Annotated in this window: 33 protein-coding genes and 1 pseudogene; 12 read left to right on the top strand and 22 right to left on the bottom strand. The window is 65.2% G+C overall.

The window, feature by feature from the left end; genetic code table 11:
• The 3 genes from H6A21_RS06960 to H6A21_RS06950 form a co-directional block, all read right to left on the bottom strand.
• The coding region (locus tag H6A21_RS06960) for an HAD-IC family P-type ATPase (protein ID WP_204561819.1) at window positions 1-577 on the bottom strand (577 nt) is incomplete at its 3' end.
• 535 nt (window positions 578-1,112) lie between these two features.
• The gene (locus H6A21_RS06955) at window positions 1,113-2,423 is read right to left on the bottom strand and encodes an Nramp family divalent metal transporter (protein WP_204561816.1); all 1,311 of its coding nucleotides are present in this window, start codon (window positions 2,421-2,423) and stop codon (window positions 1,113-1,115) included.
• Between the two features lie 111 nt (window positions 2,424-2,534).
• A complete protein-coding gene (locus H6A21_RS06950) occupies window positions 2,535-3,506 on the bottom strand; it encodes a dihydrodipicolinate synthase family protein (protein ID WP_204561813.1) in 972 nt (323 codons plus the stop codon).
• A 420-nt stretch (window positions 3,507-3,926) separates the two neighbouring features.
• Between H6A21_RS06950 and H6A21_RS06945 the strand changes: the two genes are divergently transcribed.
• Window positions 3,927-4,928 (top strand): LacI family DNA-binding transcriptional regulator, encoded by a 1,002-nt coding sequence (locus H6A21_RS06945; protein WP_204561810.1) that lies wholly within the window; start codon window positions 3,927-3,929, stop codon window positions 4,926-4,928.
• 41 nt (window positions 4,929-4,969) lie between these two features.
• On the opposite strand, the gene H6A21_RS06940 is transcribed toward H6A21_RS06945, so the two are convergent.
• Window positions 4,970-6,154 (bottom strand): MFS transporter, encoded by a 1,185-nt coding sequence (locus H6A21_RS06940; RefSeq protein WP_204561807.1) that lies wholly within the window; start codon window positions 6,152-6,154, stop codon window positions 4,970-4,972.
• A gap of 509 nt (window positions 6,155-6,663) precedes the next feature.
• Here H6A21_RS06940 and pyk point away from each other — a divergent pair.
• Complete coding sequence (pyk, locus tag H6A21_RS06935; protein ID WP_204561804.1) at window positions 6,664-8,124, top strand: pyruvate kinase; 1,461 nt, start codon at window positions 6,664-6,666, stop codon at window positions 8,122-8,124.
• A gap of 171 nt (window positions 8,125-8,295) precedes the next feature.
• Window positions 8,296-9,279 carry a hypothetical protein gene (locus H6A21_RS06930; protein WP_204561801.1) on the top strand — a complete coding sequence of 328 codons (984 nt, stop codon included), beginning with the start codon at window positions 8,296-8,298 and terminating at the stop codon, window positions 9,277-9,279.
• A 374-nt stretch (window positions 9,280-9,653) separates the two neighbouring features.
• Here the strand turns inward: H6A21_RS06930 and H6A21_RS06925 are convergent, their stop codons facing one another.
• From H6A21_RS06925 to pheS, 3 genes are all read right to left on the bottom strand, one after another.
• Entirely contained in the window at window positions 9,654-10,466 is an 813-nt protein-coding gene (locus H6A21_RS06925) for a hypothetical protein (RefSeq protein WP_204561798.1), read from the bottom strand.
• A gap of 133 nt (window positions 10,467-10,599) precedes the next feature.
• Entirely contained in the window at window positions 10,600-13,065 is a 2,466-nt protein-coding gene (pheT, locus tag H6A21_RS06920; RefSeq protein ID WP_204561796.1) for a phenylalanine--tRNA ligase subunit beta, read from the bottom strand.
• Window positions 13,066-13,236: 171 nt separating this feature from the next.
• Window positions 13,237-14,313, bottom strand: coding sequence for a phenylalanine--tRNA ligase subunit alpha (gene pheS, locus H6A21_RS06915; RefSeq protein WP_275052480.1), 1,077 nt, complete (start codon window positions 14,311-14,313; stop codon window positions 13,237-13,239).
• 780 nt (window positions 14,314-15,093) lie between these two features.
• Here pheS and H6A21_RS06910 point away from each other — a divergent pair.
• Together H6A21_RS06910 and H6A21_RS06905 are read left to right on the top strand one after the other, a co-directional pair.
• On the top strand, window positions 15,094-16,626 hold the full coding sequence (locus H6A21_RS06910) for a carboxypeptidase M32 (RefSeq protein ID WP_204561794.1): 1,533 nt from the start codon (window positions 15,094-15,096) through the stop codon (window positions 16,624-16,626).
• A gap of 200 nt (window positions 16,627-16,826) precedes the next feature.
• A complete protein-coding gene (locus H6A21_RS06905) occupies window positions 16,827-17,774 on the top strand; it encodes an SPFH domain-containing protein (protein ID WP_204561792.1) in 948 nt (315 codons plus the stop codon).
• 123 nt (window positions 17,775-17,897) lie between these two features.
• Here the strand turns inward: H6A21_RS06905 and glmM are convergent, their stop codons facing one another.
• Window positions 17,898-19,238 carry a phosphoglucosamine mutase gene (glmM, locus tag H6A21_RS06900; RefSeq protein ID WP_204561789.1) on the bottom strand — a complete coding sequence of 447 codons (1,341 nt, stop codon included), beginning with the start codon at window positions 19,236-19,238 and terminating at the stop codon, window positions 17,898-17,900.
• 310 nt (window positions 19,239-19,548) lie between these two features.
• Between glmM and H6A21_RS06895 the strand changes: the two are divergent.
• Window positions 19,549-19,767 (top strand): annotated as a pseudogene (locus H6A21_RS06895) (amino acid ABC transporter ATP-binding protein); the annotation flags it as partial.
• Window positions 19,768-19,970: 203 nt separating this feature from the next.
• On the opposite strand, the gene H6A21_RS06890 reads toward H6A21_RS06895, so the two are convergent.
• Both H6A21_RS06890 and H6A21_RS06885 read right to left on the bottom strand, forming a co-directional pair.
• Window positions 19,971-21,707: an acetolactate synthase large subunit gene (locus tag H6A21_RS06890; RefSeq protein ID WP_204561773.1), complete on the bottom strand. Its 1,737-nt coding sequence runs from the start codon at window positions 21,705-21,707 to the stop codon at window positions 19,971-19,973.
• Between the two features lie 158 nt (window positions 21,708-21,865).
• Window positions 21,866-22,849 carry a DMT family transporter gene (locus tag H6A21_RS06885; protein WP_204561770.1) on the bottom strand — a complete coding sequence of 328 codons (984 nt, stop codon included), beginning with the start codon at window positions 22,847-22,849 and terminating at the stop codon, window positions 21,866-21,868.
• Window positions 22,850-23,156: 307 nt separating this feature from the next.
• Between H6A21_RS06885 and H6A21_RS06880 the strand changes: the two genes are divergently transcribed.
• The gene (locus H6A21_RS06880) at window positions 23,157-26,168 is read left to right on the top strand and encodes an insulinase family protein (RefSeq protein WP_204561768.1); all 3,012 of its coding nucleotides are present in this window, start codon (window positions 23,157-23,159) and stop codon (window positions 26,166-26,168) included.
• Between the two features lie 107 nt (window positions 26,169-26,275).
• Here the strand turns inward: H6A21_RS06880 and H6A21_RS06875 are convergent, their stop codons facing one another.
• Window positions 26,276-27,412, bottom strand: coding sequence for a 5-methyltetrahydropteroyltriglutamate--homocysteine S-methyltransferase (locus tag H6A21_RS06875; RefSeq protein WP_204561765.1), 1,137 nt, complete (start codon window positions 27,410-27,412; stop codon window positions 26,276-26,278).
• An 850-nt stretch (window positions 27,413-28,262) separates the two neighbouring features.
• Here H6A21_RS06875 and H6A21_RS06870 point away from each other — a divergent pair.
• Window positions 28,263-28,790 carry a DNA-deoxyinosine glycosylase gene (locus tag H6A21_RS06870; RefSeq protein WP_204561762.1) on the top strand — a complete coding sequence of 176 codons (528 nt, stop codon included), beginning with the start codon at window positions 28,263-28,265 and terminating at the stop codon, window positions 28,788-28,790.
• Window positions 28,787-29,389 (top strand): 5-formyltetrahydrofolate cyclo-ligase, encoded by a 603-nt coding sequence (locus H6A21_RS06865; RefSeq protein WP_204561759.1) that lies wholly within the window; start codon window positions 28,787-28,789, stop codon window positions 29,387-29,389. The genes H6A21_RS06870 and H6A21_RS06865 overlap by 4 nt, the downstream gene beginning before the upstream one ends.
• Window positions 29,390-29,422: 33 nt before the next feature.
• Here H6A21_RS06865 and metA read toward each other — a convergent pair whose 3' ends face one another.
• The gene (gene metA, locus H6A21_RS06860; RefSeq protein ID WP_204561756.1) at window positions 29,423-30,349 is read right to left on the bottom strand and encodes a homoserine O-acetyltransferase MetA; all 927 of its coding nucleotides are present in this window, start codon (window positions 30,347-30,349) and stop codon (window positions 29,423-29,425) included.
• Between the two features lie 80 nt (window positions 30,350-30,429).
• Complete coding sequence (locus H6A21_RS06855; RefSeq protein ID WP_204561754.1) at window positions 30,430-32,448, bottom strand: RecQ family ATP-dependent DNA helicase; 2,019 nt, start codon at window positions 32,446-32,448, stop codon at window positions 30,430-30,432.
• 206 nt (window positions 32,449-32,654) lie between these two features.
• Here H6A21_RS06855 and H6A21_RS06850 point away from each other — a divergent pair, with 206 nt between their 5' ends.
• Window positions 32,655-33,650: a YitT family protein gene (locus H6A21_RS06850; RefSeq protein WP_204561751.1), complete on the top strand. Its 996-nt coding sequence runs from the start codon at window positions 32,655-32,657 to the stop codon at window positions 33,648-33,650.
• 311 nt (window positions 33,651-33,961) lie between these two features.
• On the opposite strand, the gene H6A21_RS06845 is transcribed toward H6A21_RS06850, so the two are convergent.
• From H6A21_RS06845 to H6A21_RS06810, 8 genes are all read right to left on the bottom strand, one after another.
• On the bottom strand, window positions 33,962-34,681 hold the full coding sequence (locus tag H6A21_RS06845) for a GntR family transcriptional regulator (RefSeq protein ID WP_204561748.1): 720 nt from the start codon (window positions 34,679-34,681) through the stop codon (window positions 33,962-33,964).
• A 57-nt stretch (window positions 34,682-34,738) separates the two neighbouring features.
• Window positions 34,739-35,392: an HAD family hydrolase gene (locus H6A21_RS06840; RefSeq protein ID WP_204561746.1), complete on the bottom strand. Its 654-nt coding sequence runs from the start codon at window positions 35,390-35,392 to the stop codon at window positions 34,739-34,741.
• A 93-nt stretch (window positions 35,393-35,485) separates the two neighbouring features.
• Entirely contained in the window at window positions 35,486-36,469 is a 984-nt protein-coding gene (locus H6A21_RS06835) for an SIS domain-containing protein (RefSeq protein ID WP_239462716.1), read from the bottom strand.
• 130 nt (window positions 36,470-36,599) lie between these two features.
• The gene (locus H6A21_RS06830) at window positions 36,600-37,433 is read right to left on the bottom strand and encodes a PTS system mannose/fructose/sorbose family transporter subunit IID (RefSeq protein WP_342636077.1); all 834 of its coding nucleotides are present in this window, start codon (window positions 37,431-37,433) and stop codon (window positions 36,600-36,602) included.
• A gap of 13 nt (window positions 37,434-37,446) precedes the next feature.
• Complete coding sequence (locus tag H6A21_RS06825) at window positions 37,447-38,247, bottom strand: PTS mannose/fructose/sorbose/N-acetylgalactosamine transporter subunit IIC (protein WP_204561739.1); 801 nt, start codon at window positions 38,245-38,247, stop codon at window positions 37,447-37,449.
• 102 nt (window positions 38,248-38,349) lie between these two features.
• On the bottom strand, window positions 38,350-39,285 hold the full coding sequence (locus H6A21_RS06820) for a PTS mannose/fructose/sorbose transporter subunit IIAB (protein WP_204561735.1): 936 nt from the start codon (window positions 39,283-39,285) through the stop codon (window positions 38,350-38,352).
• 262 nt (window positions 39,286-39,547) lie between these two features.
• Entirely contained in the window at window positions 39,548-40,588 is a 1,041-nt protein-coding gene (locus tag H6A21_RS06815) for a DMT family transporter (RefSeq protein ID WP_204561733.1), read from the bottom strand.
• A 175-nt stretch (window positions 40,589-40,763) separates the two neighbouring features.
• A complete protein-coding gene (locus tag H6A21_RS06810; RefSeq protein WP_204561730.1) occupies window positions 40,764-41,756 on the bottom strand; it encodes an SIS domain-containing protein in 993 nt (330 codons plus the stop codon).
• A 214-nt stretch (window positions 41,757-41,970) separates the two neighbouring features.
• Between H6A21_RS06810 and H6A21_RS06805 the strand changes: the two genes are divergently transcribed.
• Together H6A21_RS06805 and H6A21_RS06800 are read left to right on the top strand one after the other, a co-directional pair.
• Complete coding sequence (locus tag H6A21_RS06805; RefSeq protein ID WP_204561728.1) at window positions 41,971-42,693, top strand: GntR family transcriptional regulator; 723 nt, start codon at window positions 41,971-41,973, stop codon at window positions 42,691-42,693.
• A gap of 95 nt (window positions 42,694-42,788) precedes the next feature.
• Window positions 42,789-43,907 (top strand): YitT family protein, encoded by a 1,119-nt coding sequence (locus H6A21_RS06800; RefSeq protein ID WP_204561725.1) that lies wholly within the window; start codon window positions 42,789-42,791, stop codon window positions 43,905-43,907.
• A gap of 102 nt (window positions 43,908-44,009) precedes the next feature.
• Here H6A21_RS06800 and mfd read toward each other — a convergent pair whose 3' ends face one another.
• Window positions 44,010-47,597 carry a transcription-repair coupling factor gene (gene mfd, locus H6A21_RS06795; protein ID WP_204561723.1) on the bottom strand — a complete coding sequence of 1,196 codons (3,588 nt, stop codon included), beginning with the start codon at window positions 47,595-47,597 and terminating at the stop codon, window positions 44,010-44,012.
• Window positions 47,598-47,785 lie beyond the last annotated feature (188 nt).

The following is a 47,785-nucleotide window of genomic DNA, read 5'->3' as shown; positions in this document are numbered from 1 at the left end:
CGGAATCAGCGGCGAGCTCGATGGCATCGGTGTGCTTCTCGACCGGCACGGACTCGCCGGTCAGGGCTGCCTCCTCGATCTTCATCGAGGCGCTCTCGAGCACGCGGCAATCGGCGGGAACCGAGTCGCCCGCCTCGAGCAGGATGATGTCGCCAGGCACGAGCTCGGACGAGTGCAGCATGACGAGTTTGCCGTCGCGGATGACCTTGGACTGGGCGGCGCTCATCTCCTGCAGGGCAGCCAGCGCCTCCTCGGACTTCGCCTCCTGGATGACGCCGAGGGCGGAGTTGATGATGACGACGGCCATGATGATGACGACGTCTGCCCATTCGGACTCACCCTGGATCATGCCGGTCACCGCGGAGATCACGGCGGCGACGATGAGCATGATGACCATCGGGTCGGCCATCTGCTGGAAGAAGCGGATCCACAGCGGGGTCTTCTCTTCCTCATCCAGCTTGTTCGGGCCGACTTCCGCCAGACGCTGTTGCGCCACACTGGCGGTAAGGCCGGTTTCGGCATTCGAGGATTGCTCCTCGAGCACCTCCTCGGCCGAAGCCAAGTATTCCTTCTGCATACCTTGCTTCCCCCTCTTGGGAACAACGTGCCGACCAGCAGAATTTGCCCGATCTTAATTCCCTCGAAGAAGGGCAAGGGCCTCTAGAGGCTGCTAACCGGTCGGCGGCTTGCAATAGTTGAAATAGTACCTCAAATCTCCACAGGTTCCACAAAGGTCCCGCCGCCGCATGCATGCGCCGCACGCCGGAAAACCGAAGGCAGCGCGCTCGTTTCTCCCCTCTTGGCTTGCTGGGACAACGCGCCTACCTGCCCGTCTGGTGCAGCCGAGCGGCACCTATCCATCGGTGAACGGTACGGGCGCCCCTCCCACCCGCGCACCGGCCAGGCAAGCGGCGGCGCGCCGCCCGCATGTTGCAGCAACGTTTCGGCAATCCGATGCGCGCCTCGCATGGGGTAGAGTAGCGAGGCGTCGCGTGCCCGCAGATACGCGCACGGGGGCCCGCCTTGCAAAGCGAGCCCCCGTACACACGGAAAGGGGGAGACAAGTTTTTCCGACGTAAGGACGTGCGCCAACAGGTCCTTACGCGTGTGCGCTACATGATCGAGCCCAGGAAGTTGGGAACGGCACGATAGAGCGCGAAGAGCATGAGCGCGGTGTAGAAGATGTAGCTCACCGTCATGCAGATCTGCAGGGCACGCGGCGCCTTCAGACCACGGCTGACATCCTTGCGCCAGATCATGCGCGTGATGAAGAAGCCGGCGGTCGGCGTACCGATGCTCGTCAGAACGTTGGAGAAGTAGGTCAGCTGGATGGGCGAGCTGCCGTAGGCGAACGCGATGGCCATGGCTCCGACCAGGATGCACGCGGCGGTGATCTTGATGTTCTTGGAGTCGAGGCCCGTCGGCAGGTTCAGGCCCGCGTTCAAAAACACCGAGCAGCGGCCGGTGTTGCCCATGATGGCGGCGAAGGCCGCAGCGAGGAAGGCGACGCCCATGACGAGGTTCGCGAACTGACCGAAAGCGGGCTCAAGCATGACCGCGAGGTTGCCGATGTTCTTGATCTCCTGACCGGTCGGGTTCAGCACGATGGCGCCGACCATGATGACCACGCCGGAGATGACGACGGTACCGAGAACCTGGGCCAGCGCGTCGGAAACCATGACGCCGTTGAAGAGGTCCTGCTTCTTCCACTCCTTCTCGACGCCCAGGTACGTGCCGTACATACCGGCAAGCACGGAGGCGGAGGAGCCGAGGAAGCCGAGCACGGTCACGAGGCTGCCCTCAGGGAACTGCCACTGCACGAGACCGGATCCGGCTGCTGCCCAGTCGGGACCGCCGGTCATGACGAGCACGACAATGAAGGCGATCGCCATGACGGCGATGCAGACGGTGACGGCCTTCTCAATCTTGCCGTACACGCCCTTCAGGAAGTAGCACAAAAACACGAAGACCATGACGATGGCCGCGCCTATCTTCCAGTCTATGCCGAAGATCAGGCTCATGCCCGCGCCGATACCGGCGACGTTGCCGATGTTGAAGCAGACGCAGGCGAAGAAGGTGACGAGGCCGACGAATGTCGCCGCGGCGTTGCCGTAGTACTCGCGGATGGCGTCGATGGTCGGCTTGCCCGTTGCCATGCCGAGGCGATAGGCGACTAAGATGAAGGTCGTGCCCATGAAGATGACGGGCAGAAGGACCCAAAGGAGCTGGTAGGCGTAGTCGCCGCCCAGCATAGCGGAGGTGGTCAGGGAACCGGGGCCGAGCTGGATGCCGGCAAGCACGAAGCCGGGACCCATGCGCTTCAGCAACTCGGTGATCGGTAGGCGCTTGACGCTTGAGGGTTCGAAACCGAAGACGTTATCGGCAGGGGCGAGGCCCTCATCGACAGCGGTGGTGTCTGCCATTGAGAAGCTCCTCTCTATAAAAGAGGGGCGGCCACGCGACCCATTAGGAGCTATTTGGGTTCGCGATGGCCGCCCGTAATCACACGCAGGGCGTATGGGAGATATGAACCCTTACGCGAACTGGGTCATATCGACCTTGTCGAGGCCAGACTTCTTGATGCCCTCGGCAACCCAGTCCTTCTCTTCCTGGTTGAGCGGGAGAACGGGCTTGCGCATGATGGCGTTGGTGAAGATGCCGCGCTGGTACAGGGTCTCCTTGAGGCGAGCGTGAGCCTCACCAGAGGGCTGGCCGCCGCCGTAGATGGCCTGAGCGATGTGATAGATGCGGTCGGACCAGTCCTGGGCCTCCTTGAGCGTGTGCTCGGCGGGGTTCTTGAAGACATCCCACGCCGGGCAGATGAGCTCGGGCACGCAGCCGGCGAAGCCGATGAGGGCGCCGTCCATGCCGGTGAACCAGGAGGGGCAGAGGGTCTCGTCGTGGCAGGTGATCAGCGAGATGTCCGGGCACTCCTCACGCAGGACGCGGACGTCGTGCTCGTAGATGGAGGTAACGCGGGTGCCCATCTTGATGCACTTGACGTGGTCGATCTCCTTGCACATCTTGACGAGGGTCTCGACGGGATAGAAGGCCTTGGAGGTCGCGGGATACAGGTGGATGATGATGTCGATGTCGGCGCCCTCGGCAACGTCCTTGACGTACTCGAACGGGGCATCCGGGTTCATGCCGAAGCGGAGCCACATGTGAGGCGGCATGAGCAGGATGCCGTCAGCGCCGGCCTCCTTGGCCTCGCGAGCCATCTCGATGGCGCCCGCGGTGTGCTCGCAGTTGACACCGGAGATGATGGTCATGCAGTCGCCGCACTCCTCAGCGCAGATCTCGGTGACGCGCTTGCGCTCGGGCTGGGTCAGGCTGGTGATCTCGCCGGTGTGGCCGTTGCAGACCAGGCCCTCGATGCCCTTGCCGTAGAAGGACTTGATCCAGCGCAGGTAGGCGCGGAACTCGGGCTCGTTGATGGAGTAGTCCTCGTTCAGAGGCACGGAGACGGCCGGGAAGATGGTCTTGAAGGTAACGGTCTTAGCCATGGTCGAAAATCCCTTCTCACGCTTTTGACTTGTGCGGGGTAGCTGCTCCCGCGTAGCAAGTAATGCAAACGTTTGCTTTGCTTGACCTGTATTAAAGCCTGTTCTTCGGACCAATTCAATGAATTATGCAAGCCTTGCAACAAATTGCACGGACGGTACGCTCGCCCTCAAATACCTACCGTTCATCCTCAAAACACAAGGTAACCTATGATTTAGTGCTTTTTGTACTGCAGGATTCCACTTCGATATTGAAGTTCATCATTTGCAGACATATTTGTGCAATCGTTTGTATTATCACAATATAATCTATGAACTATTCGGCTTTGGACTTGCACAACTGGCACGTGCGGGGCCATATTTATGAGGAAACTCCCGGACACCGTTTTGCCCGACGGTCTACATATATAGAAGGGAGGCGCCATGCCGACCCTGAAAGACGTTGCCCAGCTGGCAAACGTCGACGTGAGCACCGTCTCGCGCGCACTCAACAACACCGCTCACGTGCATCCCGCCACCAAGGCGCGCATCCTCAAGGCGGCAAAGGAGCTGGGCTACCGCCCCAACCCCATCGCCCAGGGGCTGCGCCGCGGACGGCAGCATACGATCGGCATCGTGGTCCCCCGTCTGCAGCTCACGATTTTCGCCGAGATCGCGCAGGGTGTGGAAGAGGAGGCCCAGAAGCTCGGGTACTCCATTATCTTCGCCAACAGCAACGACGACCCCAAGCTCGAGGCCGAAAGCCTGAACCGCATGCGCAGCGGCTTCGTCGACGCGATCATCATCGCAGGCACGGGCAAAAACGGCCGTCTCATGCGCGACATCCAGACGGAGGGCACGCCCGTCGTACAGGTCGTCCGCATGCAGGAGCAGAGCCTGAGCAGCGTCGTGGCAGACTACTACGCCTGCAGCTACGAGGCGATCCACTACCTGATGGAGAAGGGTTGCCGCGAGATCGGCCTCATCAACAGCCCCCGCTCCATCTCCCCCTACAAGCGCCGCTACGACGGCTACCGCGACGCGATCCGCGAGCACGGACTCGAGAGCATCTGCGTCACGCCGTCGAGCAACCTGGAACCCAACAACTTCGAGTACGGCTATCGCTGCGCGGCGCGCCTGCTCGACGAGCACCCGAACCTCGACGCCATCGCGGCCGCCGTGGACATCCAGGGGCTCGGCGCGATGCGCGTCCTGCACGAGCGCGGTCTCAAGTGCCCCGACGACATCCGCGTCATCTGCCTCACGGGACACGCCATCGGACGGATGCTCGAAACGACCATGACCGCCATGGAGATCCCCGCCATCGAGATGGGCCAGAAGGCCGCGCGCATGGCGGTGGAGGCCATCGAGGCGCAAGGCGGTGCGGCAGCCGCCCGTCAGCACCTCGTGTTCTCCCCCACCCTCGTCGTGCGCGAGAGCGCGTAAGGGGCGCCCGGCTGTCCCCATCGGGGACAGCGCCCCGCGCGCTACATGCGGCGCAGGCCCTTCGAGCACGCGTAGACCGCGAGCGCCGCGGGAACCGTGATGGCAAGAATCGGATAGAACAGGTTGAGGTCGACCGAGCCGAACAGCACGCCGCCGATCATGGGGCCGACCGCCATGCCGATATCGAGCCCCATATAGTAGGTGCTGTTCGCCATGCCGGCGTGCTCGGGGCCCACGAGGCGCACGGCCGTCGACTGGCAGACCGAACACATGATGCCGTAGCCGCCCGCCATGCACGCGGCGGCGACAAACATCGCGACGTTGCCGCGCATGAGGGTGAGCAGCGCCAGCGACGCGATGGCCGAGGCGGACGCCGCGAACAGGAACGGGCCGAACTTCACGGTGTCGAACTGGCGCTTGAGCAGATAGCGCATGGCGAGCAGCACGATAGCGTAGACCGGGAAGAACATGCTGACGGCGACGTCGAGCCCGCGCGCCGCGACGAAACTCACGAGAAACGACTGCGTAGCCATATAGGGAATCGTGAACAGCGCGATGATGAGCGCGGCCGGTACGACGCGGACGTCGACGATCGCGAGCTTGCGGGCGGGGTGCTCAGATGCGTCGCCCTGCTGCGCACTCGCGCCCACGGGCTCTCCGGGGTTGCTCACGAACTGTACGAGCACCATCGTCATGGCCGCCATGGCACCGCCGAAGACGAGCGCCGGGCGATACCCGAACGCGTCGCTGATCGCCAGGGCGATGGCCGGACCGACCGCCATGCCGAGCGCATTCATCATGCCGAACATGCCCATGCCGCTGCCGACGTGCTCGGGCGGCAGCAGCGAGGCGAACCAGGTCGACATGCACACAGAGCAGAAGGCGTAGCCCGCCCCGCTGATGAGTCGCAGCACCGCCACCTGCATGGGGTCGGTCACGAAGGCGTAGAGCGTCGTCGAGGTGGCGAGCACGATGGAACCGATCGTGGCGATGCGGCGCTTGCGCATGATGTCGGAAAGGTTACCGGCGATGGGGCGCATCACGAGCGAGCAGACGTTCATGAGGCCGCCGATGACGCCCATGAACGCAGCCGTGGCGCCCAACGATCCGGCGAACCCCGAGATCACGGGGGTCACGAGCATCGTGCTGCTCAGATAGAAAAAGCTCGCCGCGAGCATCACGCGGGCATCCCGAGAAAGCCCGCGACCCGTCCTGCCGTCCGCCATAGCCACCACCAGCCCTCATCTACCAGGCGCCCGCTGCCATCGATCGACCGCAAGGCACCTCACCATCTGATTTCGGGCCCAGTGTAGCCACGTCTAACTCTCACTTCAACGCTCCAGACGTTTGAAATGTTCGACCGGAGCATTTCTGCAGCTTTTTGCAAACCGCAGGTCAAAGGGGTGGCGAGCGCCCGCAACGTTTGCGGCATACCGCAGCGCATCCGACCGTCGCGCGGCGCATGAAGTGGCGCCATCACGCCTATGCTCTCGTCCGGCGCGCGCAAAGCGCCGCCCCCGGTGCAGCCCGCGCAATAATGTGGAAAACCTGAAGCATATAAACTGCTTTACCCGTTCCCGTCACCGTATCTCGTAGTATGGGATGGTTCTCGTAGAGGGTGTGTGGCATCTCGTCAGTAACGCAACCTTTACTGACGAACGCGGGCATTTCGCCTATAATATGCCAGCGATAATTCGTTTTATCAGCGCAAAGACACTGTCAGTTGGAGGTCTGCATGTACAAGCGCACCAAGATCGTATGCACCATGGGTCCCGCCTGCGACAACGACGAGACGCTTCGCGAGATGATCAAGAGCGGCATGAACGTCGCCCGCTTCAACTTCTCGCACGGCTCCTATGAGGAGCACCACGAGCGCATCGAGCGTGTCCGCCGCATCTCCCGCGAGCTCGGTATCCCCGTGGGTATCCTGCTCGACACCAAGGGCCCCGAGGTCCGCACCGGTCTTCTGAAGGACCACGCCAAGATCACCGTCAACGAGGGCGACAAGATCATCGTCACCGCTCAGCCCACCTCCGAGGACTGGCTCGGCGACGAGACCCACATCTCCCTCGACTACCTCGAGCTCCCCTCCGAGGCCGAGCCCGGCTCCCTCATCCTGATCGATGACGGCCTGGTCGCCCTCGAGGTCGAGAGCATCGACGGCCAGGACATGCACTGCATCGTCAAGAACACCGGCGTCATCGGCGAGCGCAAGGGCGTGAACATCCCCAACGTCGAGATCGGCCTGCCCGCCATCACCGACCGCGACCGCGAGGACATCCTGTTCGGCATCAAGGAGAACATCGACTACATCGCTGCCTCCTTCATCCGCAACGCCCAGGCCGTCGAGGAGATCCGTCACCTCTGCCGCCTGAACGGTGGCGAGCACATCACGATCTTCCCGAAGATCGAGTGCGCCCTCGGCGTCCAGAACTTCGACGCCATCCTCGAGGCCTCCGACGGCATCATGGTCGCCCGTGGCGACCTGGGCATCGAGATCGCGCCCGAGCTCGTGCCGCACATCCAGAAGGAGATCATCGCCAAGTGCAACGCGGCCTACAAGCCCGTCATCACCGCGACCCAGATGCTCGACTCCATGCAGCACAACCCGCGCCCGACCCGCGCTGAGGTTGCCGACGTCGCGAACGCCATCTACGACGGCACCGACGCCGTCATGCTCTCCGGCGAGACCGCTGCCGGCCAGTATCCGGTCGAGGCCGTGAAGATGCAGGCCCACATCGCGCACGAGACCGAGAAGCACCTCCCGGTCCACGCGCCGCTCAAGGCCCCCGAGAACGCTCACGGCACCCGCGTCATCAACAACGTCGTGGGTATGTCCGCCGTGAACATGGCCACCGTCGTCGGCGCCAAGTGCATCACCGTGCCGACCACGACCGGCCGCACCGCCCGCCTGATCTCGCACTTCCGCCCGAACGTGCCCATCTGCGCCTTCTCCCGTCATGAGTGGGCCGTTCAGCAGATGATCATGTACTGGGGCGTCGACCCGCACTTGGCCGCTATCACCCAGGGCACCGTCAACGGCACGATCATCAAGGCGATCGAGACCGCCAAGGAGCTCGGCTACGTCAAGGAAGGCGACCTGACCGTCGCTACCGCCGGCGATCCGCGCATGTCCATCCACCTCGATGGCAAGGCGACCTCCACGAACGTCGCGTACGTCGCCCAGGTCCGCTAAACGCCGCGCCTGATACACGCACCGCGCACACTGCATGCCAGCCCCTGTCTTCGGACAGGGGCTTTTTTCTTTTTGCGACTCTGTGTACTCATAAAGATGAGTTTTATATTCTCTAGGTTATCTGTAATAATTTCTTTTGTGTATTAATGTTTTGCATGTAGTATTACATACATGAAGACCGTGTATTTGACTGAGAACCCTTCGCTTGAGCTGATGCGCCTCGGAGCCTACCCGCGCCCGAGCGCACCCTCTACGCTCGCCATAGGCGAGCTCGCCTGTCGTGCGCGCGGCGTTCGCGATATCCGCCCGCTTCTTCGGGTCTCGTCGATACTGCCACTACTTCCCCTCCCCTATCGCATCTTCGTTCCCGCGAAGGCGGATCGACGTCCCTCCAAACTTGTAAACTGCCAGGTAATTCCCCCGGTCCGCGGTGGCGTTGACTTCATTGAGCTCGATGAATGCTGCAAGGGCTTGAGCCCTGAGATGACATATATCCTGTTCTGCCGAGCTAAGCCGCTCGCTCTGCGAGCACAGCTCGGCCTCGAGCTGTGCGGAACCTATGCCACGGCGCCCGAACACTACCCTGAGATGGCAACGCAGTACGATCCCGAGCCTCTCACGAACGTCTCTTCTATCACGGCTGCACTCGAACGGTTTGTCAGAGAGCCGGACAGCATAGCCGCCCGTCAGGCACTGCACTATGTGCAAAACAAATCGGCCTCCCCCATGGAATCGGCCCTGTTGCTCCTGCTGTGCCTGCCACCTGCCGAGGGTGAGTACGGCTTGCCGATTCCCGAACGTAATGCCGACCTGCCGATCATTGCCTACCTAGGGCAACAGCATGATGAGAAAACGCGCTACGGAGACCTTGTCTACCGGGAAGCGCAGCTCGTTTTGGAATACCAAAGCCTCCTCTACCATGATGAACCGGGCTCTAAGCACGCCGATGAAGACCGTCGTGACGATATCGAGGCCATGGGCTATACCGTGATGTTCATCACGCCCGAGCGTCTGCAGGATTTCGATTGCTTCGAGGGCATTGTGCAGCGAATCGCCCACCATCTTGGCCTTGCGCCGGCATGCGTCCCCCTGGGACTGACGCCGGAGAAGCGGTCACTTCGGCGATTGCTGCTACCCGCATCGTGGAATGTATAAGATTCAGCAAGCAGCGGTCAGTTACTGTATAAAAAACTCTGAGTAGCGGAGGCTCAAAAACAGCACTTATCACAAGATATTGTGAGGGGTACGATTTTTGGGTGCCTTTTCCCCATCGGCGGAAGACCTTCATCATTTGTCCAGTTTTTTCCTGCGGAAACGCAGCGCCTTTGCGAACGGTGGAGCAATCGCACCGAAAAAACGTACCAATCACAATATTTTATATGTATTCATACTTTTTCAGGCCTGCACTAGCAGAAGGATGAGGCCATGGAGACCGCCGGCATACCGGACGCTTTCGCACACCGGCATCGCCTCCGGAGCACCATGTGAAAACCCGCAGCCGAGCGGAGAGGAATACGCCCTCGGTGCGCCTACAGCCGTTCCTCGAGGGCACGGTCGGTGGTGTCGAGCACCTCGGCAAACGTGATCTCGAAGAAATCCTCGGTCAGCAGCTGATACGGAGCATGCGCGGGGGCGCCGTTCGTGCGCACGATCTCGTGGGTGACCACGATGGCGTCGTGCACATGGTCGCTTGCGATCGGATACTGGGGAAACGCCGCGGCGGCAGCCACCAGTTCAGGCGTTTCACGCGGGATGGACGTGATGGGAAGCATCTTGCCGAACCCGTCAAAATCGCCCTGCTTCTTGATGCGGAACTGCTCGGAGGGCTTGCCGCCGTGCTCGTCGAGAAATTGATTGACCCGGGTATTCCACAGGTTGTCGGCAACGAGATGGGCCCAGGTGCCCAGCACGAGATCGAACAGGGTCCGCGCGGCGCTCGGCAGCGCGGTCTCCCCCGCCTCAGTCACCGGAGCAGCGGCGTCATCGGACTCGAAGCGCTGCGGGAAATGAATTCGGTCGATGGCCGCGCGTTCCTCGACGATGCTCGTGGGCACAACCGTAACGCAGCGGGAATCCGCCTCGCCGAGCTGCTCGAAAAGCGGCATGACATAGGTGTCCCAGAACTCCCGCTCGCGCGGTTTCGGGATGAACTCCGGCGCTGCGAAATGGGTCGTGCGGTAGGGAATGGGATCGGTGATGCCGGGAACCATGTACCCCACCATGATATCGGGCACGAGGTTACCGAACAGAAACGCGTTCGCATCGCGCACCGTGCGCGCCACCGCGCCGCCGCGCTCGAGCAGCCGCTCGGCCTGGGCGATATGGATGTTCCAGCTCGGCATCGCGCACCGATCCCTTCATGCGGCGGGGGCCCGCACATGCAGGCCCCCGATTAACGTATCTCAAGCCTTTGCGGCGCCGGCGGGTCGCCACCGGGGCGCCGCGGGCTCCATCAGCGACGAAAAAGAGCCTGCCTTAGGAGCGGACCTCGCCGCCGGTGGCCTTGCACACCTTGGTCACGAGCTTGGTGTGGGCGCGTTCGACCTCCTCCGAGGTGAGCGTGTGATCATCGGAGCGATACGTGAGCGCGAACGCCATCGACTTCTTGCCCTCGCCCACGCGGACGGGATCGCGATAGACGTCGAACAGGCGCACGCCGGAAAGCAGCTTGCCGCCGGCGCTCACGATGCGACGCTCGAGGTCCTCGCAGGTCACCGACTCGTCGACCACAATCGCCAGGTCGTGCTCCACGCTCGGGAAGCTCGAGAACTCGTGGTAGGCATCCTGGTTGCGCGCGCCGGCGATGAGCGCGTCGAAGTTGAGCTCGAACGCGACGACCGGCAGGGCGATGTCCATGGCCTCGCGCGCCTTGGGGTGGATCTCGCCGACCCAGCCGAGCACGGCGCCACCCGAGAGCACCTCGGCACCGCGACCGGGCTGCAGGAAGGAATAGGCCTCCCCCTCGGCGGGACGGAAGCGCACCTTCTCGATGCGCAGCTGGGCGAGCAGCTCCTCCACGACGCCCTTGCCGTCGAAGAAGCGCAGCGGCTTGAACTTCTGGTTCCAGGTCACGTCGCCCATGGCGCCGGACAGCACGCCCGCCACGCTCATGCGCTCCTTCGGCTTGCTCGCGTTCTCGCGGCCGTGGAACAGGCGGCCGATCTCATAGAGCTGCACGTTGGGAGTGCCGTGCGCCTCGTTATAGGCGACCGAGCGCAGAAGGCCCGGGATAAGCGAGCGGCGCATCTCGGTCTGGTCGGCGACGAGCGGATCCATGAGGACAACGGGACAGCCGCGCCCCTCCTCGGACATGCCGATCTTCTTGAGGTCGTCGGCGGCGGCGAAGGCGAACGTCGTCGTCTCGTTCAGCCCGCAGGCGCGCAGGATCTGGCCGACCTTGCGCGTCAGGTGCTGCTCGCGCGTGAGTCCGCCGATGTGGTTTTTCGCGGCAGGGATAGTCGCCTCGACGCGGTCCATGCCCCACAGGCGCAGAACCTCCTCGATCAGGTCGATCTCGCGCGGCAGATCGGGGCGGAAGCTCGGGGGCACCACAGCGAACACGGTCTCGCCGTCCTTGGAGGAGCGCGTCACCGTGCAGCCGAGGCGCGTGAGGGCGCGCTCGACGAAATCGGCCTCGATGTCGGCGCCGCAGATGGCGTGCACGCGCGCAAGGCGCAGCGTGAGCTCGGGCTGCTGCTTGGGCGCCGGGTACACGTCCACGTAGCCGGGCGCAACCTCGCCGCCGGCGAGCTCCTCGATGAGTGCGCAGGTGATGTTCGCCACGTCGACGCAGCCGGTCTCGTCGACCTGACGCTCGAAGCGGATGGAGGCGTCAGAGATGAGCGAGAGGTCACGGCTCGTGTGCGAGGTGCGGCCGGCGTCGAAGCAGGCGCTCTCGACCATGACGTCGACGGTGTCATCCTCGATCTCGGAATCCATGCCGCCCATGACGCCAGCGAGGGCCACGGGACGCTCGCCGTCGGTGATGAGCGACATGCCCGCGGATAGCGTGCGCTCGACGCCGTCGAGCGTGGTGAAGGTCTCCCCCTCGCGCGCGGCGCGCACGACCACGGAGCGGTGCCCGTCGCGGGCGGCGAACGTCGAGAGGTCGAAGGCGTGCAGCGGCTGGCCGGTGAGCATCATGACGTAGTTCGTGATGTCCACGATGTTGTTGTGCGTGCGGATACCCAGCGCGTTCAGGCGCTGGACCATCCAGTCGGGGCTGGGGCCGACCTTCACGTTGCGGACGATGCGGGCCACGTAGCGGTCGCACATGCCCTCGCCGTCGATCGTGACGGACAGCTCGTCGGCGGTCGGGACGCCCACCTCCTGCTTAATCTGGGGGTACTCCACGTGATAGTCGCGGTCGTAGATGGCGCCGACCTCGCGGGCCATGCCGACCATCGACAGGCAGTCGGGACGGTTCGGCGTGATCTCGCAGTCGAGCACGGTCTCCGAGGTACCCTGGTACTGCGCGAACGGCACGCCCACCGGCGCGTCGGGCGGCAGGATCATGATGCCGGAGTGGTCGCCGGACAGGCCGAGCTCGCGCGCCGAGCAGTTCATGCCGAAGGACACGACGCCGCGCAGCTTGGACTTCTTGATCTTGACGCCACCGGGCAGCTCGGCGCCGATCAGGGCCGTGACGATGTGGTCGCCCTCGTTGAAGTTCTGGGCGCCGCATACGATCTGCAGCGGCTCGGGCTTGCCGTCCTCGCCGAGGTTGTACGAGCCCACGTCGACCTTCGTGACCCACATGTGATCCGAGTCGGGATGGGGCTCCTTGGATACGATCTGGGCCGTGACCACGTGGTCGAACGACTCGCCCACGGTGTCGACGGACTCCACCTCGGTGCCCGTGCGGATGAATTCGGCAACGAGATCAGCCGGGTCCTCCGGCAGCTCGATCATCTCGTTGAGCCAGCTATAGGGAACGCGCATTGCGATTTCTCCTTAATGACTAACAGACAGGTTCCACCTGTCGCCAAACGGTCTTGCTCTTGACACGCCTGGAGGCCACACCCCCGGCCGCGCCGCGAACCGGCGTCTTCGATCCCGCGGGGGCAGCAGAGCAGAAGCGTGCTCGCGCCCGCGCCGCGGCAGACAGCCAACCTAGAACTGATTGAGGAAGCGCATGTCTCCCGCCATCAGGGTCCTCAGGTCAGGCAGGTCGTAACGGAGCGCCGCGACGCGCTCGACGCCAATGCCGAAGGCGAAACCGGAGTAGCGCTCCGGGTCGATACCGCAGTTCACGAGCACGTTCGGGTCGACCATGCCGCAGCCCAGAATCTCGATCCAGCCGGAGTGCTTGCAGAAGCTGCAGCCCTCGCCGTGGCACACGCCACAGCTCACGTCCACCTCGCAGGACGGCTCGGTGAAGGGGAAGAAGTGCGGGCGGTAGCGGGTCTTGCGCTCGGAGCCGAACATGCACTTCACGAAGTAGTCGAGCGTGCCCTTGAGGTCGCCGAACGTGATGCCCTCGTCGACGACGAGGCCCTCGACCTGGTTGAACTGGGGCAGGTGGCACGCATCGGGCGTATCGGGGCGGTAGACCGTGCCCGGCGCGATCATGTAGATGGGCGGCTTTTGGCTCTCCATGGTGTGCACCTGCACGCCGGAGGTCTGGGTGCGCAGCAGCACGTCGGACTCGCCATGGGCGTGGGCCTCGGCGTGGGCGCAGGTGCCCGGCGCGTTGTCCACGACGTAGAACGTGTCGCGCGCGCTGCGGCTCGGATGGTCCATCGGGGCGTTCAGCGCGGTGAAGTTGTAGTAGGTCGTCTCCACGTGCGGACCGTCCTCGACGGTGTAGCCGATGCCGCAGAAGACGTCCTCGATCTCCTCGATGATCTGGTTGATGAGATGCTGATGACCGATGGTGGGGCGGGCGCCCGGCAGGGTGACGTCGACGGCCTCGGTGGCCATCAGGGCAGCCATCGCCTCGCTCTTGAGAGCGCCGCCGCGACGCTCGAGCAGGCCCTCGGCAAGACGGCGCAGCTCGTTGGCGCGCTTGCCGAGCACCGGACGCTCCTCGGGGGCGACCTTGCCCATCATATGCATCACCGAGGTGATCTCGCCTTTGCGGCCGAGCAGCGCCACGCGCGCCTGCTCGAGCGCCTCGGGGCTCTGCGCGCCCTCGATCATCTCCTTGGCCTTGGCTTCAAGCTGGTCAAGGTCTTCGATCAGACTCATAACTCTTCCCTTCCTACACAAAAAGCCGTCCTTGCGCGAAGGATCATCCCTCGCGCAAGGACGGCTGAAACCGCGGTACCACCTTGCTAGGCTGCCGGTTGTCTGCCCGGCATGCCCTCTTGAACCCGATATCGCCCGGGCGGGCGGCTTCCCTACTCAGACGGTGCGCTGCGGCACGTCCGTTCAGGTCGCTGCTCGGGAGTGAACGCTGCGCCCTTGTCCTCGCAAGGAAGGCTTGCAGCCGGTGACCTTCCCTCTCTTATGCGGAACGCGGCGGGCGCAACCCTCTCCGTCATCGCGTTGGGGGCAAGGATAGCACAAGGCCGCCCCGCTCGCAGGGCGAAAACGGGTGCCCGCATGAAAGCGCAGACACCCTTCGAATCTCTGAGGCGTACCGATCGAAGCCCCGTACGGGGCCTCCCACCCCGATTGGTTGCACGTCAAGGTCGCGCTGCTATCTATTTCCGGTATTAGGTTCGCCACCGGACGGTCCCCGCCTCGCCTCGAAGATTCGATGCGAAAGGCCCAGTTGGGCACTGGCCGACTCCGGCGTTCCCGCTGCGCGGCCACATCCCGGAGCCTAAAAGCGGATATACGTTGTAGCCGGCGAGCTACAACCGACCGCAGCAGAAGCTGAGACAGAACACGAACGCCCCGAATGGGCGCCCCTCGGCATCCCCGATAGGAACAGGGCGCCACCGACCGGACGCGCGTGCCCGCCGCACGCACCCAAACCGGCTACACTGGAAGGCGAAGCGACGCTTTTGGGAGGAGACCGCCATGGGCAACAGCAAGGGCAAGCACGACGTGAAGAAACTGGGCAAGAAGTTCAGGAAGCTCGAGCGCAAGCTGTGGAACTACGAGTACCTGATGAAGGTCACGCAGTTCGACGGCGCCACCATTGCGCCCGAGCACGGCGCCGCCGCGCGCGGCGAAGCCCTCGCGGCGCTGTCCGGCGCCCACCATGCGCTGCTCACGAGCGACAGCTCGCGCGCGCTCGTCCACGACCTTGCGAAGGCTGTGGCGCGCGGCAACGTCACCGGCCAGCTCGCCGACGAGGTCCGCGTGCTCGCGCGCGACCAGCGCGAAGCCAGCGCCATCCCCACCAAGGAGGAAGAGGCCTGGACGCGCCTCACCTGCGAGGCGGACGCCGTGTGGCACAAGGCGAAGCTCGCGAACGACTGGGCGTCGTTCGAGCCGTACGTCGACCGTATCGTCGAGACCGCCAAGCGTCACGCCGGCTATCTCGACAGCTCGAAGGACCCCTATGACGTGCTGCTCGACCAGTACGAGCGCGGCCTCACCTCCAAGGCGTTCGACGCGTTTTGCAACCAGGTGCGCGCCACGGTCGTGCCGCTCGTGCACGCCATCGTCGAGCACGGCCGCCAGCCCAACGCGAGCTTTTTCGCCGCCCGCGTGCCCGCAGCGCTGCAAGAGCAGATCTCGTTCGACCTCATCGACCTTATGGGCATCGACCGCGCCGACACGGCCCTCGCCTTTACCGAGCATCCGTTCTCGGAGGGCTTCGCCGCGGGTGACGCGCGCATCGCCACCCATATCTACGAGGACAACCTCATCTCGAACGTCTACTCCGTCATCCACGAGGCGGGGCATGCCGCCTACGAGCTGGGCGTCGACCCCGCCTACAGCTATACGTGCCTGGCCGGCGGAACGTCGATGGGCATCCACGAGAGTCAGTCGCGCTTCTTCGAGAACATCATCGGCCGCAGCCGCCCGTTCATGGGACCCCTGCTCGAGGTGCTGCGCCGCCGCGTACCCGCCGTGTTCGGCAGCGTGTCCGAAGACGACCTCTACCGCGCAGTCAACATCGCCCAGCCCTCGCTCATCCGCATCGAGGCCGACGAGCTCACCTATCCCCTGCACATCATGATCCGCTACGAGATCGAGCGGCTTTTGTTCTCAGGAGAGGCGACCGCGGCGGACATCCCGGGGCTCTGGGCGGATCTCACGAAGAGCTACCTGGGCATCGAGGTGCCCGACGACGCCCACGGCTGCCTGCAGGATACGCACTGGTCGGGCGGCGACTTCGGCTACTTCCCCACCTACGCTTTGGGCAGCGCCTACGGCGCGCAGTACGTGAGCGCCATGGTGGCCGACGGCGTCGATCTGGGCGCGGCGTGCGCGGCGGGCGACCTGACACCCGTGCGCGACTGGCTCGAGCGCAAGATCTGGCGCTGGGGTCGCAGCAAGGACGCGCCCGAGCTCATCGAGCTCGCCTGCGGCGCGCCGTTTAACGCGACGTACTACTGTGACTACCTCGCCAAGAAGTTCGGCGCGCTCTACGCGCTCTAGGGCAGCAGCATCCGAGGTTTTCACGGCCGGGGCACCTGGTGCGCGCTGTTGTGACCACCGCATCCCCGGCCAGTAGTTGCACACCGTACCTCTCAGGAGGGCCGCCGAGCTGCTCGGCGGCCCTCCCCTTATGCATTCCTGCTAGTATGTGAGTACCCTGCACCTGTTGGCATCACGTCCCTTCGTTCTAAGGATGCGTCATGTTCCTCTTCACGATCGTGCTCATCGTCCTCATCCTGCTCGTCGTGAGCATCGTGGCCGGCAATCTGTTCTTCGTGGTCAAGCAGCAGCACGCCGTCATCATCGAGCGGCTCGGCAAGTTTAACCGCATCGTCGGCGCCGGCTTCCACGCCAAGATCCCCTTCATCGACCGCAAGGCCGCGACCGTCAGCCTGCGCACGATGAAAAACGGCTTCGATATCGACGTGAAGACCGAAGACAACGTCACCATCGGCCTCGAGGTGTCCGCGCAGTACCACGTGAGCTACGAGCTCGGCAACGCCCCGCAGGAGTCCGGCGTGTACAAGAGCTACTACATGCTCCAGCAGCCCGTGGCGCAGATGCGCGACTTCATCACCGACGCCCTGCGCAGCTCGATTCCGGTCTACACGCTCGACGAGGTGTTCGCCAAAAAGGACGACATCGCCAAGGACGTGAACGCCACCGTCTCCGAGCAGATGGCCGCCTACGGCTTCACGCTCGTCTCGACCCTCATCACCAAGATCGCGCTGCCCGCTGAGGTCGAGAACTCCATGAACCAGATCAACGCCGCCCAGCGCACGAAGGCCGCCGCGCAAGATCTGGCCGAGGCCGACCGCATCCGCCGCGTCACCGAGGCGAAGGCCGAGGCGGAAGCGATGGAGCAGGCCGGCGAGGGTATCGCCAACCAGCGCAAGGCCATCGCGCTCGGCATCAAGGACTCGCTGGAGATCATCCAAGAGACCGGCGTGGGCAACGACGAGGCGAACCTGCTGTTCATGTTCACGCAGTGGACCGAGATGATGAACGAGTTCGCCAAGAGCGGCAAGAGCTCCACCGTGGTGCTGCCGACCGACTTCCGCGCCTCCGCGAGCATGTTCGAGCAGATGATCGCCGCCGGCGAGGCGAACGAGGCCGGCAACGTGCCGCCCGTACCGCCTGTGCACTAGGAAAGCGGCCTTCCGGGGACAGGCCGGAAGCGCACGGCGACATATGCAAACGCGCTGCGGGCGCATCCGGATCATCCGGGTGCGCCCGCAGCCTGTTGACGGTCGTTGAATATCGGATCGCGCCTACTCCACCCGGAAGGGCTCGAGGGCATTCAGCGTGAAGGCGCTCGCCTCGCGGCACAGGTCGCTCGTCGGCGCCTCGGCGAGCACGCGCACCAGCGGCTCGGTACCGCTCGCGCGCACGAGCACGCGGCCGCGGTCGCCCAGGAACTCCTCGGCCTGCTTCACCGATGCGAGCACGGCCTCGTCGTTCATGGCGGCGTCCTTGTCGCTCACGCGCACGTTCGTGAGCAGCTGCGGATAGAGCTTCACCGGCGCGCACAGCTGCGAGAGCGTCTCGCGCTCGGCGCGCAGCACCTCCATCACGCGCAGGCTCGTCATGATGCCATCGCCCGTGCACTCGATGTCGCCGAAGATGATGTGGCCGGACTGCTCGCCGCCCAGGCTGTAGCCGTTCGCGCGCATGCAGGCGTAGACGTTCTTGTCGCCCACGGCGGTCGTCTCGTAGGAGAGGTGCGCCTCGTCGAAGGCCTTGAACAGGCCGTAGTTGCTCATGACGGTGGGCACGACGGTGCCGCCGGTCAGACGCCCATGCTTGTTCAGGTACACGCCGCACACGTAGAGGATGAGATCGCCGTCGACCACGTTGCCGCGCTCGTCGACCGCAAGGCAGCGGTCGGCGTCGCCGTCGTAGGCGAAACCCACGTCGAGCCCCTGCTCGACGACGTGACGGCGCAGGCGGTCGATATGGGTGGAGCCGCAGTCGACGTTGATGTTGAAGCCGTCCGGCGCGTTGTTGATCACGCGCACGTCGGCGCCCAGGGCGTCGAAGACGGGCTTGGCCACCGAGGAGGCGGAGCCGTTCGCGCAGTCCAGGCCGATCTTCACGCCCTGCAGCGAGAAGTTCGCGCTCGCGATCAGGTGGGCGATGTAGCGGTTGCGCCCCTGCATGTAGTCGACCGTCGCGCCGATGGCGTCGCCGGTGGCGAGCGGCACCTCGCACTCGCCGTCGATATAGGACTCGATGAGCTCGAGGACGTCCTCGTCCATCTTATAGCCCTCGCCGTTCACGAGCTTGATGCCGTTGTCGGTGTAGGGGTTGTGGGAGGCGGAGATCATGATGCCGCAGTCGAAGCGCCCGTCGACCGTCTCGTAGGCCACGCCGGGCGTGGGGATGACGTGCAGCAGGTACGCATCGGCACCTGACGCCACGAGGCCCGCCACGAGCGCGGACTCGAACATGTAGCTCGAGCGGCGCGTGTCCTTGCCGACCACGATGCGCGCCTTGCGCTCCTGGCGCGCTCCGTAATACCAGCCGACATAGCGGCCGATCTTGAAGGCGTGGTCGACAGTCAGACCGAGGTTGGCCTCACCGCGAAAGCCGTCGGTGCCGAAGTATTTCATAGTCGTTCCCTTCCGACCTGTTCGTGCGCATCGCCCGCGTGCGCGCGGGATGCATCATATCGTCGATAAACTGGACTACGCCAGCGGCATCATTGTAGCGTGCGCCCACCGCCCGCAACACCCCGTACCGCACTCGACACGGAATGTGCGGTCCCGGCAGCGATTTAGCCCGTCAGCGGTGCGGCACCGTTCTTGACCGATACACCCTGAAGTCCTCCCTGGGGGCGCAATTCGCTGTCCGTTTTGCCTGAACGCCTTGGACCCGAAAGGGGGCCCGGACATTTTCTTGGACGGGCCTATGCGGCCAGGCGGGGCGTTGCTGAACGTCATGCACGACCTCGCGCAAAGCGGCATGACCATGGTGGTCGTCACGCACGAGATGGCCTTCGCGAAGGGCGTTTCGGATCGCGCCATCTTCATGGATGACGGCGTGATCTTGGAGGAAGGCTCCCCGCGCCAGCTGTTCAGCCACCCCGTGCACGACCGCACGCGCGCCTTCCTCTCCCGCTACCTGGACGATCGCGCGTAAGCATCCAACACACGCTCGGAAGATGCCCGGGAGCATCCCGAAACATAAAGCCCGGAGCCTGGGCGGAAATGGCGGTTCGCACCGCTTCCGACCGGGCACCGGGCTTTATGTTTTACCAGCTACCACGACGACCTGCGCACGCGCCGCGCCGGGGCGGTGCGAGCGGGGCGAACCATCATGCAGCTCAGCCCCCGCCGGATGCCCTACCGGCCGGCATGGGCGCGCAGGCGCTCGGTCAGCGCCATGTTCTCGGAATAGTCGACCGGCACGGTCACGACCGCGGGCTCGCCGCAGGCGAACGCCTCCTCGAGCGTCGGGATGAGCGCCTCGGTGCTCTCGACGCGAAACCCGCGGCACCCCATCGCCTCGGCGTACGCCTTGAAGTCGGGGTTGGTGAACGACACGCCGTACGTGTCGCCGAACTGCTCCTCTTCCTTCCAGCGGATGAGCCCGTAGTGCTCGTCCTCCCAGATAAGCGTCACGAACGGCACGTGCTCGCGCACCGCGGTCTCGAGCTCCTGGCTGTTCATCATGAAGCCGCCGTCGCCGCACACCGCGAGCACGCGGCGCTCGGGATGCAGGAGCTTCGCCGTGAAGGCGGCCGGCACCGCAAAGCCCATGGAGGCGAACCCGTTGGAGATCAGACACGTCTTCGGCTCGAAGCAGGGGTAGTCGCGCCCGATCCAGATCTTGTGCGCGCCCACGTCCGACACGAGGATGTCCGAGTGGCCCAGAACCCGCCGGATGTCGCGCACGATGCGCGCCGGCTTCACGGGATAGGCGTCGCTTGCCGCCATGTCGTCGAACTCCCGGCGGAGCCGCTCGCCGATCGAGAGCATCTCATGCGGCACCGTCGTGCGGTGCGCTGCGCGCATGATCTGGTAGATGCTGTCGGTGATGTCGCCTATGACCTCGACATCGGGGTCATAGAACTGGTTGACGTCGGCGGGCGTGACGTCGATGTTCACGATCTTCATGGGATGCGTGTTCCACTTGGTCGGCACGCACTCGATCAGGTCGTAGCCGATGCCGATAACCAGGTCGGCGCGATCGAAGGCGTCGATGATGATATCGCGCTGCGGAATGCCCACCACGCCCAGCCGATAGGGGCAATCGGCGCTCACCAGCCCCTTTCCCATCATGGTCTGCGCCACGGGGATGCGCAAGCGCTCCGCCATGAACGTGATGGCCTGCGAGGCCATCGCGCGCACCGCCGACGCGCCCGCCAAGATCAGCGGGGAGCGCGCCTCGGAGATGAGACGGGCCGCCATAGCCACCGACGCGGGGCTCGCAAAGGTCTCGGGTTCCTGCTGGCGGCGCATGGGGCGCGAGGGGCTGGGCATGTGCGCCACGTTCTTCGGCAGGTCGATATGGGTGGCACCCGGCTTCTCGGCCTCGGCGTACTTGAACGCCAGCCGGCAGACCTCGGCCACCGTGTCGGGACGCATGACGATCTTGCTGCGCTTGGTGATGGGGCTGAACATGGCGGAGAGGTCCAGATACTGGTGGCTCGTGAACTGCATGAGCTCGCTGGAGACCTGACCGGTGATGGCCACGAGCGGCGCGCCGTCCAAAAACGCGTCGGCGACCCCGGTCACGAGGTTCGTGGCGCCAGGTCCGAGCGTCGCAAAGCACACGCCCGGCTTGCCGGTCAGCCGTCCGTAGGCGTCGGCCATGAAGGCCGCCCCCTGCTCATGGCGGGTCACGATCACGCGGATGCCGCTCTTCTTGAGGGCAAACATGAAGTCGAGGTTCTCCTCGCCCGGGATGCCGAACACGGTATCGACCCCCTCGGCGACCAGGCATTCGACAAGCACCTCGGCGCACGTCTTCTCGTGCGGGCCCGCAGGCGGCACCTCGTGCGCGCCCCCGGCGGCCGCATCCTCGCGTCGCCGTGGCGAATCGATATCGTTTGTGCAGGTGCAGGCGGTCGCGTGCATACTATCCCCCTCTACTCGACGTCATGCGAGCTGAGGATACGGCGGGCGGCCGGGCACCATCCGGCGCACGGCCGCCCGTCAAGAAGGCGAAACCGCCGCGAAACGCGGTCGAAACGGGAGCGGGCGGCGCGGCGCGCACTCGGCGGGGCGCCGGCGCGCTACACCGTCAGGAACATCATGGCGATGATGAGCACGAAGCCCACGATGTCGGTGCCCGAGAAGGCGGTGCCGAGCATGAGGGCGCTCGTCACCGTTGCGGAGACCGGCTCGGTCGTGCCGATGAGGCCGGCGCGCATGCTGCCGATGTTCTTCACGCCCTGCATGTAGAGCAGATACGCCAAAAACGACCCGATGAGCACGAAGACGGCGAGCATCTCGACACCGCCCAGATCGAGCGGCGGGATGTTGCGCCACGGCTGCACGAACAGCGAGGTCACGATGCCCGAGAGAAACATCGCCGACCCGGTAACGATCGTGGAGCCGTACACGGGCAGGATCTTGACGGGCAGAATCGTGATGAGCGCGGCGCCGAGCGCGGTGAGCAGGCCCATGGCAAGCCCCAGCGGCGGGATGGACAGGCGGGTGAGGTCGCCGCCCGTGGAGATGAGCAGCGTGCCGGCAAGGGCGAGCAGCAGGCCCGCGATCTCGCGCTTGCGCGGGCGGCGGCGAGCGCTCACGCAGGTGTAGGCCATGATGAACACGAGCTGCAGGCACTGCAGCACCGTGGCCGTGCCCGCGTTCGTGAGGCGGACGGAGTTCAGGTAGAAGAACTGGTTGGCGAGCAGGCCGCAGAACGTGAAGACGAGCTGTTGGCGCCGGTGCGACGGGGTGGTCCACAGCTTGATGAAGCGCTTGCGGTCGAACAGCAGAATGATGATCATGAACAGGCCGCCGGCAAGCAGCTGGCGCGTGGACATGAGCCACATGGTGTCAACGTGGTAGACGTCGAACAGCGCGCTCGCGGCGGTGCCGGAAAAGCCCCAGAACGATCCGCCGAACAGGGCGCAGAGCACGCCGATGATCATGCGCCGCGACGCCTGGCTGTTCAGGCGCTCGCGCCATGCGCGGCGGGTGGCACGCGAGGCGGCGTCCGCACCGGTGGGTACCGTGCTTTCCCTCTGCACCGTGCGCTCCTCCGCCATACACTCCCCCTTCGCGTCGACCTTTCCGCCGGACAGCGTCCCGACCCGTCTACCTTATCGAAGAAGTTCGCAGCTCGATAGGCACATTCGGCATAATTCGGCAGCGGTGTGCGCACCACTGCGGCCCGCTGTAGCGTCCCCTCGGCAAACAGCCTTGCGCGAACCGGGAGGACCACTGCGCCTCGATAAACTGAACACAAGCGCCGGCCGCCACAACTCATATCGAGACGGCGGCCATGCGGGTAAGATACAGAGTTGTACGCCACAGGCGCCTGCGCGCCGTCTGATCCATCGCAAGGAGTCACCTATGTCCGAACCCACCGGGGCCTCCCCCGCACCCGCGGCCGCGTCCTCCGCCCGCTCGCGCGCACGCGCGCTCATCTCCGCCCAGCCTCAGCTGCACGGCTTTGTCCTCGAGCGCACCGATGCGGTCGCCGAGCTCGACGCCGACGCCTACGTGATGCGCCACACCGCATCCGGCGCCCGCCTGCTCTACCTCGCCTGCGAGGACGAGAACAAGGCCTTCTCCATCGGCTTCAAGACGCCCCCGGCCGACGACACCGGCGTGTTCCACATCCTCGAGCACTCGGTGCTCTGCGGCTCGGCGCGCTTCCCGTTGAAGGAGCCGTTCGTCGACCTCATCAAGAGCTCCATGCAGACGTTTCTGAACGCCATGACCTATCCTGACAAGACGGTCTACCCCGTAGCCACGACCAACGGGCAGGATCTTTTGAACCTCATGGACGTCTACATGGACGCCGTGCTGAACCCCGCCATCTACCGCAAGAAGGCCATCTTCGAGCAGGAGGGCTGGCACCTCGAGGTCGACGACGACGAGGCGGCGACGCTCCATTACAACGGCGTCGTCTTCAACGAGATGAAAGGTGCCCTCTCCGATCCGAGCGACGTCTTGAACAACGCCGTCATGCGCGCGCTGTTCCCCGACACCGCCTACGCGTTCGAGTCGGGCGGCAACCCCCGCGCCATCCCCACGCTCACCTACGAGCACTTCCTCGACACCCATGCGCGCCACTACAACCTGGCGAACAGCTACATCGTGCTGTACGGCGACCTCGACGCCGACCGCGTGCTCGGCTTTCTGGACGAGCGCTACCTCTCCGATGCCGCCCGCGCCGAGGCCGACGCGGCCAAGCGAGCCGCCGGCACGTTCGTGGAGCGCCCGGGCGCGCCGAACCCCCTGCGCCTGCAGGCGCCCGTGCGCTGCGAGTACGAGAGCGTGCGCATGGCGACGACGCCCGAGAACGCACAGGTGGGCATGGCCTACGTCATCGGCACCGCGGCAGACCGCAAGCGGGTGCTCGCCGCGGACATCCTGTTCGACGCGCTGCTCGGCTCCAACGAGGCACCGGTCAAGAAGGCCATCCTCGCCGCGGGTCTCGGCGGCAACGTGCTGAGCTACACCGAGGCCGCCTGCCTTCAGCCCTATGAGCTCATCATCCTGCAGGGAGCAGCCCCCGAGAGCGCCCGGGCGCTGCGCCAGGTAATCGAGGACGAGTGCCGCCATCTCGTTGAGGAGGGCATCCCGCGCGACCGGCTCGAAGCGGTGATCTCGAGCGAGGAGTACGCGCTGCGCCAGCGCGACTACGGCATCGCCGACGGCGTGGCCATCGCCTGCGATTTGCTCTCCACCTGGCTCTACGACGACGATGCCGCAACGGATGCCCTCTTCTACGAGCCCGTCTACGCCGAACTGCGCCGCGAGCTTTCCGGCACGTACTTTGAGGACCTGCTGCGCGAGCTTGTGCTCGACAGCCATCACAGCGCCCTCGTGGAGCTGATTCCCGAGGCGGAAAACGCCTCCGAGGACCCCGAGACGATCGAGCTCGCCCGTCTGCGCGCACGCATGTCCGATGACGACCTGGCCGCGGTGCGCGCCGAGGTGGCCGCCCTACGCGCCGCCCAGGAGGCCGAGGACGCGCCCGAGGCCAAAGCGACCCTGCCGCGCCTGCACGTGTCCGACATCGGCCCGGCACGCCCCGAGCCGCCGCTCACCCTCGACACGCGGACCCCGCTGCCGTGCCTTGCCCACGATATCCCGACGCACCGCCTCGCCTACCTGCTGGTCTACTTCGACCTCACGCACGTGAGCTATACCGAGCTGCCCTACGTGTCCATCCTCGCCCGCCTCATGAAGCAGCTGGGCACCACCGAGCACAGTGCGGCGGAACTCGATAGCCTCATCACCTCGAACCTCGGTTTTCTTGCCTTCTCGCCCGAGGTGATGGCCCAGCCCAACTGGAAGCTCGCGCGCCCCGTCCTCACCGTGGCGGCCGGCGCCCTCTCCGAGAAGCTCGACGAGCTCGCATCCATTCCGGCCGAGGTGTGGGGCAAGACCGTCTTCGACGACACCGAGCGCATCCGCGACGTGCTCACCCAGATGCGTATCGGCATGGAGCAGGACTTCATCACGGCCGGCCATCAGGCGGCACTCAAGCGCTCCTGGTCCTACGTCTCCCCGGCGGGCGTGGTGTCCGAGAACCTCTCGGGCGTGGACTTCTACCGCTTCCTGCGCGAGCTGCTCGAGCACTTCGACGAGCGCGCAGACGAGCTCGTGGCGAAGCTCGGTGAGCTGCAGCAGCGCATCTTCACCTCCACGGGAACCGTCGCGAGCTTCACCGGTAGCGCCGAGGACTACGAGCGCTTCTGGGCGGCCGCGGGCACCATGGGACTCGGGCCCCGGACCGCACCCGCCAAGGAGCTCTACGTGCCCATGCCCGAACCCAAGCGCGAGGCCTTCATCATCCCGAGCGACATCTGCTACGTCGCCAAGACCGCCGACCCGCGCGCCATGGGCATCTCCATGGACGGCACGTGGAGCGTCGCGTCGACGGTGCTCTCCTTCGACTTCCTCTGGAACGAGATCCGCGTGAAGGGCGGTGCCTACGGATGCGGGTTCCGCGCCGCCAACAACCGCCAGCTCGCCTTCTACACCTACCGCGACCCGGCGATCGACCCCTCCATCGAGCGCATCGCCGAGGCGGGCGCGTGGCTTGCCGGCTTCGATCCCGACCCGCAGTCGTTCGAGGGATTCATCGTGTCGTGCGTCGCCGGCCACGATGCACCTGTGAAGCCCTATGCGCTCACGCGCCGGCAGAACATCGAGTACTTCACGAAGCGTCCCGTCCATTGGCGCGAGCAGCTGCGCGAGGAGATGCTTGCCACCACGCCCGAGAAGCTGCGGGCGCTCGGCGAGACCATCGGACGCGTCGCCGAGGAGGCGCCCCTGTGCGTCTTCGGCGGACGCGAGGTCATCGAGCGCAGCAACGCCGGACTGAAGCCGGTGGATTTGCTGGGCTAGCACGACGCACACGACAAGCCAAAGCGGCGGCCGCCCCGGGATGCGCTCCCGGGGCGGCCGCCGCTCTCATATATATGTTTGCCGGCGCCCGGCGACAGGCAGGTCCGCTACCCCCAGACCTCAGCCGCCACCCGCTGAACGAGGTCGATCTTTTCCCACTGCTCGTCCTCCGTCAGCTTGTTGCCCTCCTCCGTCGAGGCGAAACCGCACTGCGGCGAGAGGCACAGACGGTCGAGCGGCACGAAGCGGGACGCCTCCTCGATGCGGCGACGCAGCAGCTCCTCGTCCTCGAGCCCCGGCTCCTTCGAGGTGACAAGGCCCAGCACCACGTACGCCTCGGGATGCACATGAGCAAGCGGCTCGAACCCGCCGGCGCGCGGCGTGTCGAACTCGAGGTAGAACGCGCTCACGTTCTCGTGCGCGAACAAATAGGGCGCCACCGGCTCGTAGCCGCCCGAGAACGCGTAGGTGGAATGGTAGTTGCCGCGGCACACGTGCGTCGTCACGACGAGGTCGGCAGGAAGCCCTTCGATGGCCGCGTTGTTGAGCTCCACGCCCAGACGTCCGGTGCGTGCGAGGTCGTCCTCGGTCAGCCCCGCCTTCTCGATGAAGGTGCGGTCGCAGTAGATGCCCCAGGTGCAGTCGTCGAACTGGACGTTGCGGCAGCCGGCATCGTACAGGTCGAGCAGCACCGTACGATAGGCCGCCGCCAGGGCATCCGCCAGCTCCTCGTCGGTGGCGTACACCGCCCGCAGGCTCTCGATGCCGCCGTCGACGCGCCCGAGCGTGACCTCCGAGAACGTCTGGATGGGCGCCGGGATCGTCTGGCGCGCCACCTGCCCAGCGCCTGCGAGCGCCGCGACGAACTTGAAATGCTCGACGAACGGATGGTTCTCGCCCGAGATCGGACCGCACACGACCGCGGTATCTGCACGGGTCTCCTCATCGTGGAACTGGTAGCCCTCGCGTGCGCTTGCGCGCTCGATGCCCTGCAGCCCCCACATGAAGTCGAGATGCCAGTAGCTGCGGCGGAACTCGCCATCGGTCACGACCTTGAGACCGTGCGCGGTCTGCTTGGCGACGAGGTCGCGGATCGCCTCGTCCTCGACGACGCAGAGCGCCGCGGCGTCGATCGTACCCGCCTCGAAGTCGGCGCGGGCGCGCTTGAGCGCCTCGGGCCGCAGGAAGCTGCCGACGATGTCGGCGCGAAACGGGGCGTTGGTGCGGGTGGTGAAGCTGGACATGGTGACTCCTATCGATATGGAAACAAATACGGCGTCGAACGCGCCGCGAGGCGCGACAGCGCGAAATGAAAAGATGTGATGTGCAGCGATGCGACGCGCGCGCTCAGCTGTCGCCGGCGGATGGCCCTTGTATCGAGGAGGCTCAGCGCACATCAGGTGCTCACTCTTTCCGGTATTAGGTCCCCGATATGGCGCCCCGCTAAAAGACGCCTCCGTCCGAAGCGCGCCACCTGGGCTTTTTCACATCGATGAGCCACCGACAAGCCGGGCTCATGCTGCAGCAAACCTAATAGTGAAAATACGGAGCAACGCGACGCCATGAAGCGACCGCTCGCACATCGAGCACATCCCCGGCGCACGGCGCGGCGGGGTGCAGTTCTCCCGGACGCGGGGCGGCCAGCCCGATGCGCCCGGTCGCACGACTATGCGCAGCGCAGCGGGACCCTACCCCCATGTAGCGGCCGGGAGCTGGGCATTCGCATCGGCATCATGCTCATAGCAGCCCGAATCGCCGTCTGCATGGAAGCTCCCCCTCTCCGCGTATCGCATCCTTGAAATCTGCCTACTGGGTAGGTTGGATTGCATCATAGCGATGGCCGAAAGATCGGTCAACCGGAATGCCGAATACTTGTTGGACCGAAATCCCCCTGAGCGCACACCGCGACCGCGGCGCTCCGGATACGCATGTGCCTGTGACCTGCGCAAAGAGAGACGCCGGCACGAGCGAGCGCGGCGAGGCGGGACGCCCTCTGAACCAGTTTTTTCGTTTCGAACATGTTGCACGCCCGTTGCCGGAGCGTGAGAGAATGAGACGACGGCAGGCGGCAGGCAAGCACAGAAAGGCAGGCACATGGAAGCTCAGCGGGTGATTCACACCATCGATCCGGTCTTCGACGGGCGCTCGCACGTGCTCGTCCTGGGCACCATGCCCTCCCCCGCCTCCCGGCAGGTCGGCTTCTACTACGGACATCCGCAGAACCGCTTCTGGCGCGTGATGGAGCGCCTGTTCGGCCGTGCCGACCACACGCTGCAGGATAACGACGACCGCATCGCCTTCCTGTTGAGCGAGCGCATCGCGCTCTGGGATGTGCTGGCATCCTGCTCCATCGAGGGCGCCTCGGATGCGAGCATCGCCGACCCGGCACCCAACGACCTCACGCGCATCCTCGACGCCGCGCCGATCAAGCGCGTGTTCACCACCGGCGGCACGGCCGCCAAGCTCTGCCGCCGCTTCGACGGCGCGCTGCTGCGCGAGCGCGGCATCGAGCACATCGCCCTGCCCTCGACGAGCGCCGCCAATGCCCGCATGCGCCTCGATGACCTGGTAGCCGCCTACCGGCCGCTCTACGACGCACTCCATGAGGATGGGGGCCGATGATGACGGCGCACGACAAAGCGACCATGCGCGCACGCGTGCTGCAGGCGCGCGACGCGCTGCCGTTCGCCTGCCGGCAAGCGGCCTCACAGCGCATCTGCACGCAGCTGATGCAGGTTCTGGCGGACCTTCCCTCGGCGGCGCGTCACACCGTCGCGGTGTATGCCGCGATGCGCTCGGAGGTCGACCTCGATACGTTCATTCTCGCCGCCTTTAACTGCGGCTGCCGGGTTGCCTTCCCCTGCATGCAGGTGTCAGGCGCCCGTCACGCCATGCGCATGCGCGCGGTCTCCGAGCAGGAGTATCGCAGCAAGACGGTGCCGTTTATCAACCATCCGGTAGCGGCCCTTGAACCTACCGCCGCGCTCGACGCGCGCTACCCCGTCGTCGCCCCCGCAGATATCGGCCTTATCGTCGTGCCGCTCGTGGCATTCGACGCGCGCGGTCAGCGCTTGGGGTATGGGGGCGGCAACTACGACCGCTACCTGCCGCAGATATCCCCTGAAAGCGAGATCGTCGGCGTCGCCTTCGCCGCGCAGCAGGTCGACCGGGTGCCCACCGAGCCGCACGACCACCCGCTGCCGCGCATCATCAGCGCGTAGGGGCGCGGGGCGCCGCGACCGGGCGCGTCGCGCCTATTTCGTGCCGCCAGCCTGGCGGATGTCGTAGGGCGTGGTCTGGTAGACGTAGTAGTTCAGCCAGTTGGTGTAGAGCAGCTGGGCCTGCGCGCGCCAGGTGTTGAGCGGCTCGCGGGCGGGGTCGTCATCCGGGAAGTAGTTCTCGGGGATCTCCGGGTCGATACCGCGCTTCACGTCGCGCTCATACTCGAGCTTGAGCGTGTCCGCATCGTACTCGGGATGCCCGAACACGAAGAAGCGCCGGCTGTCCGTCGACTTCACGATATAGAGGCCCACCTCGTCGGAGACCGCGATGACCTCGAGCTCGGGCACGGCCTCCACGTCCTCGCGGCGCACCTCGGTGTTGCGCGAGTGGACGGCGAAGAACCGGTCGTCCAGGCCGCGGACCAGCGGGCTCGACGGCTTCACGAGCCTATGCTCGAACACGCCGGACGCCTTCTTGGGCAAATCGTGCTTATCGATGCCGTAATGGAAGTACAGGCCCGCCTGCGCGCCCCAGCAGATGTGCAACGTGGAGTGCACGTGGGTCGTGGACCACGCCATGATGTCGCAGAGCTCGGGCCAGTAGTCGACCTGCTCGAAGGGCATCTGCTCGACCGGAGCCCCGGTGATGATCAGGCCGTCGTAGTGCCGGTCGCGCACCTCGTCGAACGTGCGGTAGAACGTCTCGAGGTGGCTTGCCGCCACGTGCGTCGCCTCGTGGCTCTTCGTGCGCATCAGCTCGACCTCGATCTGCAGCGGGGTGTTCGAGAGCTTGCGCATGATCTGCGTCTCCGTGGCGATCTTGGTGGGCATGAGGTTCAAGATCAGCACATGCAGCGGACGGATGTCCTGGTGGATGGCGCGGAACTCGGTCATCACGAAGATGTTTTCGCCCTTGAGCGTCTCGGTGGCAGGCAGGGCATCGGGTATGCGGATGGGCACGGCTTTCCCTCCTCGCACGGTGGCAGATGCCCATCCATTGTAGCGTGATGCGACGTAGCGAGCGCAACCGGAAGGAGGCATCACGCCTCCGGCGCGCGCTCCTCCTCGAAGCGGGCGATCTCGGCGATGAATGCGTCGCCGAAGTCCTCGACCTTCTTCTCGCCGATGCCCGGTACCTCGAGCAGCTCCTCGCGCGTCGCCGGCCGCTGACGGCACATGCCGCGCAGCGCCTTGTCCGAGCAGATCATGTAGGGCGCCCACTGGCGCTCGAGCGCAAACTCACGACGCAGCTCGCGCAGCCGCTCGAACAGGTCGGCATCGTCGCCCACATGCGGACGGCGCGTCGTCGGCATGCCCGCCTGGGCCGGTGCGATCCCCGCCGCCTCGTCGCGCAGAAGATCGACCGCTCGCTGGACGCGCGCCCGGCCTCTCGCCTTCGACGCCCGCCGCTTCATCGTGAACCCGAACGGGCTGTCGGGCGCCTCAGCAATCGCCTCGACCGCATGCGGGCCGAGCCCCACCACCGGGTACTGCCCCTGCGACTGGACAAGGTACCCGCGGCCGATCAGCTGGCCGATCACGTCCTTGATGCGCCCGGTCGGCTCGTGGGAAAGCGAGCCGTAACCCGCCACGTCGTCCAGATGGTAGTTCCGGATGCGCTCGTTGTTCGCGCCGTGAAGCGCCTCGGCCACGAGTGCCCGGCCGAACCGGCCGCCGGAATCGCGCACGAACAGCACCGCCGCGCGCGCGATGTCGGTGACGTCCTCGGTCTCGTAGGGCGTCGTGCAGTTTGAGCACCGGCCGCATCCGCCCTCGGCGTCCTCGCCGGGCACGCGCTCCACGCCGAGCGCGCCCTCGTCGCCGAAATAGCGCAGGATGTAGCCGCGCAGGCAGCCCGTCGTCTGGCAGTAGCCCTCCATGGCGTTGAGCAGCCGATAGCGGTTCTGCCGGGCGAACTCCGCCGCCTCGGGGTCGCGCGCGGCCCCCTCGAACTCGCGGTCGATCAGATAGCGACGCAGGCGGAAGTCGTTGCCGTTCCAGAGCAGATAGCACGCAGCCGGGTCGCCGTCGCGGCCGGCGCGCCCCGCCTCCTGGTAGTAGGCCTCGATGCTCTCGGGCACGTTGTTGTGGATGACATAGCGCACGTTCGGCTTGTCGATACCCATGCCGAACGCGTTCGTGGCGACGATGACGGGCGCCGCGTCGTTGATGAAGGCCACCTGGTTCTCGGTGCGGTCGGGCTGCGACATGCCCGCGTGGTAGCGCGCCACGTGGATGCCCACCGGCTCGAGCGCGTGTGCAAGCTTGAGGTAGAGTTCGTCGACCGCCTTGCGCGTCGAGCAGTACACGATGCCGCTCTCGTCGGCATGCGTGAGGGCGTAATCGCGAATCCAGGCCGCCTTCGCCGTATCACCCATCTCCTCCACACTGAAAAAGAGGTTCTCGCGGTCGAAACCGGTCACGACGGTCTCGGGCCGCCGCAGGCCCAGCGCGCGCACGATATCGGCGCGCACGCGCTCGGTCGCCGTCGCGGTGAAGGCCGCGACCACGGGGCGGCAGGGCAGCGCCTCGATGAAGGCGGCGATATCGAGGTAGGAGGGCCTGAAATCCTGGCCCCACTGGGAGATGCAGTGCGCCTCGTCGACCGCCACGAGCGGCACGCCGATGCCGCCCTCGGCCGCCGCTGCCTGCGCAAAGCTCAAAAACCGCGGCTCGAGCAGGCGCTCGGGCGCCACGTACATGATCTGGTACCAACCCTCGCGCGCACGCTTGAGCACAGTGTTCTGCTGGGCGGGGGTCAGCGACGAGTTGAGATAGCTCGGGCGGGCGCCGGCTGCCTTGAGCGCGCGAACCTGGTCGCCCATCAGCGAGACGAGCGGGCTCACCACGAAGGTGATGCCCGGCAGCATGAGCGCGGGCACCTGGTAGCAGATCGACTTGCCCGCGCCGGTGGGCATGACGCCGAGCGCATCGCGGCCCGAGATGATCGCCTGCACGAGGCGCTCCTGCCCCGGTCGGAACGAATCGTAGCCGAAATAGCGCGAGAGCGCCTCGCGCGCGCCGTCCATCGTGCGCTCGAACGTATCCGCCTGCTCCATCGCTCGCCCCCATCCCACATGCATGGCCGCGCTGTCCGTCGGCCCCGTTATCGCGGCAGATTATACGCCTTTGTCCCAACAGGCCCCGATTGTCCGGTGGGTACAATCCCATCAGGTGCGCATCGGCTGCGAGCAGCCGCTCTCGAAGCGGATGCGCCCCATGCTAGAATCGGCGCAACACCCGCCTGCAGGCAAGGAGGCTCCCCGTGGATCCCACCGGAACCCTTTCAGATCGCGCGCTCGAGCTCGCGCGGCTCACCGTCGTGCGCCGCATCATCACCGCCGTCGCCGTCACGGCGTCGGCGCTGCTGCAGACCTTTGTCATCCAGGCGTTCGTCAACCCCGCCGACCTGCTGCCCAGCGGCTTCACGGGCATCGCCGTGCTCGTCGACCGCATCACGTCGCTTGCAGGCGTGCGCATCGACACCTCGCTCGGCATGCTCGCGCTCAACATCCCGGTGGCGCTTCTGTGCTGGAAAACCATCAGCCACCGCTTCGTCGTCTTCTCGATGCTGCAGGTCGTCCTCTCGTCGCTCTTCCTGCAGATCTTCCACTTCGAGCCCCTGCTCGACGACAAGATCATGCTCGTGATCTTCGGCGGCTTCCTGTCGGGCATCTCCATCGCGCTCGCGCTCAAGGCGGGCGCGTCCACCGGCGGCACCGACTTCATCGCGCTATTGGTGTCGAACCGGACCGGCAAGACCATCTGGGGATTCGTGTTCGCCGGCAACTGCGCGATCCTCGTGATCTTCGGCGCCATGTTCGGCTGGGACAACGCCGCCTACGCCATCGTGTTCCAGTTCATCTCGACCAAGTCGATCGACAGCTTCTACCACCGCTACGAGCGCGTGACGCTGCAGGTCACGACGCGCCATGCCGACGAGATCATGACCGCCTACGTCCAGAGTTTCCAGCACGGCATCAGCTGCGCCGAGATCATCGGCGGCTACAGCCGCGAAAAGATGTACCTGCTGCACGCCGTCGTCTCGACCTATGAGGCGGAAGACGTTATCCGCCTCATGCGCACGATCGATCCCGACGTCGTGGTGAATATCTTCCATACCGACAACTTCATCGGCGGCTGGTGGCACGGGCACGTGGACGAGCCGGTCCCCACCGCCGTGCCCGACCCGGACAAGCTGTCGCCGCGCTCCTCGGCCATGCGCCAACGCGGCGCACTGCTGCAGGACGACGGGCGTTAAAACCCGCCGTTCGGACCCGCGCGCCCCGGACGGCCAACACGCCGAGGAGGCTGCCCGACCGACCTCTGCTCCCCATTTCCAGTATTAGGCGGCTGCTGCGGCATCGCGCATCAAAGCTGCCAGCGATGCGCTTTCCCATCAGGGCTTTCGCGCTTCGTCAGCCGGGTGGGGAGCCTGCCCCACCCGGCTGCTAACCCAATACCGCAAATACATGGCAGCGCAGCGCCGCCGGGCAGCCGCCCGACCAGGCGCCTGCCCGGCACGTCCCCCATGTCGCAAACAAAAGCGATCGATCGCGCCAGAAAAGGTGCCTACAGCACGAACCGGTAGCGGCTGCCCACGTAGTACTGGCGGCCGAAGCACACCGGATCGCCGTGCTCATCGGCAAACCCGACGTTCAAAAACAGCAGCGGGTCGTTCGTCGTGATCGCCAGGCGGCTCGCCTGCTCGGAGGTGGCGCGCACGGCCTCCACGGTGCGAAACGACGTCTGGACCGGACGCTTACCGCCCACCTCGGTGATCGTTTCGAACAGCGAAACGTCCTCGAGCGAGCGCGTCAGCAGCTCCTGGTAGCCCTCGTAGGGCAAAAACACGTTCTCCTCGAAAATCGGCTGGCCGTCGGCCGTGCGCACGCGCTGGATATAGAGCAGCAGCGCGTCGGCGTCGAGCCTGAAGAACTCCGCCTCGTCGGGGCGCGCCGGCACGATCTGCCGGTCGATCACGTGCGCGCCTGCGCGCATACCGCCCTCGGCGCATACCCGGGTGAAGCTCTGCGCGACACCCGTCTGCAGCAGGTGCCGGTTGATGTGCGGCGTGCTCACGAACGTCCCGCGCCCTTGATGTTTCACGAGATAGCCCGCGGCACACAGTTCCTCGATGGCGCGCCGGACCGTGATGCGGCTCACGCCGTATTTCTGCGACAGCTCGGGCTCCGACGGAATCTTCTCCTTCGGCGCGTAGTCGCCACGGTCGATCTCGGCTTTAATCTCCCCGAAGATCTGCTGGTATAGCGGGGTCACTCGTTCAGCCAACGCGGTTGTCCTATCCTATCGAACAAAACTGTGTATTGCATTTTTAATCATACCCTGTTACCGGTATTCCGAAAGCCGGGCCCCCTCGGTCTCATCCAGAATCTCCGTCAACGAACCGATTATTCGGTCAGCACCGGATTGATCGAGCACCACGCCCTCGTGCGGCCGCAGCGCAAGCACCCGCGCGCCCGCCCGGCGCCCCGCCTCGATACCGAGCGGCGAGTCCTCGATGACCAGCGATTCCTCCGGCGCGACGCCGAGCGCCTCCATCGCACGCACGTAGATCTCCGGGTCGGGCTTGAACGCCGAGCATTCGTGCCCGCTGATCGTGAAGTCGAGCACGTCGCCCAAGCCCGCGATGTCCACAAGCTCGTCGATAAGCTCGCGGTACGACGAGCTCGCGATGGCGAGCTTCACGCCCCGCTCGTGCAGCGCGCGCATCACCGGGGCGGCGTCGCGGTTCAAAAGCTCCTCGTAGGGCACGGGATGGTCCTTCTGGTAGGCGGAATACCCCAGGCGAAGCTCCTCGCGCCGCACCGGGTCGTCGGGCACGAAATACTCCCAGATGGCCTTCTCGTTCGATCCCGACAGGTCGGGGATCTCGTCGAATGTAAATCCCTTCGTCTCGAGGTATGCCACGCGCCGACGGTTGTAGAACCATTCCGTGTCGACGAGCACCCCGTCCATATCAAAGAGAACCGCGCGGATCATCGTTCCTCCTCAATCGAAAAAGGGGGCGGGCCGATCGGGCCCGTCCCCCTCTCACTAGCTGTCGAGTCGCTGTGCAGGCATCTGCCCGATACCTTAGTAGGTGAGCTTCCACATGTAGCGACGCTTGGTCAGCGGGTGCTGGCGGGCGTCGGCCAGGTGCTCGGCGTACACGCGCATGACGGCGGTGTGCACGATCGGGTTGAAGTAGGTGGCGACGCTTGCGGGCACGCAGCCGGACAGACCGAAGTCCTTGGCGTCGATCACCAGGTAGCGAGCGTCGAAGCGCTGCAGGAAGGTGAGGGCGCGGGCGTCCATGGAACGGGTGGCGCCATCGGCCATGAACAGCACGAAGTTGTGCTTGTCGTCGGTCAGCTCGAACGGGCCGTGGAAGTACTCGCCGGAGTTGAAGTTACCGGAGTTAATCCACTGCATCTCCATCATGAGGAACAGGGAGGTGGAGTAGGCGACCTTCTCGCTCGCGCCGGAGGCGAGGAAGTGGATGCAGTCGTCGTCCTTGTGAGCCTGGGCCCAAGCCTCTGCGTCCTTGCCCACCGACTGGGCGGCGTTCTCGGCGCACTCGAACACGTGCGCAAAGCCCTCGAGCATCTCGTCGTAGTGCTCATAGCCCTCGGTCTGCTGCAGGATCTCGAGCGCGACGGCGATGGCGTAGCCCATCTTCTCGGTCTTGGCGGCGTAGTTGGCCTCGAAGCCGTGGACGATCACATGGTCGACGCCCTTGGTGAGCGCGGAGCCGGCAGCGTGGGTGATGGCGACCACGGGGGCGCCGGCGGCCTTGGCGGTCTTGTTGGCCTCGACCGTCTCAGGCGTGCTGCCGCCGAGCGAGCAGGTGATCACGAACGTGTTGGGGCCGAGCCAGCTCGGGGTGTCGTAGTTGAACTCGTTGGCGGTGAAGATCTGCACGTTCAGCTTGTGGGTGTTGTTGGCGAGGAAGTACTTCGCAGGATACAGCTCGGACATGGAGGCACCGCAGCCCACGAAGGCGACGCTGTCGATGTCGTGCTTGGAGAGAACGTCGGCGACGATCTCCTTGGGCAGGTTCATGTCGATCTCGTACATGGAAAACATTCCTTTCTTTTGTGAGCGCCCGTCACATTGCCGGACTGGCGCACGAACAACGGGTGAAAAGGGCGCGGCGGACGTCGGCGTGCAGGCGTGCCGCCGCGCAACAGGAAGTGGGGGTCTCGCTTTAGGCCAGGATGCCGAGCGCGGAGAGGATGACGCCGCCGACGATGGCGATGACGAGCAGCCAACCGGTCTTGACGCCGCGCTTGATGAGCCAGTACATGATGCCGGTAAGCGCCAGCGGGATCATCTGGGGCATGATGGAGTCGAGGATGTCCTGGATGACGAGGGTGCCGTCGGAGAAGGTGGCCGGGGTCGTGGCGCCGATCAGGGTGGCGATCATGCCGCCCACGGCCATGAGGCCGACGATACCGCAGACGTACATGACCTTGTCCATCATGTTGCCGCTCTGGAGCTTCTGCAGGTACTGATGGCCGCCCTGGTAGCCGAGCTTGGCCGCGAACCAGGTGATGAGGACCGACGGGATGATGGAGATGACCATCGCGAGCACCGGGCCGAGCACCGAGCCCTGCTGGGCGAGCTGGACGCCCAGGCCGAAGGCGATGACGCGGATGGTGCCCTGGAAGAACGAGTCGCCGACGCCGGACAGCGGGCCCATGAGGGAGGTCTTGACCGCGTTGATGGAATCGGGATCCATGCTCGTGGGATCCTCAGCGTAGTTCTCCTCCATGGAGGCCGAAAGGCCGAGGACGAAGGCGCTCGTCTGCGGGGTGCAGTTGTAGAACGCCATATGGCGGCGGTACGCTTCCTTCTTGCGCTCAAGCTGCTTGGGGTCGGACTCATCCGGATAGCAGCGGTCGAGCGTGGGCACGAGGCCGTAGAGGAAGCCCATGTTCATCTGGCGTTCGTAGTTCCAGGAATCCTGAATGGCCCAGGAGCGCCAGAAGAACTGCCAGATCTTCTTACGAAGTGAAACGTCTTTCTTCGTGGTTGCCACAGGTATCTCCTCCTTACTCATCGTCGTCTTCGAGCGGATCGTAATCAGGGTCGACGGCACCCGCCGCGGCAAGCTGGCCGCCACCGAACTTGAAGCCCATGAGGATGACCGCCAGGATCACGCCGAAGATGGAGACCGCGATGACGGAGAGCCCCAGGTAGGAGGCGAGCATGAAGCCCAGGATGAGGAAGACCGTCATACCCTTGTTGATCATCATGGACAGCAGCAGGGCCAAGCCGTAGGCGGTAAGGATCTTGGAGGCGACGTTCAGGCCGTTGGTGAGCCAGTCGGGGATCATATCGACGACCGCCTGAACCACGTCGGTACCGGCGAAGACGGCGACGAAGATCGGGATGAAGTACATGAGCGAGTAGAGGACGGTGCCCCACACGATGTGCATGTGGTAGGCGCGCTTGAACTGGCCCGCCTCGATCGCGCTATCGGCGATGTGACCCAAGAACACGATGATGGAGCGGAACACGACGCCGAGGAGCTGGCCCAGGACGGCGACCGGGATGGCGATCGTCATGGCCGTCTCGGCGGAGGCGCCGGTCAGGCAGGCAAACGCGGAGGCAACGATGCCGCCGAGCACCATGTCGGGCGGCACGGCCGCGCCGACGCTCACCAGACCCATGCTGACGAGCTCGACCGCGGCGCCGACCGCAAGGCCGGTGGGCACATCGCCCAGAACCACGCCGACGAGCGTGGCGCCGATCAGGGGCTGCTCGAAGTTCAGACGACCGAGCAGGCGCGAATCGAGCATGCAGAACACGCCGACGAGGCCGACGAGGACTGCGCTTACGAGCGTATCCATACCTTCTCCTTTCATTGGTTGGATGCTCTGCACCCTGCGGGCAAGATGCGGCGGAATGGCCGCGCGGCGAAGTCGCCGCCGCCCGCACGGGACGTGCCAAAACTAGAACGAGGTGATATCCGTACGAGCCTGCGTGGGGGTCTGCTGCTCGTAGATCGTGATGCCCATGTCGAGGAGCTTCTGCGCGTCGGCGCACTCGGCGGCATCCAGGAAGACCGAGGAGTCCTTGCCGCCCACGGCGTGCGCCCCGTCATGGTTCGCGGCGGCGCCGAAGTTGATGGTCGGGAACTTGTAGGACTGGCAGAACTCGAGCATCTCGTGGACGTTGCCGAAGATGAACATGACGTTCTCGCCGAGCGTGTTGAGCTTGTCCATCTTGGCGAGCGCGCGCTCGACCGTGAACACGTTCAGGCGCACACCGGAGGGCTTTGCGAGCCTGAGGGCGCCCTTCTTGACCTCGTCGGTGGCAGCGGCGTTATCGACGACGATGATGCGTTGGGCGCCCACGGAGTTCACCCACGAGAACACGACCTGGCCGTGCAGCAGGCGGTAGTCGAGGCGCACAAGCACGATGTTCGCGGGGCCGGCGCCAGCCGTCGCGGCGGCCTTCTTGCCCTTCTTCGCCGGCGCGGCGAGCGCGCGCTCCTGCTCCTCGGACAAGGCGCAATTGCGCATACCGGAGCGCGCCTCGGCGATGAGGGACTGAAGCGCGGCGCCCGTGACGGGCTCGGGGCTGATGGCGAGCGAGAGCACGAGCGGCATGTTCATACCGCTGATGACGGTGATGCGCCCGTTCTTCTTCATGAGCTCGACCATCGAGTTGTTGACGCTGCTGCCCAGCATGTCGGTGCACACGTACACCGCATCGTCGGGCGCGAAGCCGGCGATCAGCTTCTCCACGTCGTTGGTGATGGGCTCCTTGTCGTCGCGGGCCAAGGAAACCACGTGGACGTTGGACACGTTGCCGAGAACCATCTCGAGCGTGTCGCGGGCTCCCGCTGCCAGCCCGCCGTGCGATGCCAGAATAATCTGATTCATCACGCCTCCTTTAAGTCGTTACGGTCATTATAGACGTCTTAGTCGTCACGTCTATAGTGTGTTAGCCTACCAAAGTGTTTGCTGGCATTTTTCTCCGTTCACGGCTCGTAACCAACCGTTTACCGCCGATGAGGGAATATTTCAGACGCATAAAGAGGTCATATCGGACCGGTAACAAACATGCCGAGACGCGTATGCATCCAACGGGATCGGCTAGGCGAGGGCTCGGATCCGCCACGCTCGGCGTGATGCGCACCGCGGCCTAGCGCGGCGCGAGCCACGCCTGCCAATCGGCGTCGTCGAGCAGGCGGCTGTAGGCGCAGGCCTTCTCGGCTCGCCACGCGCTCGCGTTGAAGCTCATCGCCTCGGACAGACGGCGCACGACCACCGAGGAACGCAGGGCGCGCACATCGACGTTCATGACCGCGATCGAGAGCAGCACCAGGCAGATGCCCACCGCCTTGATGGGACCCATGGGCTCCGCGTAGACGCAGATACCGACCAGCACGGTCGCGACGGTCTCGAACGACGCGACGACCGGCACCTTCGACGCCTCGAGGCCGAGTGCGAGACCGCCCATATACAGGATGTAGGCGAGCGCCGTCGGGATGAGACCGAACCCCGCGAGCACGAGCAGGGCATGCGGGCTTGCGGATGCAGCGATATCGCCCCAGGGGTACGCAAGGACGCCCATGGCCACCCCACCGAAGATGAAGCCGTACAGCGTGACCGCAAGGGAGTCCGCCCGTTCGGTCGCCATCTTGCTGAAGACCGCCAGCAGCGCCCCGAGCAGGCCCGCCACCACGCCGACTGCGATGCCGTACGCGTTGAAACCAAGGCGCGACAGGTCTCCCTCCGTGGCCACGAACACGCATCCGGCCACGTTGAACATCACCGCGGCGACCTTGTTCGCCACGATGCGCTCGCGGTAGAGCACGCGCCCCAGCAGACAGCCGAAGACCGGAGAGGTGTAGAGCAGCACCGACGCCGTGGACATGCCCACGCAGCGCATCGACTCGTAGTACGCGCAGTTCGCACACGCCAGACCGAAGACACCCACCAGCACACAGCACGCAAGCGACTTCCCATCGATGCGAAAGGCCGCAAGCGGATCGCCCTTGGGGCCGCGCGCCCCGCGCACAAGCAGCACCGGCACCATACACACCGCGCCCGCGAGCAAGCGCAGCGCCGCGATGCTCACCGACGTCATCCCCGCCGCAGACAGCTCGTTGACGAAGATGCCGATGCAGCCCCACATGAGCGCCGCTGCCAGGACCATGAGGTAACCCTTGTTCGCCCCCATCTGATTCACCCCTCCTTTAGGTATGTATCGTTATAGTCGTTATATACCTTTTATGAGGCGTGAACAACACCTTCGTGTACGATGCGCACGGCGCGGGGACTTTGGAGCATGCGGCGCGGGCACCCCGGCCCGCGCGCACCTGGGACTGAGAGGCCCGTCCTCTCGAAACTCCGCCTTAGTAGGCGACCTTCCACATGTAGCGGCGCGTCATATAGTCCTTGTGCGTCACATGGGACAGCGCGCGCATGTAGACGTTGTTCAGGATGGGCGAGAAGATCAAGTGGTTGAAGTACTCCGAGACGCTATCCGGCAGGTCGTTAAGGCCGAGCTCCTTGCCGTCGAGCACGTAGACGCGCTCGCCGCCGTACTGCTCCAAAAAGTTCAGCGCGCGCTCGTCGGCCGGGCGGCAACGGCCGACACCCATGAGGATGAACACCGACGTGCGGCGATCGAGGATCTCGAAGGGACCGTGGAAAAAGTCGCAACTGTTCGTCGTCACCGCATCGATCTGGAGCATCTCCTGGATGTTGCAGATCGAAAAGACGTAGGCCGCACCGAACACGGGACCGCTCGCCATGACGTTGATGGTGGGGCGGTCGGCATTGCGCTGCGCCCACGTGTCGGCAAGCGGCTGGCAGTAGTCGAAGGCTCGGCGGTAGATGGGATCAATAAGGTCGAAGGCGGCCATGGCCTCCTCGTAGTGCGCGTAGCCCTCGGTCTGCTGGACGAGTTCCATGGCGATCATGGTCACCACGGCGGAGTTGGTGATGCCCATGTCGCTCTCGTCCACCGCGAGGCTGTCGTAGCGCACGCGGTAGTCGCACACCTCGGTCAGATCCGACTCGTCCACATACACCGCGATCGTCGTCGCGCCGTGCGCCTTGGCCACGCGCGCCGCCTCGATGGTCTCGGCCGTGCCGCGCATCGACACCACGACGGCAAGGGTGCGCGCACCCACATAGGAGGGCATGGCGAACACGAACTCGTTGCTCGTGTAGGCCGCCGAGGCGACGGCGTGCGCCTCGTGCTCCATGAAGTACTGGGCAGGATAGTTGCCGCCGTTCGAGCCGCCCGCACCGATCCAGACGACGCGCTCGATGCCGCCCGTCTCCTGCTTGGTCTCAAGAATCTGGCTGATGATGTCGCGAACTTGTTCCTTAGTTGTCATTGTATCTCCCAGTCTATTTGCGATTGACTCGCTCGATTAGATATAAGTTAGATATAAGTTGTTTCACACATATGTGCAAATCCGTATGGATGAACGGTTTGTTTTATCCAGTAAACGGTAGCCGTTCTCAGATATCGGCGATACTGCGCGCACCCGCCCTCCCTTGGCTACAATAGATGCAGCCAAGTGCGATATAAGTTTGGATCAAGACAGCATGAATGTACGGACATCGACAACACAGCCCCTCTACGACGAGCTCGCGCATATCCTGCGCGAGCGGATCCTGACGGGAACCTATCCGCCCGGCTCGAAGATTCCCTCCGAGTCCCAGCTCATGGAGGACACCGGCCTTTCCCGCAGCACGGTACGCCACGCGCTCGACGTGCTGGTCGACGAGGGGCTTCTCACCAAGAAGCAGGGCCAGGGCGCCTTTGTGCCCGACACCCCCGCCATCGACACGGCCAGCCCGGCATTCACGAGCTTCACCGCCGAGATGGAAAAGCGCGGGAACGCGGTCACGACGCGTACCGTGGATGCCGGCCCCGCCGCCGCCCCGCACGCCGTCGCCTCGTTTCTCGGGACGGACGACCAGGGCACGCTCATCAAGATCATGCGCCTGCGCTACGTGGACGGCGAGCCGTTCAGCCTCGAATCCACCTATCTCCCCGCTTCGTTTTCCGACATCGTCGAGATGGACCTCTCCCGCTCTCTTCACGCCATCCTGCGCGAGGCGTACCGGCGCGAGCCCGCGCGCGGCCACAAGACGTTCGAGGTCTGTCTCGCCACGCAAAACGAGGCGTTTCTGCTCGATGTGGAGAAGGGCGCCCCGCTCATGCTCGTCACCGATTACGTATGCAACGCGGACGCGCAGCCGCTCTACGTCTCGAAGCGCGTCATGAGAACCGATCGCGCGAAGTACATCGAACCGATCGGATAGGGTGCATCGCCACCGATCCACCGCATCCGATGACATCGGCGGCAGCGCTCGCTATACTGCGGCGTCGAACACAAGCCACCGAGGAAGGACAGGAAATGGGTGCCCGCGAACAAGATCGTGGAATCGAGCAGATCAAGCGGCTGGGGCGCTACGTGTTTGTCCGCCGATTCGTCACGCTCTGCTGTGTTTTCATGTCGGCGCTGTTGCAGGCGTTCGTCATCCGCGTGTTCGTGAACCCCGCGAACCTGCTGTCGGGCGGGTTCACCGGCCTCGCCATCCTCATCGACCGCATCACGCAGCTGTTCGGCGTGAGCTTCCCCACCTCGCTCGGCATGATCGCGCTGAACGTGCCCGTCGCCCTGCTCGTATGGCGCAGCATCAGCAGGCGCTTCGTCATCTTCTCGATGCTGCAGGTATTCCTCGCGAGCGCCTTCCTCCAGTTCTGCCCCTTCGAGCCGCTGCTGAACAACACCATCCTGTGCGTGCTGTTCGGCGGGGTGCTGAACGGCATCGCCATCTCCGTCGCGCTGAAGAGCGGCGCGTCGACCGCCGGAACCGACTTTATCGCCCTCATGGTGTCCAACAAGACGGGGCGCACGATCTGGCAGCAGGTGTTCGTGTTCAACTGCATCATCCTGTGCATCTTCGGCACCATCTTCGGCTGGGAGCACGCCGCCTACTCCATCATCTTCCAGTTCCTGTCCACGAAGACCATCGACTCGTTCTACCGTCGCTACGAGCGCGTGACCCTCCAGATCACGACGGCGCACCCCGCAGAGATCCTCGAGGTCTACAACAAGACGTTTCACCACGGCTCGACATGCTTCGACGCCTACGGCGGGTACAGCGGCAACCCCATGACCTTCATCGTAAGCGTGATCTCATCGTATGAATGCGACGACGCCATCCGCCTGATCCGCCACATCGACCCGCACGCCGTGATCAACGTCACGAAATCCGAGGACTTCATCGGCAACTTCCACCGTGCGCCGGCCGACGAACCCCTGCCGACCGAGGTTGACGACACGCCGGACGTCGACCCCGTGATCGGGCTTGCCGACTCCCTCGCCGACAACCTGGCAGGCGCCATCCGCACCGGCGCCGAATATTCCGCGAGCAAGGCCAAGCGCGCTGAGCACAGCCTGCTTCAGGCGCCGAGCGAGGTCCGCCAAGCCGCCGAGACCGCCATCGAGCACCTCGAGCATCGCAAGTAGGCTCCCTTCGGGGCAGTTCGGTGCCACCCTGCGCCCGACTGGGCGCAGGGTGGCACCGAACTGCCCCGTCCCCGATGAGGACAGGCCGACTCGCCAGGTGCCCTACAGGTCGTCATCGCCCGAGGCGCCGAGCCGAATCAGGATCGCGAGCGCGGCGGCAACCACACCGGAGCCATTCTCACCGGTGTCAACGCCGCGGCCAACCCCGGACCCCGCACCGGCGCCCGCGCGCGCCGGCACCGTGAACTTGCGCGACTTGGGGTAGTTGATGGCGCCAAGCGCTCCCTTGAGCTCGAAGGCGACGGTCTTCGGCACATCGATACCCTGGTAGACGAGACGGCCCTGCGTGAGCGAAACGCTCTCGAGCCCAAGGTGCTCCGCGCGGATACGGATGCGCGCGCGGTCGAACAGGTTTCGCGCGGCGAGCGGCAACTCCCCGAAGCGCTCCTCGGTATCGTGCTGCAGCTCGTCCACTTCCGACAGAAGGCTCGCCGCCGCGAGCTTGCGGTAGATGAGCACACGCTGGTCCACCGCCGGCAGGTACTCCTCGTCCAGATAGAAGTCAGCCGGCAGGTTGATGGCAACACCCGCCTGCTCCAGGTCGGCACCGCCCTCGCCGCGCGCCTCGGCCACTGCCTGGCCCAGCATCTGCGTGAACAGATCGAAGCCCACGCTCGACAGGTTGCCGTGCTGCTCGGCGCCCACAAGCGAGCCCGCACCGCGGATCTCCAGGTCGCGCATGGCGATGCGCATGCCGCTGCCCAGATCCTGGAACTCCGACAGCGCGGTCAGGCGCTCGGTCGCCTCCTCGGTGAGCGGCATTTCGCCGGGGAACATGAAGTAGGCGTACGCCTGCGTGGCGGAGCGGCCCACGCGACCCTTGAGCTGGTAGAGCTGCGCCAAGCCGAGACGCTGCGAGTCCTCGATGATGAGCGTGTTCGTGCGCGGGTTGTCGATACCGCTCTCGATGATCGTCGTGGCCACGAGCACATCGACCGCACCGGTCGCGAACTGGACCATGACATCCTCCACCTCGCGCGCGCTCATCTTGCCGTGCGCCACGGCGACGCGCGCCTCGGGCACGACCTCGTGCACGCGATCGACCGCATCGTCAATGGTCTTCACGCGGTTGGACACGTAGTACACCTGCCCGCCGCGATCGAGCTCCAAGCGAATCGCCGCGCTCACCGTGTCGGGGTCGTACTCGCCCACGTGCACGATGACGGGGCGGCGCCCGGTCGGCGGCGTCGTGATGAGGCTCATGTCGCGCACGCCCGAGATGGCCATCTGCATGGTGCGCGGGATGGGAGTCGCCGACAGCGTGAGCACGTCGATCTGCTCGCGCAGGTTCTTCAGCTGCTCTTTGTGCTGCACGCCGAAGCGCTGCTCCTCGTCGATAATCACGAGGCCCAGATCATGCGGGTTGACGTCTGCCGACAGCAGCCGGTGCGTACCCACGAGCACGTCGACCTTGCCTTCCGCGAACGCAGCGAGGGCGCGCTTCTGCTGCGCTGGCGTGCGGAAACGCGAGAGCACCTCCACCTCCACGCCGAAGGGCGCGAAGCGCTCGAAGAACGTCTCGTAGTGCTGTTGCGCCAGAATCGTCGTGGGGCAAAGCACCATCACCTGCCGCCCGCCGTCAACGCACTTGAACGCCGCGCGCAGGGCGACCTCCGTCTTGCCGAAGCCGACGTCGCCGCACAGCAGGCGGTCCATGGGCTTCGTGCTCTCCATGTCGGCCTTGATGTCGGCGATGGCCTCGAGCTGGTCGCGCGTGGGCTCGTAGGGGAAGCTCTCCTCCATCTCGATCTGCTCGGGCGTATCGGGCCCGAAGGCGAAGCCGGTGATGGAGCTGCGGCGCGTATAGAGGTCGACGAGGTCGAACGCGAGCTTCTTGGCGCTTTTGCGCGCCTTGTTCGTCGCCCGGCTCCAATCGGCCGTGTTGAGGCGCGTAAGGCGCGGGTTCGCCCCGTCGGGGCCCACGTAGCGCGTGATGCGGTCGACCTGCTCGAGCGGCACGTAGAGCTTGTCGCCGCCGGCGTACTCCAGCAGGAAGTAGTCGCGTTCGCGGCCGGCGACCTCCTGGCGCACGATCTCGGAGAACAACGCGATGCCGTGCGTGGCGTGCACGACGTAATCGCCCGGCTTGAAGGGAAACGTCACCTCGGTGATGTCAACGCGGCGGCGCGGGGCGCGTCCGCGGCGGGCGTCCATGCGCGCGTTCAGGTCAGAGATGGAAAACACCGCCAGGTGGGCATCGGGAACCACCACGCCGGAGGGGATGGGCGCATCCACGAACGTCACGCGCCCGCGCGTGAGCGTCGGCACCGTGATGGCGGGTGCACCCGAGAGGTCCGCAGCGTTGAGCCGGTCCGCATCGCGCTTGAGCAGGGTCACCTTCACCTGCGTGTCGCCCGCCACCGCGCCACTGTTCTCCGGTGCGGCCTGCAGCGATTCCTCGAAGGGAATCGACTCGTCGGTAAACGAGAGCTCCACCGACTCGCGTGCGCCGCGGTCGGGGATGGCGAACGCCACCGCGAAACGGTTGTTCACGACCTCTTGGATACGCGAGATGAAGCGGTTGTCGGAACCGGCCAGTGCCGGCTGCTCGATCTTGAGCTCGGCGGTGACCGCGCCGCCCGCGCGGATGATGGACACGTACTGCAGGCGCTGCTGGCGGCCGAAATCGAGCTGCTGCGGACGCACATAGAGGCCGTCCAGGTGGCTCACCTTCGCCTCACCCGCCCGGCGCTCCAGGTCCTCGTAGGCGCGCGTGCAATCGTCGAACAGGCTGCGCGGCTCGGAGAGCACCACGAGGGTGTCGTCGCTCACGTGCGCAAGCGGGCTTGCCGTCGACTCGTACATGAGCGGCATGAAGCGATCGAGCTCGGGCGTGACGATGCGGGCGTTCACCATCTCGAGCAGCGCGGCAAGCTCGGTGTCGTTTTTCGCCGGCGCATAGAGCGCGGCGGAGATGCGCGAGACGGCGTCATCGGTCAGGGCGAGCTCGCGCACCGGGAAGATCCCGACGGACTCCTCGTCGCCGATGGTCTGCCCGGTGGAGCTCACCATGCGGCGGATGCGGTCAATCTCGTCGCCGAAGAACTCGATGCGCACGGGCGCGGCCGCCTGAGCGGGAAAGACGTCGACCGTGTCGCCGTGCACGCGGAAGAGACCTGGCACATCGGCCGCCTCGGAACTCGTGTAACCCATGCCCACGAGGCGCGCCGGCACCTCCTCATAAGGTAGCTCCTCCCCTACCGTGAACGTGGTCGAGGCCCAATAGCGGCTCTCGCGCGGCGGCACGCAGCGCAGCAGCGCGCGGGCAGAGGCGACCATGATGCAGGCCTCGCCGTTGGCGATGCGTCCGATGGCGGCGCAGCGGGCGGCCACGACCGCATCGTCGGGCTGGGTGTCCTTCCAGGGATAGTCGGTGCGCTCGGGGAACCGCGCCACGCGCTCGAGGCCCAGATAGGCGGCCAGCGAACGGGCGGCGCGATCGGCCGCCTCCTCGCCGGAGACGATGTAGACCATGGGCCGCGGGGTGCGGGCGAACTGCGCGGCGAGCATGAGGGTGCGGCCCGACTGCGACACGGCAAGCGTGGCGTCCTGACCGTCGGCCAGCGCGGCCTCGATGGTCTGGAGCGCGTCTGCGGTATAAAGCTGGGCGGCTATCCGGTGAATCAGCATGTTCGGTCTCCCGTATCCCTGGGTCACGCCGAAAACCCGCCCGGGATCTTCCCGGGCGGGTCAACGAATCAATCTTCTCGCGACATCGTACCGCACTTTCGCGGTGTCCTCATCGGGGACGGGGTAGTTCGGTGCCACCCTGCGCCCGGCCGGGCGCAGGGTGGCACCGAACTACCCCGTCCCCGATG

It is taken from the genome of Collinsella tanakaei (genome assembly GCF_016902615.1).
Classification (GTDB): domain Bacteria; phylum Actinomycetota; class Coriobacteriia; order Coriobacteriales; family Coriobacteriaceae; genus Collinsella; species Collinsella tanakaei_A.
Note: the sequence above shows the minus strand (reverse complement) of the source record. Positions and strands in the feature narration are given on the sequence as shown.

Coding starts and splice junctions, on each gene's coding strand:
- H6A21_RS06955 (WP_204561816.1), bottom strand. CDS start 2,423: ATGGCAGACACCACCGCTGTCGATGAGGGCCTCGCCCCTGCCGATAAC.
- H6A21_RS06950 (WP_204561813.1), bottom strand. CDS start 3,506: ATGGCTAAGACCGTTACCTTCAAGACCATCTTCCCGGCCGTCTCCGTG.
- H6A21_RS06945 (WP_204561810.1), top strand. CDS start 3,927: ATGCCGACCCTGAAAGACGTTGCCCAGCTGGCAAACGTCGACGTGAGC.
- H6A21_RS06940 (WP_204561807.1), bottom strand. CDS start 6,154: ATGGCGGACGGCAGGACGGGTCGCGGGCTTTCTCGGGATGCCCGCGTG.
- pyk (WP_204561804.1), top strand. CDS start 6,664: ATGTACAAGCGCACCAAGATCGTATGCACCATGGGTCCCGCCTGCGAC.
- H6A21_RS06930 (WP_204561801.1), top strand. CDS start 8,296: ATGAAGACCGTGTATTTGACTGAGAACCCTTCGCTTGAGCTGATGCGC.
- H6A21_RS06925 (WP_204561798.1), bottom strand. CDS start 10,466: ATGCCGAGCTGGAACATCCATATCGCCCAGGCCGAGCGGCTGCTCGAG.
- pheT (WP_204561796.1), bottom strand. CDS start 13,065: ATGCGCGTTCCCTATAGCTGGCTCAACGAGATGATCGAGCTGCCGGAG.
- pheS (WP_275052480.1), bottom strand. CDS start 14,313: ATGAGTCTGATCGAAGACCTTGACCAGCTTGAAGCCAAGGCCAAGGAG.
- H6A21_RS06910 (WP_204561794.1), top strand. CDS start 15,094: ATGGGCAACAGCAAGGGCAAGCACGACGTGAAGAAACTGGGCAAGAAG.
- H6A21_RS06905 (WP_204561792.1), top strand. CDS start 16,827: ATGTTCCTCTTCACGATCGTGCTCATCGTCCTCATCCTGCTCGTCGTG.
- glmM (WP_204561789.1), bottom strand. CDS start 19,238: ATGAAATACTTCGGCACCGACGGCTTTCGCGGTGAGGCCAACCTCGGT.
- H6A21_RS06890 (WP_204561773.1), bottom strand. CDS start 21,707: ATGCACGCGACCGCCTGCACCTGCACAAACGATATCGATTCGCCACGG.
- H6A21_RS06885 (WP_204561770.1), bottom strand. CDS start 22,849: ATGGCGGAGGAGCGCACGGTGCAGAGGGAAAGCACGGTACCCACCGGT.
- H6A21_RS06880 (WP_204561768.1), top strand. CDS start 23,157: ATGTCCGAACCCACCGGGGCCTCCCCCGCACCCGCGGCCGCGTCCTCC.
- H6A21_RS06875 (WP_204561765.1), bottom strand. CDS start 27,412: ATGTCCAGCTTCACCACCCGCACCAACGCCCCGTTTCGCGCCGACATC.
- H6A21_RS06870 (WP_204561762.1), top strand. CDS start 28,263: ATGGAAGCTCAGCGGGTGATTCACACCATCGATCCGGTCTTCGACGGG.
- H6A21_RS06865 (WP_204561759.1), top strand. CDS start 28,787: ATGATGACGGCGCACGACAAAGCGACCATGCGCGCACGCGTGCTGCAG.
- H6A21_RS06855 (WP_204561754.1), bottom strand. CDS start 32,448: ATGGAGCAGGCGGATACGTTCGAGCGCACGATGGACGGCGCGCGCGAG.
- H6A21_RS06840 (WP_204561746.1), bottom strand. CDS start 35,392: ATGATCCGCGCGGTTCTCTTTGATATGGACGGGGTGCTCGTCGACACG.
- H6A21_RS06835 (WP_239462716.1), bottom strand. CDS start 36,469: ATGTACGAGATCGACATGAACCTGCCCAAGGAGATCGTCGCCGACGTT.
- H6A21_RS06825 (WP_204561739.1), bottom strand. CDS start 38,247: ATGGATACGCTCGTAAGCGCAGTCCTCGTCGGCCTCGTCGGCGTGTTC.
- H6A21_RS06820 (WP_204561735.1), bottom strand. CDS start 39,285: ATGAATCAGATTATTCTGGCATCGCACGGCGGGCTGGCAGCGGGAGCC.
- H6A21_RS06815 (WP_204561733.1), bottom strand. CDS start 40,588: ATGGGGGCGAACAAGGGTTACCTCATGGTCCTGGCAGCGGCGCTCATG.
- H6A21_RS06810 (WP_204561730.1), bottom strand. CDS start 41,756: ATGACAACTAAGGAACAAGTTCGCGACATCATCAGCCAGATTCTTGAG.
- H6A21_RS06805 (WP_204561728.1), top strand. CDS start 41,971: ATGAATGTACGGACATCGACAACACAGCCCCTCTACGACGAGCTCGCG.
- H6A21_RS06800 (WP_204561725.1), top strand. CDS start 42,789: ATGGGTGCCCGCGAACAAGATCGTGGAATCGAGCAGATCAAGCGGCTG.
- mfd (WP_204561723.1), bottom strand. CDS start 47,597: ATGCTGATTCACCGGATAGCCGCCCAGCTTTATACCGCAGACGCGCTC.